General features: G+C 56.3%; 57 protein-coding genes, 1 tRNA gene and 6 pseudogenes (1 of these 64 cut by a window edge). 28 read left to right on the plus strand and 36 right to left on the minus strand.

The window, feature by feature from the left end:
• Positions 1 to 187: 187 nt before the first annotated feature.
• A complete protein-coding gene (locus RHM65_RS21770; protein WP_322168919.1) occupies positions 188 to 625 on the plus strand; it encodes a carboxymuconolactone decarboxylase family protein in 438 nt (145 codons plus the stop codon).
• Between the two features lie 40 nt (positions 626 to 665).
• Here RHM65_RS21770 and RHM65_RS21775 read toward each other — a convergent pair whose 3' ends face one another.
• On the minus strand, positions 666 to 1,817 hold the full coding sequence (locus RHM65_RS21775) for an MFS transporter (protein ID WP_322168916.1): 1,152 nt from the start codon (positions 1,815 to 1,817) through the stop codon (positions 666 to 668).
• 205 nt (positions 1,818 to 2,022) lie between these two features.
• Positions 2,023 to 2,664 carry an HD domain-containing protein gene (locus tag RHM65_RS21780; protein ID WP_322168913.1) on the minus strand — a complete coding sequence of 214 codons (642 nt, stop codon included), beginning with the start codon at positions 2,662 to 2,664 and terminating at the stop codon, positions 2,023 to 2,025.
• Positions 2,665 to 2,886: 222 nt separating this feature from the next.
• On the opposite strand from RHM65_RS21780, the gene rarD reads away from it, so the two are divergent.
• The gene (gene rarD, locus RHM65_RS21785; protein ID WP_322168910.1) at positions 2,887 to 3,783 is read left to right on the plus strand and encodes an EamA family transporter RarD; all 897 of its coding nucleotides are present in this window, start codon (positions 2,887 to 2,889) and stop codon (positions 3,781 to 3,783) included.
• Between the two features lie 38 nt (positions 3,784 to 3,821).
• On the opposite strand, the gene zapE is transcribed toward rarD, so the two are convergent.
• Positions 3,822 to 4,946 (minus strand): cell division protein ZapE, encoded by a 1,125-nt coding sequence (zapE, locus tag RHM65_RS21790; RefSeq protein ID WP_322168907.1) that lies wholly within the window; start codon positions 4,944 to 4,946, stop codon positions 3,822 to 3,824.
• Between the two features lie 15 nt (positions 4,947 to 4,961).
• Positions 4,962 to 6,407: a SulP family inorganic anion transporter gene (locus RHM65_RS21795; RefSeq protein WP_322168904.1), complete on the minus strand. Its 1,446-nt coding sequence runs from the start codon at positions 6,405 to 6,407 to the stop codon at positions 4,962 to 4,964.
• A 531-nt stretch (positions 6,408 to 6,938) separates the two neighbouring features.
• On the opposite strand from RHM65_RS21795, the pseudogene RHM65_RS25515 reads away from it, so the two are divergent.
• A pseudogene (locus RHM65_RS25515) lies at positions 6,939 to 7,880 on the plus strand (cache and HAMP domain-containing protein); the annotation flags it as partial.
• Between the two features lie 126 nt (positions 7,881 to 8,006).
• Complete coding sequence (locus RHM65_RS25520; RefSeq protein ID WP_416195145.1) at positions 8,007 to 8,735, plus strand: methyl-accepting chemotaxis protein; 729 nt, start codon at positions 8,007 to 8,009, stop codon at positions 8,733 to 8,735.
• Between the two features lie 151 nt (positions 8,736 to 8,886).
• Here the strand turns inward: RHM65_RS25520 and RHM65_RS21805 are convergent, their stop codons facing one another.
• Both RHM65_RS21805 and RHM65_RS21810 read right to left on the minus strand, forming a co-directional pair.
• The gene (locus RHM65_RS21805) at positions 8,887 to 9,495 is read right to left on the minus strand and encodes a cysteine hydrolase family protein (protein WP_322168898.1); all 609 of its coding nucleotides are present in this window, start codon (positions 9,493 to 9,495) and stop codon (positions 8,887 to 8,889) included.
• A 14-nt stretch (positions 9,496 to 9,509) separates the two neighbouring features.
• Positions 9,510 to 9,635 (minus strand): annotated as a pseudogene (locus RHM65_RS21810) (LysR family transcriptional regulator); the annotation flags it as partial.
• Positions 9,636 to 9,644: 9 nt separating this feature from the next.
• Here RHM65_RS21810 and RHM65_RS21815 point away from each other — a divergent pair.
• A pseudogene (locus RHM65_RS21815) lies at positions 9,645 to 9,801 on the plus strand (SDR family oxidoreductase); the annotation flags it as partial.
• Between the two features lie 177 nt (positions 9,802 to 9,978).
• Positions 9,979 to 10,068: transfer RNA gene (locus RHM65_RS21820), tRNA-Ser, on the plus strand.
• Between the two features lie 113 nt (positions 10,069 to 10,181).
• On the opposite strand, the pseudogene RHM65_RS21825 reads toward RHM65_RS21820, so the two are convergent.
• From RHM65_RS21825 to RHM65_RS21865, 9 genes and pseudogenes are all read right to left on the minus strand, one after another.
• Positions 10,182 to 11,348 (minus strand): annotated as a pseudogene (locus RHM65_RS21825) (Arm DNA-binding domain-containing protein).
• Between the two features lie 141 nt (positions 11,349 to 11,489).
• Positions 11,490 to 11,663 (minus strand): hypothetical protein, encoded by a 174-nt coding sequence (locus RHM65_RS21830; protein ID WP_322168896.1) that lies wholly within the window; start codon positions 11,661 to 11,663, stop codon positions 11,490 to 11,492.
• A gap of 146 nt (positions 11,664 to 11,809) precedes the next feature.
• Positions 11,810 to 12,211: a type II toxin-antitoxin system HicB family antitoxin gene (locus RHM65_RS21835; RefSeq protein ID WP_322168893.1), complete on the minus strand. Its 402-nt coding sequence runs from the start codon at positions 12,209 to 12,211 to the stop codon at positions 11,810 to 11,812.
• Positions 12,212 to 12,265: 54 nt separating this feature from the next.
• Entirely contained in the window at positions 12,266 to 12,448 is a 183-nt protein-coding gene (locus RHM65_RS21840) for a type II toxin-antitoxin system HicA family toxin (protein ID WP_322168889.1), read from the minus strand.
• Positions 12,449 to 12,962: 514 nt separating this feature from the next.
• Positions 12,963 to 13,229, minus strand: a complete 267-nt coding sequence (locus RHM65_RS21845) for a type II toxin-antitoxin system RelE family toxin (protein ID WP_005730593.1) — start codon at positions 13,227 to 13,229, stop codon at positions 12,963 to 12,965.
• Positions 13,213 to 13,440, minus strand: a complete 228-nt coding sequence (locus tag RHM65_RS21850) for a hypothetical protein (RefSeq protein WP_005730594.1) — start codon at positions 13,438 to 13,440, stop codon at positions 13,213 to 13,215. Before RHM65_RS21850 ends, RHM65_RS21845 begins: the two co-directional genes overlap by 17 nt.
• A 943-nt stretch (positions 13,441 to 14,383) precedes the next feature.
• A complete protein-coding gene (locus RHM65_RS21855; RefSeq protein WP_322168882.1) occupies positions 14,384 to 14,677 on the minus strand; it encodes a DUF1330 domain-containing protein in 294 nt (97 codons plus the stop codon).
• Positions 14,678 to 14,759: 82 nt separating this feature from the next.
• The gene (locus RHM65_RS21860; protein ID WP_322168879.1) at positions 14,760 to 15,593 is read right to left on the minus strand and encodes an enoyl-CoA hydratase/isomerase family protein; all 834 of its coding nucleotides are present in this window, start codon (positions 15,591 to 15,593) and stop codon (positions 14,760 to 14,762) included.
• A complete protein-coding gene (locus RHM65_RS21865) occupies positions 15,580 to 15,804 on the minus strand; it encodes a hypothetical protein (RefSeq protein ID WP_322168877.1) in 225 nt (74 codons plus the stop codon). Before RHM65_RS21865 ends, RHM65_RS21860 begins: the two co-directional genes overlap by 14 nt.
• A 217-nt stretch (positions 15,805 to 16,021) precedes the next feature.
• Here RHM65_RS21865 and RHM65_RS21870 point away from each other — a divergent pair, with 217 nt between their 5' ends.
• Complete coding sequence (locus RHM65_RS21870; RefSeq protein WP_322185363.1) at positions 16,022 to 16,921, plus strand: LysR substrate-binding domain-containing protein; 900 nt, start codon at positions 16,022 to 16,024, stop codon at positions 16,919 to 16,921.
• A 167-nt stretch (positions 16,922 to 17,088) separates the two neighbouring features.
• Here the strand turns inward: RHM65_RS21870 and RHM65_RS21875 are convergent, their stop codons facing one another.
• Positions 17,089 to 17,202, minus strand: a complete 114-nt coding sequence (locus RHM65_RS21875; protein WP_322170851.1) for a putative 2OG-Fe(II) oxygenase — start codon at positions 17,200 to 17,202, stop codon at positions 17,089 to 17,091.
• A gap of 264 nt (positions 17,203 to 17,466) precedes the next feature.
• Here RHM65_RS21875 and RHM65_RS21880 point away from each other — a divergent pair, with 264 nt between their 5' ends.
• The gene (locus RHM65_RS21880; RefSeq protein ID WP_322168873.1) at positions 17,467 to 17,724 is read left to right on the plus strand and encodes a hypothetical protein; all 258 of its coding nucleotides are present in this window, start codon (positions 17,467 to 17,469) and stop codon (positions 17,722 to 17,724) included.
• A gap of 171 nt (positions 17,725 to 17,895) precedes the next feature.
• On the opposite strand, the gene RHM65_RS21885 is transcribed toward RHM65_RS21880, so the two are convergent.
• Positions 17,896 to 18,135, minus strand: a complete 240-nt coding sequence (locus RHM65_RS21885; protein WP_322170849.1) for a DNA-binding protein — start codon at positions 18,133 to 18,135, stop codon at positions 17,896 to 17,898.
• Positions 18,136 to 18,224: 89 nt separating this feature from the next.
• On the opposite strand from RHM65_RS21885, the gene RHM65_RS21890 reads away from it, so the two are divergent.
• Positions 18,225 to 18,569, plus strand: coding sequence for a transcriptional regulator (locus tag RHM65_RS21890; RefSeq protein WP_322170847.1), 345 nt, complete (start codon positions 18,225 to 18,227; stop codon positions 18,567 to 18,569).
• Positions 18,570 to 18,609: 40 nt separating this feature from the next.
• Here RHM65_RS21890 and RHM65_RS21895 read toward each other — a convergent pair whose 3' ends face one another.
• Positions 18,610 to 18,858 carry a DUF6021 family protein gene (locus tag RHM65_RS21895; RefSeq protein ID WP_416194791.1) on the minus strand — a complete coding sequence of 83 codons (249 nt, stop codon included), beginning with the start codon at positions 18,856 to 18,858 and terminating at the stop codon, positions 18,610 to 18,612.
• A 236-nt stretch (positions 18,859 to 19,094) separates the two neighbouring features.
• Complete coding sequence (locus RHM65_RS21900; RefSeq protein ID WP_322168870.1) at positions 19,095 to 19,253, minus strand: hypothetical protein; 159 nt, start codon at positions 19,251 to 19,253, stop codon at positions 19,095 to 19,097.
• Positions 19,254 to 19,515: 262 nt separating this feature from the next.
• Here RHM65_RS21900 and RHM65_RS21905 point away from each other — a divergent pair, with 262 nt between their 5' ends.
• Positions 19,516 to 20,214 carry a hypothetical protein gene (locus RHM65_RS21905; RefSeq protein WP_322168867.1) on the plus strand — a complete coding sequence of 233 codons (699 nt, stop codon included), beginning with the start codon at positions 19,516 to 19,518 and terminating at the stop codon, positions 20,212 to 20,214.
• 56 nt (positions 20,215 to 20,270) lie between these two features.
• On the opposite strand, the gene RHM65_RS21910 is transcribed toward RHM65_RS21905, so the two are convergent.
• Complete coding sequence (locus RHM65_RS21910; protein ID WP_322168864.1) at positions 20,271 to 20,960, minus strand: dihydrofolate reductase family protein; 690 nt, start codon at positions 20,958 to 20,960, stop codon at positions 20,271 to 20,273.
• Positions 20,961 to 21,034: 74 nt separating this feature from the next.
• Positions 21,035 to 21,973, minus strand: coding sequence for an NADP-dependent oxidoreductase (locus RHM65_RS21915; RefSeq protein ID WP_322168861.1), 939 nt, complete (start codon positions 21,971 to 21,973; stop codon positions 21,035 to 21,037).
• A gap of 342 nt (positions 21,974 to 22,315) precedes the next feature.
• Here RHM65_RS21915 and RHM65_RS21920 point away from each other — a divergent pair, with 342 nt between their 5' ends.
• On the plus strand, positions 22,316 to 23,455 hold the full coding sequence (locus tag RHM65_RS21920; RefSeq protein WP_322168858.1) for a glutathione-independent formaldehyde dehydrogenase: 1,140 nt from the start codon (positions 22,316 to 22,318) through the stop codon (positions 23,453 to 23,455).
• A gap of 49 nt (positions 23,456 to 23,504) precedes the next feature.
• Here the strand turns inward: RHM65_RS21920 and RHM65_RS21925 are convergent, their stop codons facing one another.
• Both RHM65_RS21925 and treS read right to left on the minus strand, forming a co-directional pair.
• Entirely contained in the window at positions 23,505 to 24,290 is a 786-nt protein-coding gene (locus RHM65_RS21925; protein ID WP_322168855.1) for a sulfite exporter TauE/SafE family protein, read from the minus strand.
• 309 nt (positions 24,291 to 24,599) lie between these two features.
• A complete protein-coding gene (gene treS, locus RHM65_RS21930) occupies positions 24,600 to 26,669 on the minus strand; it encodes a maltose alpha-D-glucosyltransferase (protein ID WP_322168852.1) in 2,070 nt (689 codons plus the stop codon).
• A gap of 101 nt (positions 26,670 to 26,770) precedes the next feature.
• Between treS and RHM65_RS21935 the strand changes: the two genes are divergently transcribed.
• From RHM65_RS21935 to RHM65_RS21945, 3 genes are all read left to right on the plus strand, one after another.
• Positions 26,771 to 26,923, plus strand: a complete 153-nt coding sequence (locus RHM65_RS21935) for a hypothetical protein (RefSeq protein ID WP_322168849.1) — start codon at positions 26,771 to 26,773, stop codon at positions 26,921 to 26,923.
• Positions 26,920 to 27,138, plus strand: a complete 219-nt coding sequence (locus tag RHM65_RS21940; RefSeq protein WP_322168845.1) for a hypothetical protein — start codon at positions 26,920 to 26,922, stop codon at positions 27,136 to 27,138. The genes RHM65_RS21935 and RHM65_RS21940 overlap by 4 nt, the downstream gene beginning before the upstream one ends.
• A 120-nt stretch (positions 27,139 to 27,258) precedes the next feature.
• A complete protein-coding gene (locus RHM65_RS21945; protein ID WP_322168842.1) occupies positions 27,259 to 27,957 on the plus strand; it encodes a hypothetical protein in 699 nt (232 codons plus the stop codon).
• A gap of 79 nt (positions 27,958 to 28,036) precedes the next feature.
• On the opposite strand, the gene RHM65_RS21950 is transcribed toward RHM65_RS21945, so the two are convergent.
• Positions 28,037 to 28,735: a glutathione binding-like protein gene (locus RHM65_RS21950; protein WP_322168839.1), complete on the minus strand. Its 699-nt coding sequence runs from the start codon at positions 28,733 to 28,735 to the stop codon at positions 28,037 to 28,039.
• Positions 28,736 to 28,936: 201 nt separating this feature from the next.
• On the opposite strand from RHM65_RS21950, the gene RHM65_RS21955 reads away from it, so the two are divergent.
• Complete coding sequence (locus RHM65_RS21955) at positions 28,937 to 30,256, plus strand: Nramp family divalent metal transporter (RefSeq protein WP_322168837.1); 1,320 nt, start codon at positions 28,937 to 28,939, stop codon at positions 30,254 to 30,256.
• 71 nt (positions 30,257 to 30,327) lie between these two features.
• Positions 30,328 to 31,737, plus strand: a complete 1,410-nt coding sequence (locus RHM65_RS21960) for a DUF2252 domain-containing protein (protein ID WP_322168834.1) — start codon at positions 30,328 to 30,330, stop codon at positions 31,735 to 31,737.
• Here RHM65_RS21960 and RHM65_RS21965 read toward each other — a convergent pair.
• Complete coding sequence (locus tag RHM65_RS21965) at positions 31,725 to 33,122, minus strand: MFS transporter (protein WP_322168831.1); 1,398 nt, start codon at positions 33,120 to 33,122, stop codon at positions 31,725 to 31,727. The genes RHM65_RS21960 and RHM65_RS21965 overlap by 13 nt on opposite strands.
• Positions 33,123 to 33,252: 130 nt before the next feature.
• Here RHM65_RS21965 and RHM65_RS21970 point away from each other — a divergent pair, with 130 nt between their 5' ends.
• Positions 33,253 to 34,785 (plus strand): FAD-dependent oxidoreductase, encoded by a 1,533-nt coding sequence (locus RHM65_RS21970; RefSeq protein WP_322183980.1) that lies wholly within the window; start codon positions 33,253 to 33,255, stop codon positions 34,783 to 34,785.
• Positions 34,786 to 34,891: 106 nt separating this feature from the next.
• Here RHM65_RS21970 and RHM65_RS21975 read toward each other — a convergent pair whose 3' ends face one another.
• A complete protein-coding gene (locus tag RHM65_RS21975) occupies positions 34,892 to 35,116 on the minus strand; it encodes a DUF2188 domain-containing protein (RefSeq protein WP_322168824.1) in 225 nt (74 codons plus the stop codon).
• 71 nt (positions 35,117 to 35,187) lie between these two features.
• Positions 35,188 to 38,025, minus strand: a complete 2,838-nt coding sequence (locus RHM65_RS21980; RefSeq protein WP_322168821.1) for a PAS domain S-box protein — start codon at positions 38,023 to 38,025, stop codon at positions 35,188 to 35,190.
• 397 nt (positions 38,026 to 38,422) lie between these two features.
• Between RHM65_RS21980 and RHM65_RS21985 the strand changes: the two genes are divergently transcribed.
• From RHM65_RS21985 to RHM65_RS22000, 5 genes and pseudogenes are all read left to right on the plus strand, one after another.
• Positions 38,423 to 39,391 (plus strand): cation diffusion facilitator family transporter, encoded by a 969-nt coding sequence (locus tag RHM65_RS21985; RefSeq protein WP_322168818.1) that lies wholly within the window; start codon positions 38,423 to 38,425, stop codon positions 39,389 to 39,391.
• A gap of 16 nt (positions 39,392 to 39,407) precedes the next feature.
• On the plus strand, positions 39,408 to 40,448 hold the full coding sequence (locus RHM65_RS21990; RefSeq protein ID WP_322168815.1) for a DMT family transporter: 1,041 nt from the start codon (positions 39,408 to 39,410) through the stop codon (positions 40,446 to 40,448).
• 190 nt (positions 40,449 to 40,638) lie between these two features.
• Positions 40,639 to 41,703: pseudogene (locus tag RHM65_RS25525) on the plus strand (methyl-accepting chemotaxis protein); the annotation flags it as partial.
• Positions 41,698 to 42,561, plus strand: a complete 864-nt coding sequence (locus RHM65_RS25530) for a methyl-accepting chemotaxis protein (RefSeq protein ID WP_416194790.1) — start codon at positions 41,698 to 41,700, stop codon at positions 42,559 to 42,561. The pseudogene RHM65_RS25525 and the gene RHM65_RS25530, both read left to right, overlap by 6 nt.
• Positions 42,562 to 42,816: 255 nt before the next feature.
• Positions 42,817 to 44,148, plus strand: coding sequence for an MFS transporter (locus RHM65_RS22000; protein WP_322170844.1), 1,332 nt, complete (start codon positions 42,817 to 42,819; stop codon positions 44,146 to 44,148).
• A 706-nt stretch (positions 44,149 to 44,854) separates the two neighbouring features.
• Here RHM65_RS22000 and RHM65_RS22005 read toward each other — a convergent pair.
• Entirely contained in the window at positions 44,855 to 45,709 is an 855-nt protein-coding gene (locus RHM65_RS22005) for an AraC family transcriptional regulator (protein WP_369124693.1), read from the minus strand.
• On the opposite strand from RHM65_RS22005, the gene RHM65_RS25535 reads away from it, so the two are divergent.
• The gene (locus RHM65_RS25535) at positions 45,650 to 45,781 is read left to right on the plus strand and encodes a hypothetical protein (RefSeq protein WP_369124694.1); all 132 of its coding nucleotides are present in this window, start codon (positions 45,650 to 45,652) and stop codon (positions 45,779 to 45,781) included. The two genes, RHM65_RS22005 and RHM65_RS25535, sit on opposite strands and share 60 nt — an antisense overlap.
• Before the next feature lie 43 nt (positions 45,782 to 45,824).
• On the opposite strand, the gene RHM65_RS22010 is transcribed toward RHM65_RS25535, so the two are convergent.
• From RHM65_RS22010 to RHM65_RS25545, 4 genes and pseudogenes are all read right to left on the minus strand, one after another.
• Positions 45,825 to 46,658 (minus strand): oxidoreductase, encoded by an 834-nt coding sequence (locus tag RHM65_RS22010; protein ID WP_322168804.1) that lies wholly within the window; start codon positions 46,656 to 46,658, stop codon positions 45,825 to 45,827.
• A gap of 236 nt (positions 46,659 to 46,894) precedes the next feature.
• Positions 46,895 to 47,698 (minus strand): hypothetical protein, encoded by an 804-nt coding sequence (locus RHM65_RS22015; RefSeq protein ID WP_322168801.1) that lies wholly within the window; start codon positions 47,696 to 47,698, stop codon positions 46,895 to 46,897.
• A 366-nt stretch (positions 47,699 to 48,064) separates the two neighbouring features.
• A complete protein-coding gene (locus RHM65_RS25540) occupies positions 48,065 to 48,940 on the minus strand; it encodes a methyl-accepting chemotaxis protein (protein WP_416195146.1) in 876 nt (291 codons plus the stop codon).
• A pseudogene (locus tag RHM65_RS25545) lies at positions 48,923 to 49,690 on the minus strand (MCP four helix bundle domain-containing protein); the annotation flags it as partial. The gene RHM65_RS25540 and the pseudogene RHM65_RS25545, both read right to left, overlap by 18 nt.
• 480 nt (positions 49,691 to 50,170) lie before the next feature.
• On the opposite strand from RHM65_RS25545, the gene RHM65_RS22025 reads away from it, so the two are divergent.
• From RHM65_RS22025 to RHM65_RS22045, 5 genes are all read left to right on the plus strand, one after another.
• A complete protein-coding gene (locus tag RHM65_RS22025) occupies positions 50,171 to 51,523 on the plus strand; it encodes an OprD family outer membrane porin (RefSeq protein ID WP_322168795.1) in 1,353 nt (450 codons plus the stop codon).
• 211 nt (positions 51,524 to 51,734) lie between these two features.
• A complete protein-coding gene (locus RHM65_RS22030) occupies positions 51,735 to 52,439 on the plus strand; it encodes a YoaK family protein (protein WP_322168792.1) in 705 nt (234 codons plus the stop codon).
• 57 nt (positions 52,440 to 52,496) lie between these two features.
• Positions 52,497 to 52,841: a DUF6388 family protein gene (locus tag RHM65_RS22035; protein ID WP_322168789.1), complete on the plus strand. Its 345-nt coding sequence runs from the start codon at positions 52,497 to 52,499 to the stop codon at positions 52,839 to 52,841.
• Between the two features lie 76 nt (positions 52,842 to 52,917).
• The gene (locus tag RHM65_RS22040) at positions 52,918 to 53,268 is read left to right on the plus strand and encodes a hypothetical protein (protein WP_322168786.1); all 351 of its coding nucleotides are present in this window, start codon (positions 52,918 to 52,920) and stop codon (positions 53,266 to 53,268) included.
• Between the two features lie 45 nt (positions 53,269 to 53,313).
• The gene (locus RHM65_RS22045; protein ID WP_322168783.1) at positions 53,314 to 54,102 is read left to right on the plus strand and encodes an SDR family oxidoreductase; all 789 of its coding nucleotides are present in this window, start codon (positions 53,314 to 53,316) and stop codon (positions 54,100 to 54,102) included.
• Between the two features lie 56 nt (positions 54,103 to 54,158).
• Here the strand turns inward: RHM65_RS22045 and RHM65_RS22050 are convergent, their stop codons facing one another.
• The 4 genes from RHM65_RS22050 to RHM65_RS22065 form a co-directional block, all read right to left on the minus strand.
• Entirely contained in the window at positions 54,159 to 54,485 is a 327-nt protein-coding gene (locus RHM65_RS22050; protein WP_322168780.1) for a hypothetical protein, read from the minus strand.
• An 81-nt stretch (positions 54,486 to 54,566) separates the two neighbouring features.
• Positions 54,567 to 55,451, minus strand: coding sequence for a manganese catalase family protein (locus RHM65_RS22055; protein WP_322168777.1), 885 nt, complete (start codon positions 55,449 to 55,451; stop codon positions 54,567 to 54,569).
• A 191-nt stretch (positions 55,452 to 55,642) separates the two neighbouring features.
• Entirely contained in the window at positions 55,643 to 55,819 is a 177-nt protein-coding gene (locus tag RHM65_RS22060) for a hypothetical protein (RefSeq protein ID WP_322168774.1), read from the minus strand.
• A gap of 58 nt (positions 55,820 to 55,877) precedes the next feature.
• On the minus strand, positions 55,878 to 56,498 hold the 3' portion of the coding sequence (locus RHM65_RS22065) for an acyltransferase (RefSeq protein WP_322168771.1). It continues 606 nt past the right edge of the window; the window shows 621 of its 1,227 coding nt (coding positions 607-1,227); the start codon falls outside the window, past its right edge; it ends in the stop codon at positions 55,878 to 55,880.

The following is a 56,498-nucleotide window of genomic DNA, read 5'->3' on the forward strand; positions in this document are numbered from 1 at the left end:
ATCCTAGTTCGTTGTGCGTTCACGGCAAGGCGCAAAGCGTGGGGACCCCGTTCATGAAGTGTGTTTGCCTGGCACAGCCATTCGCAATTGGACCCGCCGATTCACTCGGAATTGGCTATTCGAAACTGCTGTCGAGGACGGTACTGTGACGCCCGACAAACAGTCGATCACCTTTGGAGACAACGAAATGAACAGCCGAATTGAATGGGGGAAAATGGCACCGGAGGCGTTGAAGGCGTTAATGGGGCTGGAGCAGGCCGTGGGTAAGTGTGGGCTGGAAAGTTCGTTGCTGGAACTGGTTCGCCTTCGTGCTTCGCAACTCAATGGCTGTGCTTATTGCGTGGACATGCACGCCAGCGATGCACGCAAAGCCGGTGAAACTGAAGCGCGCTTGCAAACGCTATGCGTCTGGAAAGAAACGGCGTTCTTCACGCCCCGTGAACGCGCCGCACTGGCGTGGGTCGAGAGCTTGACGCTGTTGTCCGTTCAGCATGCGCCGCAGGATCAATACCAGGCGCTGCTGGAGTATTTCAGCGAAGCCGAAGTGGTCAACCTGACGCTGGCGATTGCCACGATCAATGCCTGGAACCGTTTCGGCGTTGGTTTTGCGATGGTTCCGGCTTAGATGGTTCCGGCTTAAATGTAGGAGACCTCGGAACTTCATCTCAAACCTTAAGCATCCGACCACCCAACGCCACACCCAGCAGCAACACGGCGATGCACAAAAATGCCAGGTTCAAGCTGCTGGCGTGGGCGATGAAACCGATAACCGCCGGGCCCGCAAGAATGCCGCCGTAGCCCAGCGTGGTCACGGCAGGAACCGCTACATGTTCCGGCATGACGGTTTGTCGCCCGATGGCGCTGTAAAGCACTGGCACGATATTCGAGCACCCAACGCCCACCAACGCGTAGCCCAGCAACGTCGCTTCCCAGGCGGGAATAAGTGTCGCCAGCGTCAATCCCGCCGACGCGAACAGCCCCCCAAGAATGATCACCTGATTGGCCCCGACCCGACGCACGATGGCATCACCCGAGAGACGTCCGACGGTCATGGTCAGGGCAAATACCGCATAACCCAAACCGGCATAAGCCGGGTCAACGCCACGCATCGAACTCAGGAACACCGCGCTCCAATCCAGCATCGCGCCTTCGGTCAGGAACACCGTCAGGCATAACAGACCGATAAACAGCACGATGCCGTGGGGAATGGCGAACGCCGGACCTTTGCTCTCGCTGCCGTAGGTGAGGAAGTGCGGCGAGGCCTTAATCAGCGCGATGAGGATGATCGCCACCACCGCCCCCATGGCGATCAACGGGGAGGCGCCAACACTGAGCAACCCACTGACACTGGCTGCACCGGCAATCCCGCCGAGACTGAACAGGCCATGAAAGCCCGACATCATGGTTTTACCGCTGGCCCTCTCAACCATAATCGCCTGAATATTCACCGTGCAATCCAACGCGCCCATGCTGGCACCGAATACGAACAGGGTCGCGATCAGCAGCGGCAGGCTGGAGACCGTCGCCAATAATGGCAGACATAGGCAGATCAGTACGCTGGACAGGATCAAGACAATGCGGCAACCAAAACGCCCGGCGAGTATTCCAGCCAAGGGCATGGCGATGATCGAGCCGACACCCAGGCAGAGCAGCAATAGCCCGAGGGTGCCGTCGTTCAGATCGACGCGGGCCTTGGCATAAGGCACCAATGGCGCCCATGCGGCGACGCCAAAACCGGCAATAAAAAAAGCGATTCGGGTGGAAAGCTGCTCGCGTCGGGCGCTGATGGCCGGCGCAGCGATGTTGATAGAAGTCATGCAGCGTCCTTCGAAACGTCAGGCGGGTACAACCCGGCAATCGAAGCAGCCTAACAAAGGTGGCGGCGTATCCAAATGTTTTGCGTTGTTTTAAAAATCCAAACGACTCTGTAGGAACCAACTTGTTGGCGAGGCGGCGTATCAGACATATCTCGTCAAACCCCTCGCCAACAAGTTGGCTCCTTGTACAGAGAAGGGTGCGGGGTTACGCCACCCAAGGCGACTTGCGGATGATGTCGACGAAGTTCATTGGTTTGAACTTAGGATCAAGGTCCACCAGCACGTCAGCGTTGACGGTACCAAATGTGGTGTCTGGCTTGTCTTTGAAGCCATCGGCGAACGCACAGATGATGCATTCCTTGAAGCCTTCGCCACGAGGATGCGCATGCACCACGGCGTCACGCTGTTCGGTGGAGAACGCAGCGTATTCCATACCCAGTACGTCCATTTCGACCCCTGCCGTCACCAACGCCACGTTCGGACGCAAATGACGCACGACGTTCGGTGTGGTGTGCAGGGCAATTGATAACCAGACCTGCTCCATGTCGCCTTCCGACAAGCCAAACGGCTTCACGAAGGCGCGGGCGGCGTTAGCGCTGTCGACTTCAAAACGCTCGTCAGCGCTGCGATGGCCTTCCACCAAACCGAGGTCATGGAACATGGCGCCGACATACAGTTGTTCGGCATCGTACTTGAGCCCTTGGCGTTCACCGCTCAATGCGCCGAACAAGAAAACCCGGCGGGAGTGGTGATACAACAGGTCAGGTTCGTTATCACGAATGTATTCTGTGGTGGCTTTGGCCAGGGCGCTGTCAGGGATCTTAATACCGGCAATGTGGGTGGTCATGGTGACGTTCCTCAGGCTATCGCACCTGTATGGCGCGGCTGAAACAAGTCTCTGCCCGTGGGGGCTTGGCCACAATCGGCGCGAGGTCACGTTATCTGCCAAACGTCCGTCATATCCTGCCACCTGGGATCGGCTAGACTACGCGCCGCTTCTGACTCAGCTAAAACCGGCGTTGCGAGGAAATCGCGCGACAAATAAGAATTGAAAAGACGTGAGGAAGTTGTGTCAAAAGGCATTGCGCTGTCGGTTCTGGCCTCGATCCTGTTCGCGGTCATGTATTTTTACACCTCACTCCTCAAGCCCCTGAGCGGCAGCGAAATCTTCGGCTGGCGTATGCTGCTGACGGTGCCGTGCGTGACGCTGTTCATGCTTTCCAGCGGCGACTGGCGGCTGGTGCGCGACATCGCCACACGCTTGCGGCAGTCACCCATTCTGTTAACCAGCATGCTGCTGTCATCGCTTTTACTGGGCGTGCAACTCTGGCTGTTTATGTGGGCGCCGTTGCATGGACGCAGCATGGACGTGTCGCTGGGCTATTTTCTATTACCGCTGACGATGATCGTTACCGGCCGCATCGCCTATGGGGAACACCTGTCACGCCTGCAAACTATCGCCGCGTGTTGTGCGCTGGTGGGGGTTGGCAACGAGCTGTACCGCGTGGGCAGCTTTTCCTGGGAAACGCTGTTGGTCGCATTGGGTTATCCGTTTTATTTCGTTTTGCGGCGCAGGCTGGGCACCGATAACCTCGGCGGCCTGTGGTTCGACATGGCGCTGATGCTGCCGGTCAGTCTGTGGTTCATCGTCAACGGCAACCCCAGCGCCCTCTCCCACTCTGCGCGTTTGTATCTGTTGATTCCGGTCCTGGGCATGATCAGCGCGTCGGCGCTGTGCAGTTACATCATCGCCAGCCGCCTGTTGCCCTTCAGCCTGTTCGGGCTTTTGAGCTACGTTGAACCGGTGCTGTTAGTCGGCGTGGCCTTGCTGCTGGGGGAAAGCATCCACCGCGATGAATGGTTGACCTACCTGCCGATCTGGTTTGCGGTGCTGGTGTTGGTCGCGGAAGGCAGCAAACACCTGCTGGCTCAACGCCGAAAGAATCGCGTCCGCGCCGCTCTGTAGGAGCTGGCAGTTAAGCAGTCTCGTGAACACGTTCGCTCCTACAGTTTTGCAAACCGCTCCAGCTGCATTTCCTGCAAACGGCTCAACGTGCGGCGAAAGGCGAAGGACAGGTAGCCCTCGGTGTACAACGCTTCAAGCGGCACTTGCGCCTCGACATACAGCGGTACTCGACGGTCATAGCACTCGTCGACCAGCGCAATGAAACGCCGAACACCATCGTCGTGCACCGACAATTGCGGCAGTACGCGATCACCGGCCGAGACCTGTTCTACCGCATCCTCAGTGCCGCGGGCGATTTTTCCTTCGCGCTGTTTGGCACTCAACGCCGGTACTTCGCTGATCAAAATCGCGGAAAACCGATCGCATAAATCGATGAAATCCATGGCCGCCAATGGCTGTTCGCAGACGTCGGCATAACGGCACCACAGGACTTTTTCGCTGTGGCGGATCACGTTGATGCGGCGATGACCGAACGCCACGGGCTCATTCGACGATGGCTGGCCCGCGCTCAGCTGCTCGAAGACACCGGCCAGCGCACTCACACTGCCCGGCTGACTCACCCAGTAACGCTGATGCAATTGCCCCGGATGCAGGCGGTGGTCTTCGCCGCCGTCGACGGTCACCACGGTCATGTAACGGTTAATGGCGACGATGGCCGGCTCGAAACGCTCACGGTTGTGACCGTTTTCATACAACTGCTCTGGCGGCTGGTTGGAGGTGGACACCACGACCACGCCCTCTTGAAACATCACTTGCAGCAATCCACCGAGAATGATCGCGTCGCCGATGTCGTTCACGAACAGCTCATCGAAACACAGCACCCGCACGTCTTTGGCCAGTTCTTGGGCCAGCGCCCGCAAAGGATTGGCGGTGCCGGTCAATTGGAACAGGCGCATGTGAACCCAGCGCATGAAGTGATGAAAATGCTGGCGCCGCGCGGGCAAGCTCAGGCTGTCGTAGAAACGGTCCATCAACCAGGTTTTTCCACGGCCCACCGGCCCCCACAGATAAACGCCCTGGGTCTGCGGCCGACGCTTGCCGTCGTGTAGCGCCAGGAAACAGTCTTGCAAGCACTGCGCAGCGTTTAACTGTGCAGCATCGGGGGTAAACCCTTGTTGGTCGATAGCCTGTCGATAGGCGTCCAGGGGAGAAACAATGTTCATCAAGAAATGGGCTCCTCAATCGTGATGCACGCCGGCGCGCTTAAGCATCTGCTTGCAGCGTTCGGACAAGTGAAGCACGTGCAAGTGCTTGCCGACTTTGACGTAGCGCTCACGCAAGGCCTTCAGCGCGGCGATGGCGGAGTAATCGACAAAACTCAAGCGGCGACAGTCCAGAGTCACGTGGGCGGGGTCATTGGCGGGGTCGAACTGATTGAGGAATGGTGTTGTCGAGGCGAAGAACAGCGTGCCGTGTAAGCGGTAGAGCTTGCTTCCGTCTGCTTCCAATGAACTGTCGGCATAGAGCTCGCGAGCCTGCTGCCAGGCGAAATTGAGCGCGGCAATGACGATGCCGCACAATACAGCGGTGGCCAAGTCGGTAAATACGGTGATAACCGTCACCGTTAAAATCACCAACACGTCGTTCAGCGGCACCTTGTTCAGCACCCGCAACGAGGCCCAGGCGAATGTTTGCTGCGACACGACGAACATCACCCCGACCAATGCGGCCAGCGGAATGTGCTCGATCAGCGGGGAAAGAAACAGCACGAATAACAGGATCATTACCCCAGCGACCACGCCGGAAAAACGCCCACGACCGCTGGAACTGAGGTTGATCACGGTCTGACCGATCATGGCGCATCCGCCCATGCCGCCAAAAAACCCCGAGACCATATTGGCCGCCCCCAACGCCACGCACTCTTTATCCGGGTAACCACGGCTTTCGGTGATTTCGTCGGTAAGGTTCAGCGTCAACAGGGTTTCAAGAATGCCGACCAAAGCCATCAATACGGCGTAAGGGGTCACGATGAACAGGGTTTGCAGGCTCCACGGCACTTGAGGCAGCGCCAAACCGGGCAAGCCTGCGGCAATGTGCGCCATGTCACCAAGGGTGCGGGTCGGCAGGTCAAGCAGATACACCGCCAGACCGACACCGAGGATGGCCACCAGCGCCGACGGCACGGCCTGGGTCAAACGTGGCAGCAGGTAGACGATGGCCATGGTCAATGCCACCAACCCGATCATCAAATAAAGCGCTGGACCGCTCAGCCAGGTTTCTCCGCTCTTGAATTGCTCCAACTGGGCCAAGGCGATGATGATCGCCAAGCCGTTGACGAAGCCGAGCATTACCGGGTGCGGCACCATGCGAATCAGCTTGCCCAGTCTCAGCAGGCCAAACACGATCATGATCAACCCGCCGATCACTACGGTGGCAAGCAGGTACTGCACGCCGTGTTGCACCACCAGCGCGACGATCACCACCGCCATTGATCCCGCCGCGCCGGAAATCATTCCCGGGCGGCCGCCGAACAGGGCAGTCAAGGTGCAGATGATGAAGGCGCCGTAAAGCCCCATCAGCGGATTAAGGTGGGCGACCAGGGCAAAAGCGATGCACTCGGGCAATAGCGCGAATGACGTCGTCAGTCCAGCCAAGGCATCGGCGCGTAGGCGATTTGATTTCATGGCTTACCTAAATTGTTCGCCAGCGAAGTCAGACGCAGGAAGGCGGGAAAAGAGGGTTGAGGATGGTACGGAGTTGGAGGCCATCCCGCCAGCCATGCACCCACGTCTGTTGCCCTACAACTTGGCCAAATGCCACATAACCACCCATTCCTCGCTGAACTGCTCCAAAACGACACAGTGTTGTGTCTCGGCGGGCGGCCCGTTTTGCATGACGTCGGATTTATATATTTAACGATGACCCGCTCTAATCCAGCGCTTTGCGCCGCAGACAACCCATAAAGTTGACCTGCAGCTCAGCTTTATGGCGCAGTTATTGCCTTATGCAAAAGCCCCCTCTCAGCACTTTTCCGTCGTGGTTGTGCGTCCGCTCGTTTTACGTGGAGTTTCCCTATGCCTGTCTGGCGAAAAAGTATTCAGTGGCAACTCACCTTGAGCATGGGTGCAGCATTGGTCATCAGCAGTCTGATTGTGATCGCCATTTATGCCTTCGCCTTGAACCGGCTGACCGATCGCTATCTGCTGCAACAAGCCATGCCCGCCAGTGTCGAGGCCATCCGCAACGACCTTGAGCGGCTGCTCGCTTCGCCCCTCACCGCCGCCAGTGACATTGCCGACAACACACTGGTGGAGGATTGGTTGCGCACGGGGGAAGACCCTGCCCAACAAGCGACCTTCGTGCGTTACCTGGCCAATATCCAGCAGCAACACAAAGCATTGACCACCTTTATCGTCGCCAAGGACAGCGGCCACTACTTCACCAACAAAGGGGTGGACCGCACGTTGCAGCCTGGCGCCAAGGAAAACGGCTGGTTCTATGATTTCCTCGCCAGCGGCAAACCGCGCGCGCTGGAAATCGACATTGATCAAACCACCCGAGTCCCTACGCTGTTCATCAACCAGCGGATTGAAAGCAACGGCATCGTCGTCGGCGTGGCAGGCCTTGGTTTTAGCTTGAGCGCCTTGTCAGAAATGGTCCGTAACTTTCATTTTGGTGAGCATGGTCAAGTCTATCTGGTGAGCCCGGACGGCAAGGTCAAGGTTCACCCCAACGCCGATTTCAACGACCGCCAGTCGCTGGAGCAGTTGGTCGGCGCGGGACCGGCCCACTCGTTGTTGGGCGCTACCACCGGTAAAACCCCAGTCGAATTCGAGCGCAACGGCCAAGCTTTTGTGGCCCTGGCCGCGCCGGTGGATTCACTGGGCTGGACCCTGGTCAGTGAGGTGCCGCTGGCGGAAGTCTACGGCCCGGCCAAAGACGCACTGACGATCATCTCCGCTATCAGTCTGGCAGTGGTGCTGTGTTTCCTCGGTTTTGTGGCCTGGATAGCACGTGGCATCGTGCGGCCAATTCGTCAGGTCACTACCGCGCTGATCGACATTGGTGGCGGCGATGGCGACCTGACCCGGCGTCTGGATGATCATCGGGAAAACGAACTGGGCGATTTGGCGCGGGGCTTCAACCGTTTCATTGGAAGCCTGCACGAACTGATCGGCGATGCATTGACCACCAGCGAACAATTGCGCCAGAGCGTGGGAGATGTCGCGCGGGTGGTGGAAAACACCTCGACGCGGGCGGTGCAGCAACAACAGATGACCGACATGGTCGCGACCGCTGTGCATGAGATGGGCCTGACGGTGCAGGAAATTGCCCGGAATGCCGGTGCCGCTGCACAGGTGTCACGCAGCACGCAGGACCAAGCGGTGTCGGCCAAACGTATCGTTGGCCAATCGATTGCTCATATTCAGGCGATGTCCGACGGTGTCGGCAGCGCAACAGGCGCGGTTGAAGCGCTGGCCACCAAGATCGCCAACATCGATCAGGTGTTGACGGTGATTCGCAGTATTTCCGAGCAGACCAATTTATTGGCCCTCAACGCAGCCATCGAAGCAGCGCGTGCCGGAGAACTGGGACGTGGATTTGCGGTGGTCGCCGATGAAGTTCGCACCCTCGCCGGTCGCACTCAGAGCGCTACTGGGGAAATTCAGCAGATGATTGGTGAACTCAAAGGCGGTGCCGACCAAGCCGTAGCGTCCATGCGGGCAGGTCAAGCCGCCACGGGCACCGGTGTTGAAGCGAGCCGCCGCACCGGTGACTCACTGGATGCCATTGCAGGGCATGTCGAGGAATTGACCGACCGTAACCATCAAGTCGCCGCCGCCACAGAGCAGCAAAGTTCGGTCACCGAAGAGATCAACCGCAATGTTCAAGGCATTGCCGACCTTGCGCAATCGACGGCGAAAGACGTGCAGATTTGCCGCGAGGACTGCCTGAAACTGTCGAACAAAGCCGACCATCTGGCCTCACAGATGGCGCGGTTCAAATTGTAGGCCGTGTCGATGGCGCCGTACAAAAACATATAGGAGCGCGCTTGCCGCGATGGAGCGCGAAGCGGTCCCATTAGGCAGACCCGGTTTCGACCGAAAGAATAGAGCGGCTGATTTACGACTGCTTCGCAGCCGATCGCGGGCAAGCGCGCTCCTACGGTTGGCCAGTGTTTTTACTGACAGCACCGTGCAACCGTGACCACCTCCCAAGCGCGTCCAATACCTCATTCGTCGCCACCACCGTCGCGTACTCGCCATGCAGATTACCCAGCGACATGGCATGCACTTCTTCGGCGGTGTGCGGATTGCCGAAGAAGTCGGGCTGATCGAAGGTGAAGCAGGCGTCATGCACGACCAGTACGTCAAACCCAAGATTGCCGCCACTGCGCGCCGTCGACTCTACTGAGTTGTTAGTCACCACGCCGACGATGACGATTTGGCTGATCGAATCGGTGCGCAGCTCACTTTCCAATGACGTCCCACAAAACGCATCGGGTGTTTGTTTTTGCCACTCGCGCTCGCCTTCCACCGGCAGAAACTCAGGTTGATAGTCGACACCCGATTGCTCCGGCCAGAATACGGAGTCTGGGGACCGGGAAAAATGTCGGACATGAATAACCGGACGCTGAGTCGCGCGCCAAAGGGCCAGCAGCCGAAGCATCTGCAGCTCGGCATGAGGGTTGTTGCGCCGTCCCAGCTTCGGATGATTGATGCCCTCTTGCATATCAATCAGCACCAGCACTGCGTTGGATTGAATATCCATATGATCCTTGTCCTCTAGAGGGCGCTGAATACCTGCGCCAGGTTTTGATTGGCAAACTGCTCGATCACAAAGTCGACAAACACCCGAGTCTTGCCGGGCAGCAGGTTATGTTCGCTGTAGTACAGCGAGATATTACCGTCGAAACCTTCGGCGGTGACTTCGCCGACTCATTAATCCCACTGCTTGCCGTCGGTCCGCCACGGCACCGGCGACGAAATCGCCAGCTTCGTCAACTATCTGGCCGGCCCGGAAGCGGGCTACATCACCGGCGCGAGCCTGACCATCGACGTCGGCTTCGGCGCCTGATAACCAGCAAACGTCAGCCAATGGCACGGCCCCGGACTTCCCACGAAGCCGAGGCCGTGTTGCATTTGAGCGTTATCCGCTTTAAGCACATGAAAATTCTGAAAAAAACTTTTGCCTTCGTCAAAGGTTTCGACTACATTAGCGCGCCTCGACAGACCGAATGGTTTGACGAGATACGGTGAGGTGTCCGAGAGGCTTAAGGAGCACGCCTGGAAAGTGTGTATAGAAGAAATTTTATCGAGGGTTCGAATCCCTCCCTCACCGCCAAACATGAAATACGCCAAACCCCTGAATTCATTGAAGAATCTCAGGGGTTTTGTGGTTTTAGAGGACTGGAAAAAGGCGGTTTTTACCCATATGGGAATAATATGGGAATAACGCTAGAGTTTTAGGGCGTGCTCAAGGATGCCGATGACGTCCGGTCCATCCTCGTTAATCCAGGTGCCGTAGTGCTTGCGGATCATGTTTCCATTGGTATGACCCATCTGCTCCGCGATCCAGTCGATTGAAGCGACGCCGGTACTCAACAGTTGGCTGGCATACGTATGTCGGCACTGGCCAGGCCCTCGGTATCGAACACCTGCGTTTTTCAGATGGGCAACGAAGAAGCGTTCGCGAATGCTGAGATCGCTAACGTGGGGCTCACCGGTGACGGTGTTCACGAACACAAAATGGAGTTTGTGATTTCTGACTGTTCGATTGTCCCGCTCGACAATTTCAACGATGTCCGCTTCTTTCCCTCTGGTGATTGCCCAAACTTTCCGAAAGGCATCAATTGCAGGAGCAAGCAACCTGACTTTTCGATTCGAGCGACGGGTTTTGGTAACTCGATATGCACCACGGACTTTCGAACGGCAGAACGTCACGGTACCGGCCTCGAGGTCGACGTCCTCCCAAGCCAGCGCAATCGTCTCTGAGACACGTGGGCCAGCCCATATCATGAATTGCACCATCAGCAGTTCGTGCGTTCGATCCGTCGGGGTCGCGAGGATTTGCGCAATCTCTGCCCTGGTGAATGGATCTGGCGTTGGCGGGTCTGGCAGGCGAACATGCAAGCCTTCAGTTGGATCATGCGCAACCCTTTTTCGCGTGCGATAGAGCCTGAAAACTTGACGTACATTGCTTACAATATCCCGAATGGTTTTATTACTCAGTGTGGCCGACAAAGTTCCCTGAACCCATTCCTGCAGATTTAAGTAATCAATTTTATCAATTTGTACTTTTCCCCACCTCGGACGGACATGGACCTCTGCCTTACTTTAGTAACCTCGATAGGTCGTTGCGGCCACATTATTCATCTGTATGGACAACCATAAGTCTAAATAGTAGCCAAAAGTGTTACCGACGAGTTTTGTTGAATTCGGAAAGTGCCTGGCGTAATCAAATGTATTTGCCTGAATTTCATACTCAATGATGTCAACCAAGCGTTTCGCGTGCGCCAAGTTAGCCGCGTTGTTTCCTCCCGGAATTGATTCACGACACAATTCCCCCTCATGACGAAAGTAGATTCGGACTGAATTGCCCCGAGCTTCGACGCCATTAGTCATGTAGTCCCTTACTTTTATATCGATGCAAAAACGGAAAGCCAATGGTTACAAAAAAGGCCCGTTTCCGGGCCTAGAATGTTGAAGCGTTGGTTCTAGTGGACGCCGTTCAGCGTTTCTGCTGAGCGGTTCGCCGGGCAGCATTCAATGCTTGGCGCTGCTTGCTGCACTTGGCATGATTTCCACAGGCACGCCATTTTCCACAAAGGTCACAAAGGCTTGTGTGATCAATGTTCCAGGGAAAGCGCTTGATGCTGTTCGCCGGATTTGATTGATTTGGTGGGGGAGATGAATGCGGCGATTGCGGTGCATGTTCACGGACCGACACCGCCGCCGGATAGTGCGGCGGCGTTTGCTGGGCATCAAGGTAAGGCTATGGCGTTGGTAGGCCAGTTAAAACCCATCACCCTGTAAATAATAAGGGCGCCCATCGGCGCCCTTATTATTTACAATTACCGCTTGGATTATGCACATAACTCGCGTAGCGCGGCGGTGGCCAAAAAACCCGAACGTGAAGCATAACGATGATCTTTCATTACTTTCTCATCAATGCGATTCAGCAGGTGCTCAGGCAGCGAAGCGTTGAACCGTACAGACTTGCCCAAATACGGTGTAAGGTCAAAATCCACTACCGCCCATACGCCCCCTGCGAAGTCTGGATTGTCCAGGTGAGCGTCGACTTCCAGTGCCTGCGGCAACGTCTCGTCATCCGCTACCAGACCTTCCAGATGCAGAGCCAGTGCTTCGCGTACGTTTTCCAGCGCCTGCGAGAAGGTTGAACCGCAAGAGAAGCAACCCGGCACATCAGGGACAGTTACCCCGTATTCGGAATCCGCGTCTTTGTGTATTACGACTGGAAATTTCATTTCGTCTTAGACCCCTTGGTGGTCCTCAAAGGACCCCGGTGTTACATGCCGACCTCACTTGAGGCCGGCAGACTTCAGTATGTTGTTCAGCGTCCCTTTAGCTATGTCGGACTTGGGGTGCGGCACTGTTACCCGGCCCGGTTTGGTAGAGTGTTTGAACTGGTGGTGACTGCCCTTTACCGCCACTTCAAACCCTCCATCCGCCAGCATTAAGTCAATCACTTCCCTACTTCGCATCGTTCCCTCCACCCTTGCCGACGTTGTGTATCGTACACACGACTTTGATTTGAATCAACAGCCAAATACACACCGTACACACTGCTGCGTGCAACGGTTCGCATTGGGTGAAAACTGTGCATCGAAAAAAATGGGCGAAGGAACGCACTTTTCCCCCTCCCGCCGACGGGCTTTGTGTTCGTTTTTTATGCAACCGCAGGTGTAGTGCAAACGAAGCTGTGACTCAGGCGGGCCATGGGGCTTAGCGGGTAATTGCCGATTTCATTTTGTGCAAGGTTTTGAAGAGAAATGAATCGCGGTTGCACTGGGACGCTGTCGTCGCTTGGGAAGACGGGGAGTTGGAGACCTTGGTTTTGCGGGGCCGCAATTTGGAAAACGCCAGTTTCGGGACATTTTCCATAATGAGATCGCTAACGGCCGGGCAAATACGAGGATTGCATCGGAGTGGTGGCCAGAGAGATGAAAGCCCCGCAGGACATGGCTTCAACTGGACGTGCCAGCGGGTTACGTTGGTTCAACGGTAAACTTCTCGACGGTTGCCAAGCTGTACAACCAGTATCCGTAAAGCACCGTCCTGAATCTCGCAGATTACTCGAAAGTCTCCTACGCGATACCGCCACAAGCCACCCAGTGGACCTGTAAGCGCCTTGCCAGTAGTTCTCGGATCATCCCTGCTGGACACCCGCTCATCCATAAAATCAAGAATGCGCTTCGCTGACTGCTTGTCGAGCTTGCGCAACTGTGTTTTGGCCGTGTCGGTATAATCAATCGTCCAAGCCAAGGTCTTTCCTTACGTCCGCAGCAGAGTGAACGACCTCTGTATTTTTACGGACACGCTCCAGGACTTCAGCCGCGAGGTAGTAATCCTCAAGGTCAGTCAGACCATGATCGATGATTTCGCGCAGATAATACGCCTTGGTACGCCCGGTGCTGGTCGCCAAAAAATCTAGGCGCTGCTCGGTTTCGGGTGCCAAGCGAATGGAAGTGGCCATGTCTAAGGCTCCTATGTAATACGTGTATTCACATTATCACAAATCTACGCGGCAGCACTCAAGTAGGTGCAGGTCGAATGCCTAGCGTACGACTTTTTCCAAATTCTGTGCCCCCCCTATGCGAAACGGTGGCCAAAATACTCTACAGACCACGGAATACGTGGCTTTGACACATGGCGATCAAGTCGCCACCTAGGCTATCTGGAAAGGCATTAAAATAAAAATTCTATATGAATCAGCAGGTTATGAATTTTGAAAAAGTCCTCTCCTGATAGCCCCAAAAATAGTTAGGGTGGCGTCAAAGTGGCAATCGGCGAATGCTCTGAAAGCCCCGTTCTGCTTGGTCTGTAGAGATAAGAGAAGAAAAAAAGATATTTAATAGTCACTTTAAACTCCAACCTGAAAAAACCATAAATGGCCTTTGGATGGGTGTTTCAGACTCCTACCCATCTACTGGCTCATTTATCCATGGGAACACCATGGGAACAAACCAGCTCACCCACCTCCTCTACAGCCCTTATAAACCGGGGGCCGCGTGTGCGAAATCGTCGATCGGGCAGGTTCGAATCCCTCCCTCACCGCCACATTGAAACAACACGAAGCCCCTGAATTCAGCGATGAATTGCAGGGGCTTCGTGGTTTCTGGGGTTTGAAAAATGGGCCCTGGGACTGATAGGGGACCAGAACTGGAACCGGCCCTTCAGAGTTATCGAAATATCTACCAGGCTTTCACCGGGCGCGATCTGAAACAGGTGGTGGGGCAAAAGCTGAACGCAACGGTCGGTGGAGACATGCTGAAGCGGACTCAGGGGCTGCGGCAGAGTGGGGCCAAGCACGCCGGTGAGGTCCGCGAATGCCTCCTCGGTGCTATAGATCTCTACGGCGAGCACATTCGATACACTTGGATTAACACGTTTGGAGTCGGATCTGTCGAGGTGCGACCTCAACCAGTCAGACCTTCTACGATGAACACGCGGTATTCTGCCCCCTTCAAACGGTGCTTCAGCGCCGCTTGGTACAAAGGGCTATCGTAGGCTGCCTTAGCATCCGCTACGGTGGGGAACTGAAGGATAACGGCACCATCGACCGGAGCGCCTTCCAGCGTTTCTACTGCGCCGTAGAAGGCCAGTGGCGTGACAGGGTGGCCTGCCGATGCAGCCGCTGCGCTTTCCTCATACTTTTTGAATTCTTCTGGATCAGTGATCCGATCTCTGACGTAAACAACATAAGCAGTCATGGTTAATCCTCGATGGATTCGTGAGCCGCCGGTCGGTGTTGATTGCGGCACACGATAGGTGGCGGGTCAGTTACCAGAGCGATTAAGCAGCAGGCAAATCGCCAAGACGCTCGGCAAAGTTCAGCTCAAAATCGCCTACCTTGCCGAAACCAGCTTTCAACAATTTGGGATATGCATTCTGAGCTTCAGGCCATAGGTCTACACCCTGAAGGATATGGTTCGACATCCAAAGATCCCCTTCGCAGGGAACGCCTGCGCGAGCGTTTACCATTTTCTTGCCGGTCTCCAGAGCGCGTTTCTCGAAGCGTGCCATGCGGCGTGCCAGCGCATCGACGAAAGCATCGAGTTCCGTGTCTGGAAGCGCCCGATTCACGAAGCCATATCGCTCACCAATATCAGCGTCAAAATCGTCAGCACTGCAAACTATCTCCAGTGCGCGTGAGCGCCCGACGAGCGCGGCGAGCCATTCGACGCCGCCACCGCCTGGAATCGAGGAACCGCCTACTGAAATTAATGCGAACTTTGCGTGCTCCTTGGACGCGAAACGCATGTCGCAGGCCAAAGCAAATTCAAAGCCCTGCGCACGTGCTCTCCCACGTACCTTTGCGATGCTGATGACGGAAGACTGCGCAAGGCGTGTGACCCATTTTGGCCAGTTACCAAAGAACGGCATCGCACCTGGTTGGTCAGGAATGGACAGCCTGTTGTCGACATCGTGGTGATTCATGAAGAAATCTTGGTCGCCGCTCTCAAACACAACGACCTTCAGGTGCTCATCCTTCTCGATGTTGTCCATTAGGACGTTCAGCTCAGCGAACATCGTCGGATCAAACAGATTGAGCGGCGGATTGTTGAGGATGACGCGCCAGTAGGCTTGGGATTCGACAATGATAGTCAGGCGGTTAGCAGTGTTCATATGTGTTCTCGGCTTTTGCGACCTGTGCAAGATCACCGGTTTCAGAAAATCCGCCTGTTGAGGTGGCATAAACAAACGGGTAAATGAAAAAAAGCCACCACCAATCGGGTTGAAGTACGTTGGCAATGGCCTCAAGAAACGGCGGCTCAACGATCTTGCTGCCGGCTTTAAAACTTTCCTTACCAGCCTTGGACTGCCACTGAGACTTCACGCCATTCGCTCCAGGTGGCAGCGACAGTAGGGAGAAACGGCCCAGTTCAAGAGACTGTGCGGCTAGCCATAATCGTCATTCTTGGCTGAGTTGGGGCTCATTGAACAAGAGCGCCCGTCTCGTTGTGCTGACCATGGTAATCGATTGACCCAGTTCGATTAAGAAGGGTAACGTGCATAACACTGATGACAGAAAAGTCATCAATGAGGAGACGTTTTTGGAGACTTTGAGTGGCCTGGAGATATTCGTCGAAACGGCTCAGAGCCAGAGTTTTGTCGCCACAGGCAGGAAGATCGGGATCTCGGCGTCCGCTATTAGCAAGAGTATTTCCAGGCTTGAGGAACGGCTGGGTGTCAGGCTATTCCAGCGAAGTACTCGGACGGTCAGACTGACGTCTGAGGGCGCGGTTTTTCTTGAAAGATGCAGACGCATCCTGGGTGAGATACAAGCCGCAGAAGACGATATTTCGGCGTTGACGGCTTCACCTCGCGGGCGTTTGCGGGTCGGCTTGGCGCTTGTTGTAGGGTTGCCTCTGCCTGTTATTTCTGCGTTCATGGAGCAGTATCCGGAAATACAACTGGATCTGGACTTCACCGACCGCCTGGTGGATGTGATCGACGAAGGATTCGATGTGGTTATTCGTGGAAGCGAACTCCAGGACTCTCGGCTAATGTCCCGACCACTAGGGCCTTACCGATCATGCCTCGTTGCGTCCCCTGCCTACCTCCTAAAACGAGGAACTCCGACCAATCCTACCGATTTGCTGAACCATGCCTGCCTGCACTATCGGTGGCAAAACTCGGGCAAGCTCTATCAATGGCCCTTCACGAAATCACAAGTGATCCAATCCGGCCAATCTCTTCCGGTCACCATGGTCTGTAGCAATGTGGAGGCGCTGATCTATTTGGCACAGGCAGGTCGAGGTATCGCCTGCGTGCCTGATTTCGCTGTCAAGGAAAGCCTGGATGACGGTCGTTTGGAAAAGGTGCTCAGCGCCTCTCTGGTCGGAGGAAGTACCTTTCACGTCGTTTGGCCGAGCAGCAGGCAATTGGCGCCTAAAGTACGAGCTTTTGTAGACTTCGTCGTAGAGCACTTTGCTGATGGACTGGTGACTTAAACCCACTCGACTAACTCAACCATGCCCTGCCCTGCGCCTCACACCTTGGCGCAGATGGCCCAATATGCCAGCAGGTTGGTGTGCCAACGAGCTACTTGAACTCATGGGATTAACTAACGATCTTGAACCCCAAGATCGTTGTTGCTCAACACCACAATGCGTCGGCACTAAATAGAAAAATTAAACGCGATAGACACCCGCGGCCTCTGGCCTTCATATCGACTAACCGCGTGCAGCAACCAAGAAGGAAATACCAGAAATGTCCCGCTTGAAGGTTTCATTTTATGAGACAACCCGGCAAAGTCGTCAACCGATTGCCAACCGCCGTCATTACTATGGCTAACCCCTGCCGTTTCGGCGGCCCGCGCTAGTATGATTAACACACAAGTTAATGTTTACTGGCCGGCCTCCCACAGTCCCCCTCCAGCTCCTTGCACGATGCCTACACACCCTCTCACAACAATAAAACAACGTGGAAAATGGAATTTGGCAAAACGCCAGCAGTCACACTGCACTAACCTATTTATTTTCCTGGGGAGGCTGCTATGTGGAAACGACGCAGATCAAAGCGTGTTGAACACGATCTCGCCGATGCGGCTGATAACCTTAGGGAAGCCGTGAATGTGCTTTTGGACATTTCGGTTGAGCTCATCCAAGGCGGGAATGGCAATGCCCTCAAGTCAATTGCGGGCGTTATCGTGGCCCTGCAAGACGATGAAGTGATCCTTCGCGAACACGCAGCGAGCTTGAAAACGGTAGCGGGCGGTCGCCGAACGGGTGACAAGGTGGCCGGTGAGCCTTGAGGCACTAAAAGGCGGCTGCCGCTGCGTGCCCGTTCAAAAACGCCTAATGGGTTTTTAACTCGCACACACGCAATCCTCGGCACAGGTAAACAGGCTGATGCTTAAACACTGGTGAGTGGCCTACTGAGTAGGGCACTCGGTCAACTCGCGACGCCTAGGTAAGCAAGCAAACTATTCAGTTTGCCCGGGAGCCATATTAGCGATCACTGGGTCAGGAGAGATCACGCCGATCTTCATCCCTAATAACACCGCAACCTTGTGCGATTCTCCCCGTCGGCCCTTCTTGTGGCCGGAAAGTATTTGATAAGTCGTAGACGGGTCAACGCCGTGATCCCGTGCAAAATCCTGTACCGTCTTACCTTGTTGTTCCAGCCAAGCCTTGGCTTGTGCCGCCGTTCGAATGCCAGACATAGGCAAATCCATCCAAATTCGTTCAAACTGGTTTATAAATAATCTATCGGCCACCCGAAAGAATAGAGCGATCTGCATTGAACATTCAAGTGAATGGAATTGGTTTCCGACTAAGGAAAGAAAGAGAGCGCCTAGGGCTTTCTCAACGAGCTTTCGGCAAAAGCGGTGGCGTAGCGACTAACGCACAGGGGAAATACGAGGGCGGCGATCGTGTGCCCAAAGCCGTCTACTTTGCAGCGCTAACGGCCATTGGTGTAGACGTGCTCTTTGTCTTGACAGGTGCCAGGGCCCCTATTCGCTTTGACAACCTCAGCCAGATAGAACAAAGCGTGCTGGCTAATTTCAGGTCTTTGCAGCCGGAAGACCAGGACGCGGTAAAGCGTCTGACAACTACCATCGCCGATTTATCAGCGTTGTATCCGACAGCCGGCTGATACCAATACCCAAAAACCCTCGCAGTGGACGCGGTCAGCATTAGGGTCGTAGGTCACCCAGCGGGTCGTAATCGTTGCTCTGGTCTTTTTTACGGTCAGGGTCTTGGATGTCACCCGGCACTATTGCCGCACCGACTGGGTCTACTTGTGGGTCCGATACGTCAGGTGACTCCGGGTCAAAACCCAACTCGTTTTCACCCGGTGATGAGCCAGAGGCTTCCCAATCGTCTGCAGCGGGATCGCGCTGCGGAAAATTATCAGGTGCGAGGTCTTCCGCATCTGGATCAATATCGTTTGCAACCGGATTGGTTTCGGATGAATCCGGATCGAGATCTTCTATGTCAGGATCCTGCGACGATTGGGCACTGCGCTGATACGTGGGATTACGGTCCATAAACACCTCTCTTTGAGCCGCTAACGGTTGGCCCTGAATTTTTGAAAGGTGATCAGGACGCGTGTTCGAAAGCATCAGACGATCGGCATTAAAAACCCGGCGTTTAACCGGGTTGGCCCTCATCTCTGGATTTAGGCTTTTGGCGCTGGCTTGAGACTATCCAGGCGACCACTTTCGAGCAATTCCTTGTATTTCAGTGCGTCAACCTCGTTGTGATACACGCCTATTAGGACATCGCCCTGATATACATCCCACATGCGCAACATCGCATTGCTAGCATCGTGAGACATATTTTTCTCCTCGCGTTCTATAACGGTAATAACCATATTTTGCTGATCCCTGACTGACTGGACACTTACTTTTCTACCCTTTTAAGCGCCTGATTTCCACATCATGGGTAAAATTTCTCGCGCCAAAATCTGTTCCTCCGCCGTATCAGACATATCGGCTGAACGTCCGTGACAACACCGCCTTGGTCCACTAGATTAAGCACCCCCGAAATGCCTGATGCTTTTCGCGCCCCACATTCAAGTCAATGAAATAGTGAAATTAATGCCTGACTCCCATACAGAAGAAGCCGTAATCTCCTTGTCCTCGAAACAGGAGTACGAAAACGCAATCAACCTTTCACAGCACGTGTCACAAGCCAAAACCGTCAGCGAGATGGTGTTGGACGCTTTTCACACGGCCAAAGAAAGCGAGCAGATCCGCCAGCTGCGAGCGGCGATTCGCCAAGCCCAAGATGACGTCGACGACGATAAAGCTTACGAGTTAATGGGTGAGCTGAAACAGCTTAAAGACGCAGAAGCTGCCGACACCGAGGCCTTGTCCGACCTGAGCAGCAAATTCTCGATCAGCCGAATTCTGTTCAGCTACAAGGACGATCCGGCATTTCAGGAATTGGTGTACAGCTTGGCGCTTAAAGTGCTGAACCAGACGCACCAGGCTGTCAGCAATCCCGTTGCTAACAAAAGCAAAATCGCCCGCGTGAAAAAAGAGATCGAAGCTTTCACCATCAGCAAAAACGGCGTAAGCCTCACCCTGCCGCTTCGCACGCCACGCGCCAAGCCCAATGTCGACCGTGAGGCCTTTGAGTTCCTCGGGTTTACGTTCGTCGGCGAAGGTGACTCAGCCGAACTGGAAGTCGAAACGTTTGTGGATAACGAGGGTAATGAACAACCCGCTACCCGCAAAAATATCGTTACCGCGCTTCAGCAACAAAAAGCGTTTGACGGCTATCAGATAAGCTAAACGCTAGGTCTGGTCAACCCACGATAAGAGCCAACTTGTTGGCTCTTATCGTGGACTCAGGCCGATTTTTTATAGCGCAACCACACCCCGCCACCTTCCTGAACGTCTGCCGAAACCAACGTCAAATAGGTCGGTTGCGTCCAGGCATCACTGGCTACTTCAAACGAAGCAGGATGCTCGCCGCGGCCATCAATCAGCGGCAGGAGCAGCACACTGACTTCGTCTATCAGCCCGGCGTTAACGAACGAGCCGCTGACGTGAGGTCCGCCTTCGACGATCAAGCGCGTGATACCTAGCTCAACCGCCAAGAGGTCGACAACCTGCTGCAGATCAATCTCGGCCTTGCCGCCAAATACATATGACACATTGATCGACTGTAAATAAGCCAAGTAATCGTCAGTTACGCTTTCAGTGACCACCTCCACTACATGCGAACCTAACGCCTGATTGTTCTTCCACGCCACCTTGCCGCGAGGGTCAATGGAGATTGCATAGGTAGCAGCGTCGCGCTGGGCAAAGTGGTGGGTGCGGGGGATCGGCGCCTTGGCCAGTCCCTTGGGATAATCGTCCCCGTGGGCGATTTCCTGCATGGTGACCCGCCCGCAGGCCCACGCATCGAATTCGAACTGTTGAGCCAGTTTTTCATACAAATCACCCGCGCTCTTTTTGAACGGGCGATCCCAGCCGTCCGTTAGGGCGTGACCGTCGAGGGACGACATCATGTGGCAAATGACATAAGGCTTCATGAACAACTCCAAAATTTCCTTGGGGGAACGGTTTGCAATCCTCTAGCGCCCTGCGGCAGACGACAGACGGCTGATCAGAATGTTTCGACTTCAAGCACGATCTTGCCTTGGACATGCTCGTGTTCAAGAAATTGCTGCGCTTGTTTGGCGTTATCAAGCGGGAAGGTTTTATATAGCGCTGGTTTGACCTTGCCAGCACTGATCAAGGCGACGATTTCGGCCAGTTGCAGACCACTGGGCTGGGTGGTGAAGCGTACGCCGCTTTTACCACTGGCTTGGGGTGTGTCTTGTTTGGGTTCTTCAAGGGTCGAGACCAGAATCCCGCCTTCGCGCAAGACGGCCCACGAGCGGCGCTGTGTTTCGCCGCCGACCAGATCAATAACCAGGTCCAGGTCAGCGCACACCTCTTCAAAACGCTCGGCATCGTGATCAATCACCCGATCCGCACCCAGCGATTGAATGAACGCCAGACTCTTCTGCGATCCGATGGCGAACACCTTGGCCCCGTGGACCTTGGCAAACTGCACTGCAAAATGACCAACGCCACCACTGCCACCATGAATCAACACCTGTTGGCCCTCCTTCAAATGACCATGGTTGAACAACGCCTGCCAAGCCGTGTGCGCGGCGAGAGGGACGGTAGCAGCCGTTAGCAGATCAATATCTTCCGGCACCTTGCACGCGTACTCGGCTTTTACCCGCGCAAATTCGGCATAGCCGCCGTCTGCGCCAATCATCGCAATCACCCGGTCGCCCTCCTTCATTCCAAGCGCTGACGATCCCATGTGTTCAACAATACCGGCCACTTCACGACCAAGGGTCAGCGGTAACTTATCCGCTTTGACAACCGGATATTTTCCCTCGCGAATTTTATAATCGACCGGGTTGACCCCGGCTGCGACCACCCGAATCAACAGTTCTCCCGACGCGGCTTCTGGAATCGGAACCTGTTTAATCTGAATGACCTCGGGTCCACCGAATGTTTCTATCCTCACTGCCTTCATGGTTTGCATGCCTGCTTCCTCTTGATAGGGCCTGTAGAGGACAGACTTGAGGACTAGCAACGGGTTCCCGCCTGCGGACGGATGAATTGATAAGGCGTTAGGTTGGCGATGCAACTATCTGTAGGCCAACTTGTTGGCGAAGGTCCTTGGGACTTGTCGCACCTTGGGCAGCGCTCATCAACACGGCATAACCCGTTGATAATCGATAATTTAATTGTAGGAGCTGCGCCAACCCGACCATTTGTCTGCCTTTTCGCAGTTTCTTTGAACACCCGGCTTTTCGTGAAAGACCAATGACATGAACAACCCAATACGCCCTGAGCGTGTCAATGAGTTCATTCGGAGAGCCTCATGAAAGCGATTATTTACAACGGACCTCGCGACGTCAGCGTTCAAAATGTGCCCGACGCCAAAATACAAAAACCCACCGACGCGCTGGTCCGCATCACGACTACCAATATTTGCGGGTCTGACTTGCACATGTATGAAGGCCGCACCAGCTTTGAAACCGGGCGAATTTTTGGTCACGAAAATCTCGGTGAAGTCATTGAAATTGGTGCAGGTGTCGACCGAATCAAAGTCGGCGATCTGGTATGCCTGCCGTTCAACGTGGGTTGCGGTTTCTGTGAGAACTGTGAGAAAGGCCTGACCGGTTTCTGCCTCACCGCCAACCCAGGCGCTGCCGGAGCAGCTTACGGGTTCGCTGAAATGGGCCCGTATGAGGGCGGTCAGGCGGAGCTGTTACGCGTGCCTTACGCCGACTTCAACTGCCTGGTGTTACCGGAAGACGCCAAAGAGCGGGAAGACGATTACGTGATGCTCTCGGACATATTCCCCACCGGCTGGCATGCCACCGAGTTGGCCGGTTTAAAACCTGGCGAAAGCATCGCGATTTATGGTGCTGGCCCGGTCGGTTTGATGGCCGCTCACTCGGCGATGATCAAAGGCGCCTCACAAGTGTTCGTTGTCGACACCCATCCCGATCGGTTGAAGCTGGCGGCACACATGGGGGCTACACCGATTAACGCGGTGGAGAAAAAAGCGGTCGATGAGATTCTTAACCTGACTCACGGCAAGGGCACAGACAGGGGCTGTGAGTGTGTCGGCTACCAGTGCTGCGATGCCCATGGTCACGAAGCGAACCACCTGACGATGAACAACCTGGTTGCTTCAACCAAGGCCACGGGTGGGATCGGTGTTGTTGGGGTGTTTGTCCCGCAAGATCCAGGTGCCAAGAATGAACTGGCCAAGGAAGGCAAGATGGCTTTTGACTTCGGCGCATTCTGGTTTAAAGGCCAGCAGATTCGTACGGGGCAAGCCAACGTCAAGGCGTACAACCGGCAGCTCGCCGAGTTAATTCACCACGACCGAGCCAAGCCATCGCAAATTATTTCGCACCGACTGAAATTGTCTGAAGGGCCGAGCGCCTACGAGCACTTCGATGCGCGGGATGAAGGTTGGACCAAGGTGGTGTTGAAACCTGCGGCTTAAGGTTGAAGCAGTTGCCGCCCAGGTGTAGGCCCTGAGCGGCACGTCACCATCAAAACGCCAGGTTGTATCCAATACACGCCAGCATGACGGCTAGGCACGGACGTAATAGGTTGTCGGAGATGCGCCCGGTTAACTGGCTTCCGATGTAGATCCCCGGTAGAGAACCCATCAGCAAGAAACCCAATACATGCCAGTCCATATTGCCCATGCTCGCATGGCCTAACCCCGCTACCAGCGTCAGGGGAACCGCGTGGGCGATTTCAGTACCGACCAAGCGTCTTGTTGGCAAGAACGGGTACAGGATAAACAATGCAACCGTGCCTAAGGCCCCTGCACCTATGGAGGTCAACGCCACCATCGTCCCGAGAATCAGACCGGTGATCACGGTCAAGGTGTTGAGGCGAGTACCACTGAGGCTGTAGTCACCGCCAGCGCGCTTATGGGAAAACTCAAGCAACTGCTTTTTGAAGAAGATGGCCAAAGCAGTGACCAACAAGACGAAACCCAACGCCTGCTTGATCAGAGCGTTCATGGTCTGGGGAGCCGTATGTAAACTGCTCAGGTACCACAGCGTTAGCACAACTGCCGGGACACTGCCGAGGGTAAGCCAGCCGGTGACCGCCCAATCGATGTTCTTATTCTTTCGATGAACCAACACACCGCCAGACTTAGTGATCGCCGCATACAGCAAATCTGTCCCCACCGCCGTGGCCGGGTTGATCCCGAACCATAGGAGAATCGGCGTCATTAACGAACCGCCACCGACGCCTGTCATCCCGACGATAAACCCGACGGTCAAGCCTGCAAGCACTAATCCGAAATTACCGAAATCCATTACATGTCCCACAAATCAGCGCGAGCGCATGAAAAATCTGGCCCGCAGCATAACGACCTTTCCTCCCTCGGCTTATATCAAAACGGTCTATCGTTAGATCGCTGTGAGCTTCGTTGATGGGTAGCCGTCGCACAGCTGCTCATATGATTCGCCGCTGATGCCGGTAAAGGGCACATCATGAATACAGCCAACTGCCCCCCGGAAACCGACGAGGCCGGCTACTTGGCGTATCCCAGTCCAGAGCGGGCGTGGATCATGAAGTCGAGCATCGAGCGCTGAATGCGACACATTGGTTGCTACGAATAGCCATCAAACCATCGGCAACGTAATACTGACTACCCGCAACGCCAACCCTTCATAGGCATCCAGCGTAATAGTGAACTCACCCTTTTCGGTCAAATCACCTTCAACCCGCTCGTTGATTATGTCTACCACCGGCCCCGGTGCGATGTCGGGCAGGTGCAAGGTTTCGACGATCTGCTCGTTGCTGAAGTTGAGCGCGGTGATTTGGGTGCCCTTCCCCGCTGGCAGTTCGTGAACCATGATCAGCAACCCCGGATGTTGCACGTCGGGGATCAGGATTTGGCGACTGGCAGCGATGTCGTAGGCGCGGCGCACGGCGAGGATCTTCTTTAGCTGTGAGGCGAAGGAGTCGCTGCGTTGCAGTTGGCTGGTAATGCTGCCGTACAGGGTTTTCGGACGCGGCATGTTGCCGGCGGAAAACTCGGCGTCGGGGTCCAGGTCAACCAAGTCATAGGCGCCACGGTGTATCCAGCGGGTGTCGCCGTCTTCCATCAGGTGTTGAACCTGTTCGGCCGGCAGCGTCAGGGCGCCAACCAAGTCCCAACCTGATAACGCGAACACCCCAGGCTGCATGGCGTTGTACATCACCAATAACAGGTGGATGTGTTGAATGTGCAGGATGTCGGCGTCGGTGATGGCGTCGAGATCACGAATGCCCAAGGCAGCGGTAATGATACTGGCGGTGGTACAGGACACACCGTTGGTGACGAACTTAAGGTTGTACGGCGCGTGTTCACCGGCCAAGCGTTCGTACATTTCTTCGCGGATGTGTTCGCGGAGGATGTTTCCTGGAAGGCTCTGACCCTGATAGTGATACGTGTCGTGGGCATGCAGGGTCCAGAAATGCACCAACTCCAACGTGAGTTCATCATGATTTTGCAGGGCGTGAATCAGCGACGCGGGGTCGATACCGAACACGTGAACCTGGCGCAACATCAGCCGCAAAAACTCGGTAGTGCCGGTGAGCAGTGCATGCTGATAAGCAGGCCGAGTAATGAAGTCGTATGACAAGTCAGCCCCGCCGTGGGACATGGCGGCAATGTCATCCAAGGTCAGGTTGAGTTCTTGAAAACTAAAACCTCCTGCTTTGCGAATCGCGCCGCCGAGTAACTGGTTGCCGGTGATCGACAGTGGATGGCTCTCGGACCAGGCATTGCCCTCGGCCTTGCGCTCAACCCCAAGAAAACCATTGGCGTCCAGGCGCAAGACCCGCGCACCCATGACATCGATGGCATGCAAAGCATCGCCAATGATCATTTGTTGCGCGGCAAACGTCGGGTCCAACCAATTGAGCGAAGGTTGGCCTTCTTTAAAATAGTGCAAATACACCCAACGCCGGTCCTTGCCGTCAACCCCAGTGACCACGCCGGTGGCGCTCCAATCGGTCTCTTTGACGCCTGGCTCGAAGAAGATCACCCGCTGCAATTGGCCGACGATGTAGTGCTTGTCCCGGAGGATATCCACCACCTCAGGCATCAAGTTCGCGGCATCTCGAGCAGGTGGCAGATCGGGCAACAGGTGCCAGTCTTCCTCACGAATTTCAACCATGTGGTACAAACCCGGATAGTCTTCGTAGGCCATTTCAGCCAAACGAAAATCCGCGCCTTTACCCGTGTGTGAGGGGATGACGTCGTCGATCATGACGGCGTTATGTGCTGCGGCGATGCGGCTCAAGCCCAGTAACTGCGACTCGGTCCCCAGTTCTGGGTCGATCTCAAAGCTGATCCGGTCGAAGTTACCGTCGATGCTCGGGGTGCGCTCGCGACCGCGCAAACCACCGGAGGCTTTTAGCGGGCCGTTGTGAATGCCCTGCACGCCGATCTCGGACAAGGCGTGCCACAAGACTTCATCGCCCAAGGCTTCCAACACCGAGCCGCCTTCGCGGGTGATGATCGACGCCGGATAGGCCGTGAACCACACCGATGCGATAGCCGACGCATCCCGAGGCCGGGCTTGGGCGTAAGGCCGCTGCCAGAGTCGGCCGTGGCCTGAATACACCTTCGCACGCTGTTTTGCCGCGTTGAGCATCGATTGCTCAACCAGCCAGTCCACATACTGCTTATCCGGGGTCGTCATACTGCCAGTCACTCCGTTTTTACATTGCTTGCACAGACTGTAAGAGCCCTGACAGCGGCAAACGTTGCATAACCGAGGCATTGCCGGCGCTAATTGCACACATGCCGACCTTCTGCGCCAGTTTGGTGGTCATTGGCTTGGCCGGCGCGCTGTTTGGCGGTATCTCGGCCAACACCCTGGCCTCGGCCACCTTGGCGATGAAGGACTTCTACGCCCGCTCTTCAACAAAGAAAAGAACGACCGTAAGTCGGTGATCTTTATCAAACTGGCGGTTGTCGTGATCGGCTTCTTGCACTTGGTGCTCGCGTTGTATGCGGACAACATCCTGCTCATTGCCTTTCTCGGCAAAGCCCTGCGCGCCGCCTTGGCCGTCATCGTATTGACGTGCTTCTACGCGCTGAAATTCGGCACTTCACGTGCCGCCCTGAGCCCGTATACCGGGCGCCAATGGCGTTATATCCATTGTTGACACCTGCCGCCTGCTTAACCTAGCCGGCTAATGCCGCTCGTCTGCCACGAGCAACTCTTGGGCCTGAGTTCACTCCAGAATTACGAAGGTTGGATTTATTCACAAACAAGAGAGACGGACATGAAACATACCCTTGTTGCAGCTTTTGATAATTTCAGCGACGCCGACAAAGTTAGAACCGAATTGGTCGATCAAGGCATCGCTCACACCAATATCACCGTCGCAGCGGCCCAGAGCGATTCGACATCAGGCCTCGCCGCTGAAACTTCTTCAGGTCTGGCCGATGACGCTTCGATGAGTCGGGTGAGCGGCCACGATGAATCCATGGGTGAAAAAATCAGCCGCTTTTTCAGCTCGCTGTTTGGCAACGACGAAGACGACAATCTGCACCGCCACGCCGTCGCTTACCCAGAAGCGTACCGCCGGGGTTCGACGCTGGTAACGGTGACCGTAGACACCGATGAACAGGCCGACGAGGCTGAACATGTCATGGAGCGTAATGGCGCCATCGACATCAACGAGCGCAGCGCGAGCTGGGCAAATAAGGATTTAGCGAGCACTTCGGGCAGCTACATCACCCCGGATACTGACCTGACCGCTCCAGCAGGGTTGAATGCCCGCGACAATATTCCGACCGATCCGGTGCGCGTTTCCCGCGTCAGCGAGCGACCATTCGGCGAAACGGGCCGACCAAGTGGGTTAGGTGCCGAGCCTAGCACCCTGCGCGGGGATGACGTCATCGGCCAACGCCATGCCATGGACGATGATTTGGGTGACGACATCGATGACGAGCCTAACCCGCTCAAAGACCGTCGTTAATTTATCGACGCACTCAGAACTGCACCCCACAAGTTGGACACCCGTCTGACTTGTGGGGTGTTTTGCATTAACGGGTGGTTTAGCTAGGAATCTTCAAACCCCTCACCACTGCGGGTCGCGCCAAGAACAGATCCAGCGAGCGCACGACGTTCGGGAAATCAGCAATCCCCACCAACTCGCCCGCCTCGTAAAAGCCGACTAACGCACGTATCCAAGGGAAGATGGCGATGTCGGCGATGCTGTATTCATCGCCCATGACCCAATCGTAGCCCTCCAGTTGCGCCTCCAAAACCCCCAACAAACGCTTGGCTTCGCTGACGTAGCGGTCACGTGGGCGTTTGTCTTCGAATTCTTTACCCGCAAATTTGTGGAAGAAACCCAACTGGCCGAACATCGGGCCGATACCGCCCATCTGGAACATGAGCCACTGGATCGTGTGGTAGCGCTTAGCCGGATCCTGGGAGATCAATTGGCCGGTTTTTTCCGCCAGATAAATCAGAATCGCGCCAGATTCAAACAGCGGCAGCGGTTTTCCGCCGGGGCCGTTCGGGTCAAGAATGGCGGGGATTTTGTTGTTGGGGTTCAGCGACATAAACGCCGGGGTCATTTGGTCATTATTATCAAACCCGACACGGTGTACCTCGTAGGGCAGACCAATTTCCTCGAGCATGATCGAAATCTTGACCCCGTTCGGGGTGGGCAACGAGTACAGCTGGAGTTGCTCGGGGTGCTGCGCGGGCCATTTTTGGGTAACGGGGAAGAAGTCGATATCGGTCATGTGAATATCCAAGTGATAACACGCGGTCATCAGGAGGCCGATGCTGCAATGGCGGCGCTCCCGGCTGTGGCTAAAGGTAGCCGGGTTGTCCCATTGAGCGCGAATTTATTCGCGAATAGCCCGAACCCGGTCTATCAGGTGCTTGGGAGCGCCGAGGATTGCGACTAAGCTGCGTCTTTGTTTTTTTGAACGGAATGCCGTGTGAAATTCAGTCTGCCGAAATTAGCCACCGCACCGTTCTGTCCGCCTGAAGTGGCGGGCTCGGTGGCCGTCGATTCAGGTGCCGTATTCTGGAAACGCGCACTGAAGTTTGCCGGACCGGGGTTGCTGATTTCCATTGGCTACATGGACCCCGGCAACTGGGCCACCGCCATTGAGGCCGGTTCGCGCTACGGCTACGACTTGTTGTTCGTGGTGCTGCTGGCGAGTCTGGCGGGCATGGCGTTGCAATGCTTGTGCTCGCGGCTCGGCATTGCCACCGGTCGCGATCTGGCGCAATTGTGTCGAGAACGCTACAGCACTCGTTCGGCCCGAACCCAATGGGTGCTGGCGGAAATCTCGATCATTGCCACTGACCTCGCCGAAGTGCTGGGCTGCGCCTTGGCGTTTCACCTGTTATTGGGCATTTCCTTGACCTTCGGCATCGCCTTGACCGCCTTCGACACCCTGTTGGTGCTGGCCCTGCAAAACCGGGGCTTTCGCCGCTTGGAAGCGATCATGCTGGTGTTGGTGCTGACCATCGGCGTGTGCTTCTTTATCGAACTGCTGCTGATCAAACCCTATTGGCCCGACGTGTTCCATGGCTTCAAACCGTCTTTTGCAGCCATCAGCGGCGCCGCGCCGTTGTACCTGGCGATCGGAATTCTTGGGGCCACGGTGATGCCCCACAACCTGTACCTGCACACGTCGGTGGTGCAAACCCGGTTGATCGGCAAGGATTTGGCCAGCCGCCAGGACGCGGTGCGTTTGTCTCGCATCGACACCATTGGCTCGCTGACGTTGGCGTTGCTGGTTAACGCCGCCATCCTGATCCTCGCCGCTGCCGCGTTTCACCAGACGGGTCACACCGGCGTGGTGGAAATTCAGGACGCCTATCACCTGCTTGACCCCTTGGTGGACGGCACCTTTGCCAGCCTGCTATTCGGCATAGCGTTGTTGGCTTCGGGCCAGAGTTCGACCTTTACCGGCACCATCGCTGGTCAAGTGATCATGGAAGGTTTTCTGAACCTGCGAATCCCGTGCTGGCAGCGACGGTTAATCACCCGAGGCCTGGCGTTGATTCCGGCATTCACCGGCGTCTGGCTGATGGGTGACGATGCGGTGGGCAAGCTGCTGATCCTTAGCCAAGTGGTGCTGAGCCTGCAATTACCGTTTGCCCTGTACCCATTGATCCGCATGACCAACGACAAACGCTTGATGGGCCCCTTCGTTAACAACCTGCCTACCCGCCTGCTGGCGTGGAGTTTGTTTGCAGTGATCAGCGTCGCCAACATCTGGCTGATCGCGCAGTTGCTGCATTGAATCGCTGATCACCTTGCGCGTCCTTCGCCGCCCTCTACGCTTGGTGAACCATTACTGAGCGAAGGGCTTTCATGACCACCCTCAAAGACCGTCTGAAGTTGGGTAAGGACGCCCGCAAACACTGCTCCCGCCGTTCACAGGCCGAGCATGGCGACACCCACCGCGACCCGATCTCACTGATCGAAACCTCCAGCGAAGGACGCATCCAACCGCTGGTTGAACTGCGTTACGGACGGATGCTGGTCTCACCCTTCACGTTTTACCGGGGCAACGCCTTGTTGCACGCCCACGACCTCGCTGGTACGCCGAACATGGGTTTGACCGTTCCGGTGTGCGGCGACTGTCACCTGATGAATTTCGGCGGTTTCGCCACGCCCGAACGTAACCTGCTGTTCAGCGTCAACGACTTTGACGAAGCACACCCCGGCCCTTGGGAGTGGGATTTGAAACGCTTGGTGGCCAGTTTCCTGATCGCGGCCCGGGACCTGCGCCACGGCAAAACCGTGGAAGAAAGCGTCTGCCGCGAAGTCGTCACCGCCTACCAACAAGCCATGGCCGAGTGCGCCCAGCAAGGTGCTTTAGAACTTTGGTACGACGCCATCCGTTACGAGGATTTGTTAGAACAGGCAAAGTCCGACAGCACCCTCGCCCACGTCGAGCGCGCAGTGCAAAAAGCCGAACGCCGTACCCACGCCGAACTGCTGCCCAAAATAAGCGAACGCGACGAACACGGGCACTTGCTGATTCGCGATGATTTGCCGGAAATATTTCACCTGCATAACGCCACCACGCTGCTGGACGCTGACGACGACTGGATGGGCCTGAAAAATTGGCAAGCCCTCTACGAAACCTTCATGCGCGATTACCGGCCCACGCTGCAAGCCGATCGCCGTGCATTGTTGGGGCGTTTCGAAGTGCAGGACATGGCTTTTAAAGTGGTCGGCGTTGGCAGCGTCGGTACTCGTTGCTTGGTCGCGTTGCTGACCGACGACCAGCAACACCCGCTGTTCCTCCAGATCAAAGAAGCCCGGGCCTCCGTGCTGTCGGGTTACGTCAGCGCCAAGTCGCGGATTCGCCACAACGGGCAACGGGTGGTGGATGGACAGCGCTTGATGCAGTCTGCCAGCGACTTGTTTCTCGGCTGGACCACCGGCCCGAACGGCCGTCATTTCTATGTGCGGCAACTGCGGGACATGAAGATTTCGGCTGAACTGGAGACATTTGACAGCGAAGCGTTCGCGGCCTACGGGCGCATCTGTGGTCGAGCGCTGGCCCATGCCCACGCCAAAGCCTCGGGCTGCGCGGCGGAGATCAGCGGGTACATCGGCAAAGGCCCGAGCCTGGCGGATGCGCTGCTCAAATACGCACAAGCGTATGCCGAGCAAAACGAGCGCGATTTCGAACGTTTTCAGAAAGCCTGCCGCACCGGTCGTTTACAAGCCCGCTCGGAGGCGGACTTGGCCGCCGATCATTTGCCCTGAGCCTTCGGATTGCTCTGAATGACCAACGCGCATGCCCCCGCCGCTACACACACCGCAGCGGCCAAAACCACGGCCCAATGAAACGCTGCAATCAGGGAATCTGCGTGATACGCCAACACCTTGCCCAGCAACGCGGTGGCTACCAGACCACCCGTTCGGGCAATGGCGTTGTTCAGCCCCGACGCCGAGCCGGTGTGTTTTTTATCGACCGAGGCAAAAATCGCTGTTGTTAACGGCGCAACGGCGCAGGTCAGGCCCATCGCAATAACCGCTAAGGCCGGCAACACATCGGTCCAATAACTGACCTGAAGGTCCATCCGCAACAACAGTAAAAAGCCCGCCCCAACAATGCACGGCCCGACGATCAAAAAAGGCCGTGTGCCAAACCGACCTGCCAGCCCGCCTAACCAAGGGGACGCCACCGCCAGCACCAACGGGATCGGTAACAAGGCGGCCCCGGCTTGGGTGCTGGAATAACCGCTGGCGACAATCAAAACGTACGGCAACAGAATCGTCAGGCAACCCAGCGCGCCGTACAGCAGGAAGGTCAACAGCGTCAGCCCGGTAAAACCCGGCGAGCCGAATAGCGCCAGCGGCATCATCGCCGAGGGTCCTTTTTTGCGCTCCCACACTAAAAACAGCGCAAGCAACGCTGATCCTGCCAGCAAGCCAACGACACCATCAATGGACCAGCCTTCAGGGCCCGTCACCCAGATCAACGCCCAGGTAATAGCGCCAAGACCCAGGGTGGCTAACAGCGCGCCCGCCCAATCCAGTGGGATGATGTCGCCGCTGAGGTGATCTTTTTCGACGTAGCGCCACGCCAGATATATCGCTGCGCTGGCCAAGGGGATATTGATAAAGAAGATCATTCGCCAACTGACGGTATCGATCAGCCATCCACCCAGAATCGGTCCGCCCGCACCAGTGGCCGCCGCTGCTGCGGCCCATATACCGATAGCTCGCCCTTGTTGCTCACCCTCAAACGTTGCGCCGAGAATCGCCAGGCTGTTGGGCATCAAAAACGCGGCGCCCACGCCCTGGGCGAAACGTGCCGTGATCAGCGTTGGCAGGTCAGGCGCCAGCCCGCACACCACGGATGCAATGCCAAACATGAGGATGCCAATGATGAGCACTCGACGGCGGCCGAAGCGGTCACCCATCGAGCCGCCGAGCAATAACAGCGCGCTCAACGGCAGCAGATAACCGCCGATCAGCCACTGCAACCCGCAATGGCCCGCGCCCAAGTCGCGTCCGATGGCGGGCAGGCCGACATTGACCACCGAACTGTCGATAAACGCCAGGCTCGATGCCAGTACGCAGGTGACCAGCGTAAGAATCCCGAGCGCAGTCATCGGAGGGGGCGTGTCGCGGGTGGAGTTCATGTGTTCGCCTGGGAAAGGGATTTGAAATTATTGACACTGGAGGCCTGCTTTGCCCTTCGGTCGCCTGCACCGGCAGACGCGTAGAGCTGTGCCACGATTAATCGACCATCTGATTGCCAAGGATCGAACCATGAAGCGCTGCGACGTATTAATCATCGGCGCAGGCCCAACCGGCTTGGTGCTGGCGCTGTGGCTGAGCAAACTGGGAATCAGGGTGCGGATTATCGACAAGACCGCGACCTCAGGCAGTACTTCCCGAGCCTTGGCCGTTCAGGCACGAACGTTGGAGCTGTATCGTCAGCTTGATTTGACTCAGGTGATTCTGCAACACGGGCACAAGGTGCCGGCGGTCAATCTTTGGGTCAAGGGCGAACACGCTGCGCAGGTGCCGTTCGACGCGGTGGGCAAGGACCTGACGCCCTACTCATTTCTGGAAATATTCCCTCAGGATCAACACGAACGGCTTTTGATTGAGCGGTTGTTGATGTTCGGGGTGTCGGTGGAGCGCCAAACTGAATTGACGCGCTTTGTCCATGACGGCGTAGGAGTCACGGCTTACCTGTCCGGGGCCGACGGTCAGGAAGAGGTGTGTGCCGCGCGTTGCTTGGCGGGGTGCGACGGTGCCCGCTCCACTGTGCGAAAAAGCCTCGACATCGGTTTCCCAGGGGGCACTTACCAACAAGTTTTTTATGTGGCCGATGTAGATGCTGACGGTCCTTCAGTCAACGGCGAGCTGCACGTGGACCTCGACGAGTCGGAGTTCTTAGCGATTTTCCCGTTGGCGGACAAACACCATGCCCGTTTGATCGGCACCGTGCGCAATGAACACGCCGACACCCTGACGTTCGAGGATGTCAGCGGCCGCGCCATCGAGCAGCTTCAAGTCCAGATTCATCGGGTGAACTGGTTTTCGACGTACCGCGTGCATCACCGGGTGGCGAAGCACTTCCGCCAGGGGCGCGCATTTCTATTGGGCGACGCGGCGCACGTCCACAGTCCGGCGGGTGGGCAAGGCATGAACACCGGCATTGGTGACGCGATCAACCTGGCGTGGAAACTTGCGGCCGTGCTAGAGACGCGTGCGTCGGACAGCCTGCTCGACACCTATGAAACCGAGCGAATAGGGTTTGCCCGGCAATTGGTGGCTACCACCGACCGGGTCTTCAGCTTTGCCACCGCCGAGGGACGAATCGCCAAGCTGGTGCGCACGCGGATTGCGCCGCTGCTGATCCCTAAAGTCATCGCCATCGACGCGGTGCGTGAATTTATCTTCCGCACGATATCGCAAGTGACGTTGAACTACCGAGGCATGCCACTCAGCGCTGGCACTGCGGGCAAGGTCCACGGTGGCGAGCGTTTGCCGTGGGTGCCCGGGAGTGACAATTTTGAATCGTTGTCCCGCCTGTGCTGGCAACTCCATGTTTACGGTGTCGCCAGCGAACAACTGAATGCCTGGTGCAAAGAGCGTGGCGTGCCGTTACACGTCTTTCAATGGACACCGGCCCATGCCGCCAGCGGTTTTGCGCTTAACGCGTTGTACCTACTGCGACCAGATACCTACGTGGCCCTTGCCGAACTGTCAGGCGAACCCGAAGTGCTGGATCGATATTTTGATGAACGGGGCATACAGCCGCAGAAGGATCACCTACTGAACACCACATAACCCCTATCAACCACCGCATAACCAATTGAATTATTGATAATTAAATTGTCTGGTTTTTGCTGCGCGACAGCGCGGCGTTGGGGACGCTGGAGCCGGGATTAACCTGTTATCCCGGCGATTTCGACGGGTCTGCGCTGCGTGGATAGGTTCGCTCTTCCTGTATCGTGCCGTCTTCCTTGTGGATCTTCAGCGATGCCGTGCGCGTGCTGAGGAACTCGCTGGCGAGTTTGATCAATTCTTCTTTGGTGCCCGCTGTTTTTGAAGCATGAACCGCGCCCTGCTTTTTCAATGACCAGAACGTTCCGGTTTTTTCGATGTGGTAGTTATCCATGATGGCTCCGTTAACGAAACGAACGTTGCAATTGCCACATCGATGGATTCCAGATACGTATTAAAATTCCATCAAACTGCCGGACGATGCCGCATAACCACCGCCCTGCGCAGCACCCGCGACAGCTGCTCGACCGAGTAAGGTTTATGCAGCAATTCAAACCCGTACGAGCCCTTCTGCGCCAACACATGGCTATAACCACTGGTCAGCACCACGGGTAAATCGGGATGCCGGCGGCGAATTTCCTGGGCCAAGTCGATGCCATTCATTCCCGGCATGATCACGTCGGAAAACACCACGTCGAAACGCATGCCGTCCACCGCCAGCTCGGTCAGCGCATCCCTGGCATTAGCCACCCATACCGCGACATAACCCAACTCGCCCAGGGTTTGCATGGCGAAGCTGCCGACTTCTTCGTTGTCCTCCACCACCAACACCCCCGTGCCGTGCCCGTCCACCAGCACATCCGGCTCGGCAATGACCGCCGAAGTCGGCGGGCAGGCAACCCGGGGCAGGTAAAGGGTGAACATGGAGCCTTTGCCGAGGGCGCTTCTGACATGAATTTCGCCGCCTGATTGCTTGGCAAATCCAAACACTTGAGACAACCCAAGGCCGGTGCCCTGCCCTACATCTTTGGTGGTGAAAAACGGTTCGAAAATCTGCTCCATGTGCTCGGTGGAAATACCGGTGCCGGTGTCCTCAAGCGACACCGCGACAAAATCACCTTCGGGCGGGGCCTCTATGCCGGGGATCTGCGCGACGCAGCTGACGCTGATGATCAATCGGCCCTCTGCGCCCATGGCGTCGCGAGCATTAACCGCCATGTTGACCAAGGTGGTATCGAACTGGCTGCGATCTGCATCGACAAAGCAGGCCTGCGTGGGAAAGCGAGTGATGATCTCGATCCGTGATCCGGTCAACGCCCGGACCATATCAACAATGGCCTTGATGCCCAGATTGACGTCAAATACCTCTGGCATCAGCGCTTGGCGACGGGCGAAGGCCAATAACTGACCCGTGAGCTTGGCTGCGCGGTCGACGGTGTCGGAAATGGCGCTGACGAAGCGTTCACGCTTCTCTTCAGTAAGATTGGGCCGCTTGAGCAGGTCGGTCGAGGACTTGATGACCGTGAGTAGGTTGTTGAAGTCATGGGCGACGCCGCCCGTCAACTGACCAACCGCTTCCATTTTTTGCGCCTGACGCAAGGCTTCCTCGACCTTCATCAGTTCACCGGTGCGCGCCTCTACTTTGGCTTCCAAAGATTCGTTGGCTTCCCGCAGGCGCACCTCGCTGCTGCGCAGTGCCGCTTCGCCTGAACTGCGCTCGGCGGCTGAACGGGTTCTTTCCGCGACTTCCTGGATGAACTGCAATTCCTCAGCCGACCAACTTCTTGGCAGCCGATGGGCGATACACAGCACAGCCACCAACGCCTCACGCTCGATAACCGGTGCATAAACCAGCGTCGGCAACGGTTCAACGCTGTCGGTCTCCGGTTTCGAATCATGGATCTGCACCATCTCGCCGCGCTGCAGATGTTCAACATGGGCGGCCTGATGCTGAAGCGGCAACCATTCCACCGGTGACTTAAACCCGGTAGCGCTCCAACAGCGCTCTATGTGTAACGCCTGAGCCTCGATGCTAAAGGTCCCGTAACCAACACGACTGACCTGAAGTGTTTCGCCAACCAGTTGCGCAGCGGCAACGGTGATATCGGTGGGATCGCTGAGGCCGCGAAATCTGTCGGCCAATGAAACCAATGATTCACGCAGTGTTTCGGCCCGGCGCCGACTGGTTTCGTTGCGCGCAATTTTCAAGAAACCTTGTGGCTGACCTGCGGCGTCCAGCGGCAACGGATGGACCGAGCCGTTCAGGTAAACGTACTCGCCATCTTTGCGAACGTGCCAGCGCTCGTCGGCGGCGCTGCCCTCGCGGGTGGCGATGGTTCGTTCCTGAACGTCGATGCCGCACGCGCGGTCATCTGCGCTGAACAGCAAGGCGCTCTTCAAGCCAATAATTTCCTTGGCGGTCCAACCGAAAATGCTTTCTGCACCTTTTGACCACGTGCTGATGCGACCTTCCAGATCGGTGGTGAGAATGGCGTAGTCCTTCGCACCTTCAATCACCAGACGCAAGCGCGCTTCACTTTCGCGCAATGCCACGTCGGCATTAACCCGCACCGTGACATCGGCGCCTTCGACAAAAATAGCCGTGACATTGCCGTGGTCATCTTTGATTGGCTGATAGACAAAATCGACGAATCGCTCATCAATCGGGCCGCCAGCAACGGGTTGAACGGCGAAGGAAGCGCCAATCGCGGAAAACGCCACACCGCTATCGAAGACGTTATCCAGCAGTTGCAAGTAACCCTGCTCGACGGCGTCCGGTAATGCCTCGGCCACCGTGCGACCGACCACCGGTCGATGGCCAATCAGCTGTAAGTAACCGGGATTGGCCAGCTCGAAACGGTGCTCCCGACCACGCAGCATGGCCATGAACGTGGGCGCCTGCTCGAACAACCTTGAAAGCACGGCGTTTTCCAGGGCGGCACGGCGTTCGGCCAAGACCTGCCCAGTGGTTTCAGTGCACACCACCAACACGCCACCAATACCGCTCGGAATCTCTTCGTCATCCACTGGGCTAAATCCATATGTCCAGTAGACGTCGTCCTGGCGACCGTGGCGAGTGATGGGCACCAAGTGATTTTCGTGCCATGTCGCGCCGCCACCGCTCATCACCTGCACGATCTGCGGACCAATCACCTCCCAAATTTCATCCCATACCTGCCGCGCAGCCTGCCCCAGTGAACCCGGATGCAACTCCGGGCCCAATGACTGCCGGTAAGCGTCGTTGTAAATACAGATGCTTTCCGGGCCCCAGAAAATATACATAGGGTGGTGGGTATTGAGCATCAGGCGCACTGCCGTGCGCAGGCTTTGTGACCAAGTGCCCGGGTGCCCGGGTGCCCGATTGCCGTAGCGCCCCAGTCATGGCCCCTAATCAAGCGTCCCATTTCGCCGCCGCCCTTTAAAAAACTGGCGACATCCCGCACCCTCTCAACCGACACGGCATGGACCTTGGGGTATCAACGTCGTTTGGGTTACGGGTCTTGGGATCATTCTGGGATCACTCATGTCCATTACTTCGCATAGGAGCAAGACCGCAGTGTCATTTTCGATCAGGTCGTTCGATCAGATCGAAGACCGACCTGACGTGTAAACTTATTCATGTTTGTAGAACATAGTTCAATTACGTTCATTTAATAGGCATGAATGCCAAATTAGACTGGCAGACAAACATGGAAACGCCATGACCGACCATCACCACCCTAACCACGAAGCGCCGGCGCACGATCATGGCTCGACAGGCCATCATCATCACCCTACGCCCCCTGCTGGCTTTGACAGCGCGTTTGCCATTGGTTCTGCAATCAATGCGGCGTTCGTCGCCGCCGAAGTGATCTTTGGGTTGACCGCGCATTCAGTGGCGCTATTAGCCGATGCGGCGCACAACCTGGGCGACGTTTTGGGGTTGCTTTTGGCGTGGTGGGCAGTCTGGCTGGGGCGTCGAGGCCCGACACTTAGCCGCACGTATGGCTACGGGCGCAGTTCGATTCTCGCCTCATTGACCAACGCCGTGGTGCTGCTGATCGGCGTGGGGGGCATCACCGTTGAAGCGGTTCGACGCCTGATCGAGGGCGTCCCCTCCGCAGACGTCGGCGGCGAAACGGTGATGGTCGTGGCCGCGATCGGCATCCTGGTAAACGGCGTCACCGCGCTATTGTTTGCCAGAGGCCGCAAAGGCGACCTGAACGTGAAAGGTGCATTTTTACACATGGCCTCGGACGCCGTAGTCTCGGCCGGTGTGGTGGTGTCGGGACTGATCCTGGTGTTAACCGGCTGGAGTTGGGTGGACCCCATTGTTAGTTTGTTGATCGCTGCGTTGATTCTGTATTCGACCTGGGGACTGCTGCGCGATAGCGTCAATCTGGCGTTGGACAAGGTGCCGGGGAACGTTGATATCGAACAGGTGCGAACCTACCTTGCCGCGCTGCCGGGCGTCACTGAGGTGCATGACCTGCATGTCTGGCCCTTGAGCACCACCGAAACCGCGCTCACCGCTCATCTGATTCGCCCCGAAGCCAAACACGAAGACGCTTTTCTGCACGATGCGTGTCAGGCACTTCGGGCGCGCTTCAACATCGGCCACTCAACGTTGCAGATCGAGACGGGCGATGTTGCCCGCCCCTGCCAACTGGCCCCGGCCCATGTTATTTAGCGCTTGGAAGGTCCCCATGAACGTGAGTGTTGTATATGCGCTTGCCGCGGCGGCTTTGTTCGGTGCAAGTACCCCACTGGCCAAATTGCTGGGTCTGGGAATCGATCCGCTGTTGCTGGCCGGGCTTTTGTACCTCGGCAGCGGTCTGGGGCTGGCCGTGACCCGAATGATCCATGACCGGGGCTGGCACGCCAGTGGCCTCACGCGCCAGGAATGGCCTTGGTTGATCGGCGCCATCGCCTTCGGCGGCGTGCTTGGGCCGGCGTTGCTGATGTTTGGACTGATGCGAACCGCTGGCGCGACGGCCTCGTTGATGCTGAATCTGGAGTCAGTCCTGACCGCGCTGCTGGCTTGGGTGGTCTTTAAAGAGAATGCTGACCGCCGAATCGTTGCCGGGATGATCGCGATTGTGCTCGGCGGTCTGGTGCTGTCGTGGTCGCAGCAAAACCAGGGGGCTCAGGACTGGCTCGGTCCAGGCGCCATCGCGCTGGCGTGTTTATGCTGGGCGATTGATAACAACTTGACCCGCAAAGTGTCGGCGTCCGACGCGTTGTTTGTGGCGGGCAGCAAAGGCTTGGTCGCCGGTCTGGTCAATTGTTCGCTGGCGTTGCTGCTTGGGTCTCGGTTGCCGGACCTGGCGCTGTTGGCCCCGACGCTGCTGGTGGGGTTTCTCGGCTACGGCGTCAGCTTGGTATTGTTTGTGCTCGCGCTGCGCGGGCTCGGCAGCGCACGCACTGGAGCTTACTTCTCGACGGCGCCTTTCCTCGGTGCAGCGATTTCGATGTTGCTGCTCAATGAGCCTGCCGCCCCGCTGTTCTGGGTGGCGTCGGCATTGATGGGGGTTGGGGTCTGGCTTCATCTCACCGAAAATCATGCGCATGTTCATCAGCACACATCACTTGAACATGGCCATCGTCACGTCCACGACGAGCATCATCAACATCAGCACGCATTTACTTGGGACAGCGCTGAGCCTCATAGCCATGATCATGCCCACGCGCCGCTGCAACATAGCCATTCCCACTTCCCGGACGTTCATCACCGTCATCGACATTGACGCTGCGCCCGCTGCGTTTATGGCCAGTAAAACCGTTAGTTTCGGTCCTTTGATCAATTACTGTCGCCTTGGTATACAGCTATCCGTTTACTGGCCGATAGCGTCTTTGCGCATGGGTTTATTGGCCTGATCGAAAGGATTCCCCCGCCGCGCGAAGATTTAGAAATATACCCCCATCCGGAGTAACTCGATGAACAGCTGGCTCTCGAACATCAGCGTCAATATCAAGCTGGCGTTGGGCTTCGGCCTGGTGCTGGTGCTGACCGCCGTTTTGGCGCTGATCAGCTGGACCAGCCTCGACGGACTCATAGATCACAGCGACCGGATGAGCAGTATTTCGGCCCTGAGCAACCAGTTGGCCAACCTGCGAGTTTCACGCTTGCAGTACATGATTGCCAACGGCGACGAGACCGTTGGCCAAACAGTACAGGTGGCCATTGATGGCTATAAAAGCCAGCAGCAGAAACTGCGAACAATGTTAAGCAGCCCCGAAGACGTAAAGCTACTCACCCAGTTGAGCGACGTCAGCAACAACTACGAAAGCGCGCTGGCAAAAATGCGCAATGCCTACAACGTTACCGCGCGCGCCCGGGCGCAGATGGGTGTCGACGCGGTGAAAGGCGCCGACATCATTGGCGGCATCATCACCACCGTGCTTCAGATGGCACCCGCCGATGAAGGCCGCTTCGAACAGTACCAAGCCATCATGAAAGCCAAGGAAGACTTGGCGCTGGTGCGCTATGAAGTACGCGGATACACGGCCAAGGTCACGGCCGAAACCGAACAAAAAGCCATGAACCAGCTGGAAGCGGCCATTGGTGGCCTTAAACCACTGAGTGAGATGTTCGGCAGCTCACAACCGGAAAAACTCAAACAGCTGGAAACCGCGCTGCTCAATTATCGAAACTCGGTACAGGCGTTCAAAGTTGCCAACAGCGATATCGTGTCCTCGCGCAAATCGCTGGGTGAGCAAGGTATCCTCATCCTCAGCCTGAACGACGAACTGTACAAACTTCAGACCAGCTTGCGCGATCAGGACAGTGCTCAGTCACGCACCCTGCAAATCGGCGCCACCCTGCTGGCGTTAATCATCGGGACCTTGGCGGCAGTGATCATCACCCGTCAAATTACCGTTCCGTTGCAACAGACACTGGCCGTGATCGAGCGCATCGCATTGGGCGATCTGTCTCACAGCCCGGCCGTGACCCGCCGCGACGAACTGGGCGTGTTGCAACAAGGCATCCAGCGCATGGGCAGCACCTTGCGCGCACTGATCCGTGGAATTCATGAGGGCGTAACGCAAATCGCCAGCGCCGCTGACGCGTTGTCTACGGCGACCCAGCAGACCAGCGCTGGGGTTAACAGCCAGAAAATCGAAACCGATCAAGTGGCAACGGCCATGCATGAAATGTCGGCCACGGTTCAAGAAGTGGCGCGCAACGCCGAACAAGCTTCAAACGCGGCTTCAGCCGCTGACAAGCAAGCCCGCGAAGGCGACAAGGTGGTAGGCGAGGCGATTGCGCAGATCGAGCGCCTGGCAGCTGAAGTGGTTCGCTCCAGCGAGGCCATGAATGGGCTTCAGCTGGAAAGCAATAAGATCGGCAAAGTCATGGACGTGATCAAGGCCGTGGCCGAACAAACTAACTTACTGGCCCTCAACGCCGCCATCGAAGCGGCACGTGCCGGCGAAGCCGGTCGCGGGTTTGCCGTGGTCGCGGACGAAGTACGGGGCCTTGCGCAACGGACGCAAAAATCCACCGAAGAAATCGAAGCCTTGGTCGCCGGCCTGCAAAACGGCACACAACAGGTCTCAAGCATCATGCTCAGCAGCCGCAACCTGACTGACAGCAGCGTGGCCTTGACCCGAAAAGCCGGCGCCTCACTGGACAGCATCACTCAAACGGTGTCGAGTATTCAGGCGATGAACCAGCAGATCGCCGCTGCCGCTGAGCAGCAAAGCGCAGTGGCCGACGAAATCAGTCGCAGCATCATTAATGTCCGCGATGCTTCCGAGCAAACCGCAGCGGCCAGTGGTGAAACCGCTGCCTCCAGCGTTGAATTGGCACGCCTGGGCACTCAATTACAAACGCTGGTCAGCCGCTTCCGCATGTAAGCCACGGACCAGCGCAGTGCGGCGGCAATGTGCCGTAGCACTGCGGTGTCTGTCGGGTCGCAATAAACATTAGCAACCTACCATTGCACTCATGGGCCCTAAACCGGCATGCTCAGTTTCAGCTGTTGGCCTGCTTGGCAACCTGACTGCCTGATTTGATCAGATGTGCCCGGAGCCTCGTCGGTAATGACCCAAACCAGCCCGCTGGAAAACCCCGCTGTCAGCACTAAATTGTCGTCACTTGAATTCCGTGGGATGGTCGCGATTCTGCTGTCCATTGCCTTGGCGACTCTCGATACCGCTATCGCCAACACCGCGTTGCCCGCCATCGCCGCCGACCTGAATGCGTCGCCTGCGGCCTCGGTGTGGGTGATCAATGCCTATCAACTCGCCGCCGTCGCCACGCTGCTGCCGCTGGCTGCATTGGGTGGGATCATCGGCCATCGCCGGGTGTTCCTCGGCGGACTGATGCTGTTCATCGTGGCCTCGGCGCTATGTACGTTGTCCTGGTCGTTGCCGACATTGACCATCGCTCGCGTGCTTCAAGGCCTGGGTGCCGCTGCGATCATGAGCGTCAATGCGGCCTTGATCAGCTCAATTTTTTCCCCGCAACGTCTGGGTCGAGGGTTGGGTATGAATGCACTGGTGGTGGGTTCGTCTTTCGCCGCCGGCCCCACCGTGGCGTCTCTAGTGTTGTCGGTGGCGCACTGGCCGTGGTTGTTCGCGATCAACTTGCCTATCGGCCTATTCGCCTTGTATTTCGCCTGGTCTGCGTTGCCCGTCACCAAACTCAGCGGCCTGCCATTTGATCGCATCACCGCGATTTTGAACGTGATCGCTTTTGGCGCGTTGATCTTCGCCCTGAGTCAGGCCGCGCAACTGGGCCCGATGACCAGCGTGATAATCGCCTTGGTCATCTTTGTGGTCGCCGGGGCGTTCATGCTGCGGCGCGAGGCCGAGCATCCGGCGCCCATGTTTCCACTGGATTTGCTCAAGCGGCCGCTATTTGCCCTGTCGGCGTTAACGGCGGTCTGCTCGTTCGCGACCCAAGGCCTGGCGTTTGTGTCGCTGCCGTTCTTCTTCGAAAACGTCTTGGGACGCGACCCGGTGCAGACCGGCTTTTTGATGACGCCATGGTCAGTGGTAGTTGCCGTGATTGCGCCCTTTGCCGGGCGTTTGTCAGACCGTTATCCACCCGGTCTGTTGGGCGGCATCGGCTTGGCCGTGCTGTGTGGCGGGATGATTTCGTTGACCCAACTACCGAGCAATCCCGACGCGTGGGACATCGGCATTCGCATGGTCATCTGTGGTCTGGGCTTCGGCTTTTTCCAGGCGCCGAACCAAAAAGCCCTGCTCACCAGCGCCCCGCCTGAACGCAGCAGCGGCGCCAGCGGCACCATCGCAACGGCCCGCTTGATCGGCCAAGCCACCGGAGCGGCATTGGTGGCCCTGAGCTACGGAATTTCCGGCGAACACGGCCCGGTGCTCGCCCTGACCATCGGCGCGTGCTTCGCTGCAGTGGGCAGTGTTGCCAGCGGCTTACGCTTGATCACGCCCAATACGGTTAGCAAGCATATTGGGAAGTGAGGGTCGGATGTGGGCAGGCAAATCTGAGCCAACTTGATGGCGAGGCTTTATCTCTAGATTCCGTGGGCCGAATTTATTCGGGAATGGATTTCACATTCAACATCATCTGCGTCTGGCACCACGCTTCCCGACTGAAATTGGTTTCACAGATGTCGTTGTTTGCACATTTGTAGCTGCCGAAGGCTGCGATCAGGTCTTCAGTGCCTACTCTTTCGTGTCTGCCAACACTCCGTTGGCTTGCCAACGAAAGCGTCATTGCAGGTAACCCGAGGTTTGAGGTCGATATCAGCGGCGTGACTATGGGCCTCTTCGCAGGCAAGCCTGCTCCCACAATGAAATCCCAGAGCCGTTCCGGCTTCGCAGCCTTCGGCAGCTCCGTGTATGTTGCCCGGTGTTTGCTGCGACAATTCGGTCCCACGGACTCTGGCGCTGCACAGGTCTCTGTAGCTGCGCAAGGCTGCGATCAGATTTCAGTGCCTACTCTTCCGTGTCTGCCAAAAGTCTCTGTGGGCTTGCCCACGAAAGCGTCATTGCAGGTAACCCGAGGTTTGAGGTCGATATCAGCGGCGTGACTACGGGCCTCTTCGCAGGCAAGCCTGCTCCCACAGTGTCTGCGGCTGCTTGTTATCAACCGTGCCAATGAAACCCAAGAGCCGTACCGGCTTCGCCAACAAGTTGGCTAAAAATTGCGTCGGCTGGCTTTTTTTTAATGCGATGACACATAGATAGAAGGGCTGGTCGGGGCTGGCAGTGCGTAGGTGCGTTTCATCCATTGCACCTCTGCTTGGGGTGGTCGGCCGAAGAAGCGTTTGAACTCCCGGCTGAACTGGGAGGCGCTTTCATAGCCGACGCTGAATCCGGCGATGGCCGCCGTCATGTCGTTGCGTAGCATCAACAGCCGTGCTTGGTGCAGGCGAGTGGACTTCAGGTATTGCATCGGTGACGTGTCAGTCACGGTTCGAAAATGCAGGTGAAAGCTCGGCACGCTCATGCCCGCGACTTTCGCCAGGCACTCGACGTCCAGCGGCTCTGGATAACTGGCGTGAATCCGCCGAATCGCCTTGGTGATTTTGCCAAATTGCCCTTGGCGGTTGAGCGCCGCGCGCATGGATCCGCCCTGCTCGCCACCGATGATTCGGTAGTAAATTTCCCGAACCAACGCCGGTCCGAGAATCAACGCGTCGACCGGTTCGCTCATGACTTCTAGAAAGCGCAGCACCGAGTCGCTCAACTTGTCGTCCATTGGCGAGGAATACATGCCCTTGGGGACCGCCGTTGGCACGCCTTCGCGCTCGCCGACTTGAAGCATCAGCTCGGCGGCCAGTTTGAAATCCAGACGCAGGTACACCGCCAGCATGGGTTCTTCTTCGCTGGCATCAGTTTCCATCGTGAACGGGACCGGCACTGACACCACCAGATAATGCTGCGCGTCGTAGATGTAAACCTCGTCCCCCCAATACCCGCGCTTGCGCCCGTGACAAAGAATCACAATGCCAGGGTCATACAACACTGGTGTGCGGGTCAGCGGCCGATTGGACCGAAGAAAGCGAACGTCATCCAATGGCGTCAGGTTGTAACCTTCCATCGGCGCCAGCCGCTCCATCAACTCAATGGTGCGCCGCGTCTTGAATAGCTCGTAGTCCATGGGCATCTCAGAGTGTGCGATGGGCACCGGGTCAGCCATCGGTCGACAGGCTCAGCGCTTCCCATGCATCAATGTCTTCAGCCATCTGCTTCAATTTTGTCCTGACCAGCGCCAAGGCATCACTGCCCAACAATAAGTGTGCGGGGGGAGCCGGGCTGGCAATCAATTGCAGCAGTGCCAACGCAGCTTTTTGTGGATCGCCGAGCTGCTTGCCGCTTCTTTCTTCACGGCCTTTTCGCACAGGATCGAAGGACTCATCGTAGTCCTGAATACTTCTCGGACTTCTCTGCATCGAGCGCCCCGCCCAATCAGTGCGGAACGAGCCGGGGGCGACTGCGGTGACAAATACGTTAAACGGTTTAAGTTCTTTACTCAGCGTGTCAGAGATACCTTCCAACGCGAATTTGCTGGCGCAATAGTAAGAAATTCCCGGCATCGTGATGAAGCCACCCATGGACGTGATGTTGATGACATGGCCCGCCCTGCGCTGACGAAAATACGGGACGAAGGCCTTGGTTATCGCCACCGCACCAAACACATTGACCTCAAACTGCTGACGCATTTCTTCAATCGGCGATTCTTCGAAAATACCTTCATGGCCGTAACCGGCGTTATTGACCAGTACGTCCACAGGGCCAAATTCAGCCTCTGCCTTGGCGACGATATCGTCAATCGCTGCGAAGTCGGTGACGTCCAACACATAAGCGTGCGCACGCTCCGGGGACTGGGCCTGGAAACTCAACAACGCTTCGCTGTTACGAACAGTACCGATGACGTGGTGCCCGGCAGCGAGGGCTTGCGTCGCCAACGCGCGGCCTAAACCGCTGCTGACGCCGGTAATAAAAATTGTTTTGACAGGGGTCATGATAGGGCTCTCGATCAGTGATTCAGTGTCGTTATCCTGAGACCAAACTCTAGGCGTGCTAAGACTGAATCATCTGCGATGATTGCCTATTCCTATTAAATTCAATAGCCCCAGCTCGACAGCCGCGCTGTCGTGCGGCATACCCAAATTCCTGTAGAAACCAACTTGCTGGCGTGGAGCTTGATGCGTGCATCAGCTAAAACGCCTCGCGAACAAGTTCGCTCCTACAGCGCTCGTCAAGGGGTTAACGGCGAACCCGGCGACGCGGGGTTCGCCACAGGGGATGGTGATACGACGGGAGCTGGCCGACGCGGTTTAAACAATTCCCGCGAACGGCGTATACGGCTCGCCAAGGTGCTGTTCTCGTGCAAGTTGTCGTAGTGGAACACGGCCGTCGCGCGCACTGCATTGGGGTCTGCGGGCAGGTTGGTGTGCAGCGAACGGTAACCCCAGAACAGATACAGATCTCCCGGTAACATGCGGATCTGGGTGAACTTCTCGTCGCCGTCGGCGTAGTTTTTCTTCAACCAGCGCTGGGTCCAGCGATTATCGACGAGCATTTTGTCGATCAGGTTGAAGAAATAATTGCGCCGTAGCGGGCGATGATTGCGCAACATGAGCAAGTCGCCAGGGTCGGTTTTTTCGGGCATACAGACGGGCATAATCGTGGTCAGCACGAACGAGTCGTAATGAAAAATCATCGACTCACGCTGCCCACCCTCACCAATCAGACAGCGCAACACTTGATGCAGCCCCCGCTCGACGGGCTGTCGCCCGGTGGCAGCGGTAACAATCCGCTGGCACAAATCAATGAACACCGGCGAGCTACCCCATGCGTGCAGCAGTGAACCGGATACGGCTTCCTGGCCAGTCAAGGCAACGTAGCGGTTGCCCGCAGCGCCCACCGCGTCCATCACCAGGTTCTTCAACTCAACCAACTGGTCGTTAGTCGCCCATCCAGGCAGCACTGCATAGCCTTCTTTGTTGATGGACTCGACAAGGGTTTTAATTCGAACATCCGAAAACGAAGTGTATTGCATATGTGTGCGCCTCTGGGTGCATCGCCAGTGTTTTCGATAATGGCCAATAATGCATAGCTGTATTGCGCAACTAAGAAGGCAAAAACAGATTAGCAGCACCTACAAAACGCACAACCCCTTCAGCAATAATTTTACTAAATTTAGCGTTGTATATTTTTGCACATTTTTGTACATGCTAGTACAAAACACCCACATCAATAACTATACGACCGCACCTGTTAGATTAAACTAACTAACTCAGTCTCTACTTTATTACATGTGTTACACCTGCCTAACAGTTAACTGACACACCGCCGGACAGTGATGAAGCGTTATAACTTCCTTACTAAACTACGCCCAACTTCCTCCCTACCTATCGGCAACGATCTACAACACAAACCGCTGCACCATCGCATTCAAATCCATCGCCAACATCGACAACGCATCGCTGGCGACGGTCGTCTGCTGGGCGCCCGAGGCGGTTTGGGCAGACAGGTCGCGGATGCTGCTGAGGTTTCGATCCACTTCGTGGGCGACGTGTGCCTGCTGTTCGGCCGCACTGGCGATGAGCAGGTTGCGGTCGCTGATGGTCGAGGTCGCCGTGATGATCACCGCCAGTGCGTTACCCGCAGCGGCGGCTTGATCTAACGTGACGTTTGCCTGGGTAGCTGTCAGGCGCAGGGCTTGGGCAGTGGCTTGGGTGCTTTTCTGCACGTCGTTGATCAAGCCCTCAATTTCAGTGGTAGACGCGCTGGTGCGTTGTGCCAGGGAGCGCACTTCGTCAGCGACTACCGCGAAACCGCGACCGGCTTCCCCTGCCCGAGCAGCCTCGATGGCTGCGTTGAGCGCGAGCAGATTGGTTTGATTGGCCACGGCGCGAATCACATCGAGAATTTTGCCGATGCTCAATGTGCGCTCGGCTAGGCCTTCGGCCTCATGCGACGAATCCAGCACATTGCCGGTTAATTGTTTGATGGATGCAATGGTGTCATGCAGCCGCAGCTGTCCCTGAACCGCCGCATCGCTGGAGGCCTGAGACTCCCCGGAGGTGCTGCTGGCATTGCCCGCCACCTGCACCGCCGCTTGACTCATCTGGTTGACCGCGACGGCAGCTTGTTCAATTTCACCGTTTTGCAGGTGCAGGTTGTGTGCGCTGGCTTGAGCGATGGAACCCATTTCCTGAACCGATTGCGCCAGTTGCGTTGCGGCCGCGCCAATCTGCGCGATGGTGCCGTGAAGGTTGCTGCGCATCCGCCCGAGCATGCTGAGCAGTTGGGCGGTTTCATCTTTGCCATCAGGTATCATCTGCGGGCTCAGGTCGCCCTCGGCAATGGTGCTGGCGATGTGCAACGCGTGACGCACGGGACGGATGATGCTGACACTCAGGCGCCAGGCCAGCAGCAAGGTCAGCACCAGCGCGAGAATGATCGCACTCAGCGCTATAAACCGCGCCTGACGATAACTTTTGCCCGCAGCCTCCACCGTTTTCGCCGCGCTTTGCTTGTTGAGTTCTCGCAGCAGTTGCACTTGCATGTCCATCAAATCGCCTTGCATCGACAACGTGGTGTTGACCAGCATCCGGGCGTCATTGATTTTTCGTTGTTCAATGAGGGACGTTTCATCATGCAAGCCCGGAATGAACGCTTTATAGGCGTCCTGCAAGGCCAGGATGGAATCATGTTCGGTGCTGTCGGTTACGCGAGCCAGGTAGTCGTGGAAGCCTTTTTCAACTTCATTTTTCAGCTGCTCAACGTTGATTTTGCTGGTAATGACCGCGCTTGGGTCGTCGGCATTGGCGACCAGATTGGCCGTCTCGGCACGCAGTTTGACCAAATCGATGGCGATGGCATCGGCCATGGCGATGCTGGGCAATGCCCCGCTTTCAATGGCTTCACCTTGTTTGCGGATGTCCTGCATTTGCCACAGGCAAAACGCCCCCACGGCCACTAACAGCGCTGCGGTGACGCCAAAACAACCGACCAAGCGCTGGGAGATTTTAAAACGTCGCAGCATGGTCGTTTCAGAACGTGGGCTTAAAACCCGAGGCCAGAATCTGTTCACTGCTGATTACGCCTCTTAATCGACTAGATTGGAGACGCATGTATAAGGCTGTTGTGTGATGACTTTATGACATCAGGAAAAAATTTCTCTCATGCGCTGTATTGATCCGCTAGCCTGGCCTTCCTGCTGGAAAAGTCGCCAGCAGCATGCACCCCAGATTGATAAACGAAGGTCTACTGGCATCCTTTATTTGGCGCCGGTAGGTGCGCGCAATTACGCCTCGATCACCTGCAAGTCAAATGAATAACACCTAACTAAAGTTTCATGTTTGTTCGGGACGTGCGTCATTGAACTGTCATACGGATAACTTTTACTGGGCCCAATTACTGACCGCTCAGATTCAATGTAGTTCGGTTAATGAACGTATTCGATCTGAATACCCGACCGTTACGCTCAGCGGCAGATTGAATATCCCTGTATACGAGACCCATGATGATCAAGAAAATAACCAGGCCAGTAGTCGGCGTTTTACTGGGCGGCGTGATGCTATCTGCGCATGCAGATTTTATTGACGACAGCCACGCCGACTTGACACTGCTTAACCGCTACCTTAATCAAGAGGGCCGTGATGTAGTAGGCAGTACGGCCAAGGCCAAGAGCTACCGCGATTGGGGGCAAGGTTTCCAGTTCAACTTCAAATCTGGCTACACCGAAGGCGCAGTTGGATTCGGTCTCGACCTGGAAGCATTTTATGGGGTGAAACTTGATTCGGGCGGCGACTTAAACAATAAAGACCATCAAAGTAATTACCCCGGCAGTATGTTTCCATTGGAAGACGGTAAGTCAGCCAATGACTTCAGCGTCTTGAGCCCGACCTTTAAAATGCGCTTTCTCAAAGATGAACTGCGCGTCGGCATGCTCAACCAGAACAACCCGATGCTGGCCAACACCGATGGTCGGTTGTATCACCAGACCAACACCGGCACGCAACTGGTATCCAAGGACCTGTCGGACTTCACCTTCACCGGTGGTGACATCATTCTGACGAAGATCCGTAACGAGACTAACGACAGCGACATGACCACCGGGGGCGGTGCGAAACTCAGCAACCGCTTCCTTTACGGCGGCGCGGATTATGCGGGTATAGCCAACACCACGATTAGCCTGTGGTATTCCAATTTAGAGGATTACTACCAACAGGCGTTCATCGGTGCCAAACACACCGACCAATTGCCGGTCGGCAGCCTGCTCAGCGACTTCCGTGCCTACCGCAGCTTAGGCGTCGGCGGCAACGCTGACGGCGACACTGATTACGCCACTGCCGGTTCCTACAACGGCGGCTTGAGCAAAGGCCGGATCAACCAGTCGACCTTCAGTCTGATGGAAAGCTACAGCCTGATGGGTCATACCATCGGCATCGGCGCGCAAAAGAACACCGGAAACAGTGACTTTCCGTACCTGGATTCAGGCTTGAACAGCGGCGATGCCCGCCAAGGGCCTGGGGCTGGCGCCGATACACCGGCACTGACCAACCTCCAGTTGAATAAATTCCAACATGCGGGCGAGCAAACCTGGCTTGCCCAGTACAAATATGATTTCGGCCGGTTGGGGATCAACGGCTTGGGCTTCGCCGCGACCTACGGGTATGGCGATCAGATAAAGGTTGCCAAGGGCGGCAACAGCGAGTGGGAACGTGACTTGGCGTTAAGTTACCTGGTCCCAGAGGGCAAGCTGAAAGGACTGGGCGTGACTTGGAAAAACGCGATGGCCAACCCCAGCATGATCGGTCAGACCCACCAGGATGAAAACCGCTTCTACGTCAGTTATGTAGTGCCTTTGTGGTAGGCGTTCGCCTGATCTGACTTAAGCGTAACGACGTCAAAAGCCAGCCCCACGCAAGATGCGGGCTGGCTTTTTTTTGAATTGCAATAAGTACTTCTTTAGAGATTCGTCGAATTCAAATCCCGTGGCCGTTACCCCATACTCAGGAGCGCGAAAAGGCTTAATTGTTCGCCGCCAGGAAAACCCACGGACCTGCACCCATGAAAACCTGCTGATGCTGCCTTCCCCAGTCAAACCCCACGTTCATCCGGCGCTTCTGCACGCGCAGAAGTGGCGCGGTCGCATTGGGCTCGTGCTGGTCGCCTGCCTGTCGATATTGGCGGGCATGACTGACGCCATCGGTTTCATGGCCTCGGGGGATTTCGTCTCGTTCATGAGCGGCAACACCACGCGGCTGGCGGTGGCCATCAGTAACGGCGATCTTGGCCTGACACTACGTCTGACGTTGCTGGTTGCGACCTTTATTGCCAGCAACACGCTGGGCATCGTCGTCAGCCGGATGACCGGTCGGCGCACGCTTCCCCTGCTGCTGTGTATTGCGGCGTTGCTGTGCGCGTCTGCCGCGTGGCCATTTGATAACCAGCTTCCGGCGCTGTTGGGTGCCATCACGGCCATGGGCATGCTCAACGCTGCCGTCGAAGAGGTAAACGGGTTCCCGGTCGGGCTGACCTATGTTACCGGTGCGCTGTCCCGATTTGGTCGAGGTCTGGGCCGTTGGCTGCTGGGCGAACGAAGAAATGGCTGGCGGGTTCAGTTGATTCCCTGGACCGGTATGTTCGTCGGCGCAGTGATCGGTGCTTTGCTTGAACAGCACTTAGGTCTGAAGGCTTTATTTGCCAGCGGCGCGCTTTCTGCCATTCTTGGGGTTGCCTCGTTAAAAATCCCTCGTCGCTGGCAGCTGGCGTACATGCCTAAATAACGGCATTGGCAGTCACGCCGCACGCGCCCGAATAAACGCTCTTAGAAAGCAGACACCATGATCCCAGCCGAACAGCGTCACCAGACCGCGCTAGAAACCTTCCTCAATGAGCGCCCTGCCCTTCGCGAAGAACTCGATCATCTGAACCCCTTAGCTGCACAGGCCAAGGGCGAAACCATGGCGCAGTACCGCGACGAGCGCCTGCATGAAGCCTTTGAAGCGCAAGCCGAACGGTTGGGCTTTTTTGCCTGGGAACTGACACTGAAACTGACGGCCACGTCTGATGAAGAATTCCAGGCGCAACGCCTTGAAGTACACAAGGAAGTCGCTGAGATGGCCGGCATGACCTGGGCCGACTACTGCAAGGAACACGGGATTGACGACGGCATCGTTCGGGGTTGAAGGCCAGACAACCACCGCAAACCCGCCCCTCACCGGCAAGTGTTACAGTCGGCACTTTTCAAAATAAGGAAAGACCATGCGGATGTTGATTGGCGCCCTAACCCTGGTATTACTGGCAGGCTGTGTGTCGCCGAGCATGGACAGCGCCCGAACCACAACGCCGGCCAAGACCTTTACTTCTGAGAAGAAAGAAGACCTTGTTGCCCAATGCATTCAATTTGCCTGGCAGGACGAGTTAATGTTCGGCGTTGAAGCCGACGCGTACTTGAAGCCGGGCACTAAAGGCGGCTTCATGGTCTATACCCGTAGCGCCGAGTATTTCGTTGACGTGCAGAGCGCCGCCTCTGGTACGACGGTTAATTACTTTGTAGCTAAAGGCGATGCACTGGCCGAGCGTCGATTGGCCTCGCTGGCGACCTGCCTGTAATCCTTCCGGTCGGCTGAGCCGTCCTTCTGAACGAGGGTGAATGTCATGGATTTAAATTTACGAAATAAATCTGCACTGGTGTCCGGTTCAACCAAAGGCATTGGCTTCGCCATCGTTTCTGGATTGGCCCGTGAAGGTGCCAGCGTCATTCTCAACGGTCGCTCTCAAGCTTCGGTGGACGAGGCGCTGGGCAGACTACGTGAGCGGGATCCCAATGCGGACGCCCAAGGGTTTGCGGGTGATCTGTCTGACCCGCAACAGATCAAGCGGTTGCTTGAGCAATTCCCGGAAGTCGACATTCTGGTCAACAACCTCGGGATTTTTGATCCAAAGCCGTTTGAAGACATTTGCGACGAAGAATGGGAGCGGTTCTTCAATACCAACGTGATGTCCGGCGTACGCCTGTCGCGGGCCTATCTGCCGAAGATGAAAGCCAAAAACTGGGGCCGCGTGGTCTTTATCAGCAGCGAAAGCGGGGTGCAGATCCCGGTGGAGATGATTCACTACGGCGTCACCAAAACCGCTCAACTCGGTTTGTCCCGTGGTTTGGCGGAAAGCTGTGCTGGCACGGGCGTTACCGTAAATGCCGTGTTGCCTGGCCCTACCAGTTCAGAAGGCGTCAGCGAGTTCGTGAACAAACTGTCGGGGGGCCAACCGTTCGCCGAGTTCGAAAAAGAATTCTTTGAAAAAGCACGCCCCACCTCCCTTCTCAAGCGTTTCACCACGCCCGAAGAGGTCGCCAACATGGTGATCTATGTGTGCTCGCAAGCGTCGTCAGCCACCAATGGCGCGGCGTTACGAGTCGACGGCGGCGTGGTCAAATCGGCGTTTTAAGCACCGGCGACGGCGGTACGACATCACCGTAACGAGGGCGTCCTTAAGACGCCCATTTACACGTCGTCTTCACTCAGCTTTTTGGGTGAGGGAAGTTCACTGAGTATTCCTGCGAGATCGTGCCACGGATGCTGGCGTTTTTCGTCGCTAAAACTGCAGCTAAGGTCGTGCTTAAACGGCTCGTCTGCCAGCCAGATGTTTTGCAACCGCTGACAATCGGTGCATTGCAAATGATCGAAAACCACTGCCCAACGTTGGCGCCACGTCATCATGTTGCGGCTTAGCTCAAGCCCCTGACTCAGGTGCGTTTCAACCCAGACGGTTGGCTCTGTTTGTATCGCCGTAAAGTGTATTTCTGCGCCGTCGTTTATTTCACTGCCCATTGAAAGCTCCTTTTCCCCGAAGGACATCCAACGTTAACAAAAGGCTCAGAGAGCAAGCCCGTAGAAGGGCTTGCACACGGCTTATTCGCTTTCGAACTCGACAGCGGCGCCCATACCCAAATCAGCGCCCGTCATGGGGTCGCTGCTCAGGTCAGACGCGGTACGCAACTTCATCGCTTCAACCGCATCCATTTCGGCATCACTGACATTACCTGATGCCGATCCGTCGCCACCGTCGACCGCCGGTTGCGGGTTTTCAACAAACTCCCACTCTGGGCCTTCGTTCCAGGGCCCGCGCAGGGCTTGGCCCTGAGACATTTTGAAGTAGACGTTGGCAAATGCTGGATCGCCCGGAAGCTTGCCTTGGGGGAAGTTGGGTTGTATCGAGTGCAGGGCTTTTTCAAACGACAACTGGTGGGCGATTTCCCGTGTCATCAAAAACGTGAGGGTATCTTTGATACCGGCATCGTCGGTTACGTTGATCAAACGCTCATACAGAATTTTTGCCCGGGCTTCTGCTGCAATATTTGACCGGAGGTCGGCCGTAGGCTCACCGACGGTATCGATATAAGCGCCAGACCAAGGCACGCCTGCGGAGTTTACGAAGGCCGGACCGCCACCGTAGAGAATTTGAGTGACATGGGAATCGTTGCCTGGACCCGTCAACGAACGGTAGAGCGTGGCTTCTTCATCGGCGCCTTCTGCCAACATCCCTTTGGCGCCTTTGTTGAGCATCATCACTAGCGAGCCAATGATTTCAAGGTGACTGAGTTCTTCGGTGGCAATGTCGAAAAACATATCCTTGCGAGCCGGATCGTCTTCGCCAACCGCTTGTGAAAAGTAGCGGCATGCGGCCGCGAGTTCACCTTGTGGACCGCCAAACTGTTCAAGAAGAAGGTTGGCCAATCCGGGATTAGGTTCTGCTACACGAACCGTATATTGCAGGCGCTTATTGTGAATAAACATGTGGTTTTCCTCACTTTCTAGTAGGCCATCGCGGCTAAACACGAGAGTCATGGTCAGACGACTCATAGAAAGTGACGAAAAAAAATACACAGCCGTTCCGGTCCATTCGATGAGCGGTGCACCCCTCAAACGCTAGCGCCCATATGACAACCAATTAGATATCTATCATCAACAAATACATTCAAATGAATTCATTTAGAGGTCACCACACGCTCCAGGTCAATAAGCGATGAAGTGCTATCGGCTTTGATGGAGGCCGGCGCGTGCGCAGGCTCGATTGAAACGATAAAGCCGGTTGCCCACCACATGGCAACAAGCCACACAAAACCGATAACCAGAAACAGGACCAGTAATCGTTTTACGTTCATGAGCCTCACTCGGTTGAGCTCTCACTGCGAGCGACGATCAATTTAGGTACAACTTAGTTCAATTTCGTTCGGTCCGCTGAATATCACCGGGGTCAGACGCGGGCTGCGATTGTGCCAAAGGCTGTCGGTAAGACCGAAGCCAGGCGGTGACGCGTTCGGTCTTGTGCATGGCGGGCTGTTCGACCCATTTAAAGGTGGCGGCGCACAGTGTTATCAGCACGGGTGTGATCGCCACGATCAACGACCAATAAACAAAGGGCGACAACATTTTTACTGAGTCAATGCCGATGACGAAGGTCATCGTGGAAAACAACACAAGCCCATGCAACAGATAGATGCTGTAGGCCATTTCCCCTAGCGTTCGCGACACTTTGCTGGTCAGCACGCCAAACAGGTTGTTGCCGCAAGCGATGAGGCAAAACGCGACGATGAGCAGAAACAGAGGGACCGTCATATTTGATCGTCCCGTATTCAACGTCACAACTAGCACCAGACACATCAGCACTAACAAGGACGCGCGTTTGCAGGTGGCAAATTCCTTGAAGCGCTCCACTCGAATGATCAGCGCCGCCGCAAGTCCTCCGGCGAAGGGATATACCATCAGTACCCGCAGGTGCAGCAGTTTCATAACCGCGTACAAAACAACGGCAATCACAACATAGCGCCACACCGGCTGCCG

The organism is Pseudomonas sp. CCI4.2 (assembly GCF_034350045.1).
Classification (GTDB): Bacteria; Pseudomonadota; Gammaproteobacteria; order Pseudomonadales; family Pseudomonadaceae; genus Aquipseudomonas.

Coding starts and splice junctions, on each gene's coding strand:
- RHM65_RS22060 (WP_322168774.1), bottom strand. CDS start 55,819: ATGAACGTAAAACGATTACTGGTCCTGTTTCTGGTTATCGGTTTTGTG.
- RHM65_RS21775 (WP_322168916.1), bottom strand. CDS start 1,817: ATGACTTCTATCAACATCGCTGCGCCGGCCATCAGCGCCCGACGCGAG.
- RHM65_RS25520 (WP_416195145.1), top strand. CDS start 8,007: ATGGTCGCGACCGCTGTGCATGAGATGGGCCTGACGGTGCAGGAAATT.
- RHM65_RS21950 (WP_322168839.1), bottom strand. CDS start 28,735: ATGACCGATATCGACTTCTTCCCCGTTACCCAAAAATGGCCCGCGCAG.
- RHM65_RS22055 (WP_322168777.1), bottom strand. CDS start 55,451: ATGTTTATTCACAATAAGCGCCTGCAATATACGGTTCGTGTAGCAGAA.
- zapE (WP_322168907.1), bottom strand. CDS start 4,946: ATGAACATTGTTTCTCCCCTGGACGCCTATCGACAGGCTATCGACCAA.
- RHM65_RS21945 (WP_322168842.1), top strand. CDS start 27,259: ATGAAACATACCCTTGTTGCAGCTTTTGATAATTTCAGCGACGCCGAC.
- RHM65_RS21885 (WP_322170849.1), bottom strand. CDS start 18,135: ATGTCTGGCATTCGAACGGCGGCACAAGCCAAGGCTTGGCTGGAACAA.
- RHM65_RS21805 (WP_322168898.1), bottom strand. CDS start 9,495: ATGGATATTCAATCCAACGCAGTGCTGGTGCTGATTGATATGCAAGAG.
- RHM65_RS21850 (WP_005730594.1), bottom strand. CDS start 13,440: ATGGCCACTTCCATTCGCTTGGCACCCGAAACCGAGCAGCGCCTAGAT.
- RHM65_RS22010 (WP_322168804.1), bottom strand. CDS start 46,658: ATGACCCCTGTCAAAACAATTTTTATTACCGGCGTCAGCAGCGGTTTA.
- RHM65_RS21880 (WP_322168873.1), top strand. CDS start 17,467: ATGTGGAAACGACGCAGATCAAAGCGTGTTGAACACGATCTCGCCGAT.
- RHM65_RS22025 (WP_322168795.1), top strand. CDS start 50,171: ATGATCAAGAAAATAACCAGGCCAGTAGTCGGCGTTTTACTGGGCGGC.
- RHM65_RS21855 (WP_322168882.1), bottom strand. CDS start 14,677: ATGACTGCTTATGTTGTTTACGTCAGAGATCGGATCACTGATCCAGAA.
- RHM65_RS21780 (WP_322168913.1), bottom strand. CDS start 2,664: ATGACCACCCACATTGCCGGTATTAAGATCCCTGACAGCGCCCTGGCC.
- RHM65_RS21975 (WP_322168824.1), bottom strand. CDS start 35,116: ATGGATAACTACCACATCGAAAAAACCGGAACGTTCTGGTCATTGAAA.
- RHM65_RS21860 (WP_322168879.1), bottom strand. CDS start 15,593: ATGAACACTGCTAACCGCCTGACTATCATTGTCGAATCCCAAGCCTAC.
- RHM65_RS21835 (WP_322168893.1), bottom strand. CDS start 12,211: ATGAAATTTCCAGTCGTAATACACAAAGACGCGGATTCCGAATACGGG.
- treS (WP_322168852.1), bottom strand. CDS start 26,669: ATGACGACCCCGGATAAGCAGTATGTGGACTGGCTGGTTGAGCAATCG.
- RHM65_RS21935 (WP_322168849.1), top strand. CDS start 26,771: ATGCCGACCTTCTGCGCCAGTTTGGTGGTCATTGGCTTGGCCGGCGCG.
- RHM65_RS21920 (WP_322168858.1), top strand. CDS start 22,316: ATGAAAGCGATTATTTACAACGGACCTCGCGACGTCAGCGTTCAAAAT.
- RHM65_RS22040 (WP_322168786.1), top strand. CDS start 52,918: ATGCGGATGTTGATTGGCGCCCTAACCCTGGTATTACTGGCAGGCTGT.
- RHM65_RS22045 (WP_322168783.1), top strand. CDS start 53,314: ATGGATTTAAATTTACGAAATAAATCTGCACTGGTGTCCGGTTCAACC.
- RHM65_RS21980 (WP_322168821.1), bottom strand. CDS start 38,025: ATGCTCAATACCCACCACCCTATGTATATTTTCTGGGGCCCGGAAAGC.
- RHM65_RS21915 (WP_322168861.1), bottom strand. CDS start 21,973: ATGCAAACCATGAAGGCAGTGAGGATAGAAACATTCGGTGGACCCGAG.
- RHM65_RS22030 (WP_322168792.1), top strand. CDS start 51,735: ATGCTGCCTTCCCCAGTCAAACCCCACGTTCATCCGGCGCTTCTGCAC.
- RHM65_RS22035 (WP_322168789.1), top strand. CDS start 52,497: ATGATCCCAGCCGAACAGCGTCACCAGACCGCGCTAGAAACCTTCCTC.
- RHM65_RS22050 (WP_322168780.1), bottom strand. CDS start 54,485: ATGGGCAGTGAAATAAACGACGGCGCAGAAATACACTTTACGGCGATA.
- RHM65_RS21985 (WP_322168818.1), top strand. CDS start 38,423: ATGACCGACCATCACCACCCTAACCACGAAGCGCCGGCGCACGATCAT.
- RHM65_RS21770 (WP_322168919.1), top strand. CDS start 188: ATGAACAGCCGAATTGAATGGGGGAAAATGGCACCGGAGGCGTTGAAG.
- RHM65_RS25530 (WP_416194790.1), top strand. CDS start 41,698: ATGGGCAGCACCTTGCGCGCACTGATCCGTGGAATTCATGAGGGCGTA.
- RHM65_RS21910 (WP_322168864.1), bottom strand. CDS start 20,960: ATGAAGCCTTATGTCATTTGCCACATGATGTCGTCCCTCGACGGTCAC.
- RHM65_RS21905 (WP_322168867.1), top strand. CDS start 19,516: ATGCCTGACTCCCATACAGAAGAAGCCGTAATCTCCTTGTCCTCGAAA.
- RHM65_RS21925 (WP_322168855.1), bottom strand. CDS start 24,290: ATGGATTTCGGTAATTTCGGATTAGTGCTTGCAGGCTTGACCGTCGGG.
- RHM65_RS21960 (WP_322168834.1), top strand. CDS start 30,328: ATGACCACCCTCAAAGACCGTCTGAAGTTGGGTAAGGACGCCCGCAAA.
- RHM65_RS22000 (WP_322170844.1), top strand. CDS start 42,817: ATGGTCGCGATTCTGCTGTCCATTGCCTTGGCGACTCTCGATACCGCT.
- RHM65_RS21990 (WP_322168815.1), top strand. CDS start 39,408: ATGAACGTGAGTGTTGTATATGCGCTTGCCGCGGCGGCTTTGTTCGGT.
- RHM65_RS21875 (WP_322170851.1), bottom strand. CDS start 17,202: ATGAAACCTTCAAGCGGGACATTTCTGGTATTTCCTTCTTGGTTGCTG.
- RHM65_RS22015 (WP_322168801.1), bottom strand. CDS start 47,698: ATGCAATACACTTCGTTTTCGGATGTTCGAATTAAAACCCTTGTCGAG.
- RHM65_RS21970 (WP_322183980.1), top strand. CDS start 33,253: ATGAAGCGCTGCGACGTATTAATCATCGGCGCAGGCCCAACCGGCTTG.
- RHM65_RS21965 (WP_322168831.1), bottom strand. CDS start 33,122: ATGAACTCCACCCGCGACACGCCCCCTCCGATGACTGCGCTCGGGATT.
- RHM65_RS25540 (WP_416195146.1), bottom strand. CDS start 48,940: ATGCTCGGGCGGATGCGCAGCAACCTTCACGGCACCATCGCGCAGATT.
- RHM65_RS21795 (WP_322168904.1), bottom strand. CDS start 6,407: ATGAAATCAAATCGCCTACGCGCCGATGCCTTGGCTGGACTGACGACG.
- RHM65_RS21900 (WP_322168870.1), bottom strand. CDS start 19,253: ATGTCTCACGATGCTAGCAATGCGATGTTGCGCATGTGGGATGTATAT.
- RHM65_RS21840 (WP_322168889.1), bottom strand. CDS start 12,448: ATGCGAAGTAGGGAAGTGATTGACTTAATGCTGGCGGATGGAGGGTTT.